This window comes from Armatimonas rosea, from assembly GCF_014202505.1.
Lineage (GTDB): Bacteria > Armatimonadota > Armatimonadia > Armatimonadales > Armatimonadaceae > Armatimonas > Armatimonas rosea.
In genome coordinates this window covers 1-49,435 of record NZ_JACHGW010000011.1, presented here as the reverse complement: position 1 = coordinate 49,435, position 49,435 = coordinate 1, and the positions used below count along the sequence as shown (strand labels likewise).

The following is a 49,435-nucleotide window of genomic DNA, read 5'->3' as shown; positions in this document are numbered from 1 at the left end:
GGTATCTGTCCAGCCATCCGTCCCAAGGGACTCCTGGCATCACGTTTCCTCACCCGGCCTGAAGGCCGGGGTTTCCACGCGCCTTTTCGATGAATTACCCGTCTTGCCGAAAGGAGCGTCCCGAGGACGCAATGAGGCCCTTGGTTTATCACGTCCTCGGGACGCTCTCAAGCCTCTGCCGGGTAATTCATTGCCCGCAGACTACGCCAAAATATCTTTCACCACGCGGGCGGGTTCGACGCCACTTAGTTTAGCATCCAGACCCTGGAACTTGATAGAGAAGCGCTCGTGGTCGATGCCGAAGAGGTGGAGCATGGTGGCGTGGAGGTCATGGACCGTGACAACATTCTCCACAGACTTGTAGCCTAGCTCATCGGTGTTGCCATAGGTTGTCCCGCCCTTGATCCCGCCGCCGGCGAGGAAGATCGAGAAGGCGTTGATGTGGTGATCGCGCCCATCCCCCTGGCCCATCGGGGTGCGACCAAACTCCCCGCCCCAGATAATCAGCGTATCGTCGAGCATTCCGCGTTGTTTTAGATCCGTGATCAGCGCCCAGGTCGCGCGGTCGCACTCGGCGGCGGCCTGCGTGATCCCGTTTTTGACGCCCCCATGGTGGTCCCAGCCGCGGTGGTAGAGCTGGATAAAGCGCACGCCGCGCTCCGCCAAGCGCCGGGCGAGCAGGCAGTTGCTGGCAAATGTCCCATCGCCGGGCTTCTTGACCCCGTAGAGCTCGAGGGTAGCCTGGGTCTCCTTGGTCATGTCGGTCAGCTCTGGCACCGATGCCTGCATCTGAAACGCCAGCTCGTACTGCGCGATCCGCGTGGCGATCTCCGGGTCGGTCTTCTCGGCGGCGAGCATCCCATTGAGCCGCGCGATCTCCTCGACCACGAGGCGCTGCGTGCTCTGGCAGACCCCCTCCGGGCTCCCGACATAGTGCACGGCATCGCCGCGGGTCTGGAGCTGGACTCCCTGGAACTTGCTGGGCAGAAAACCCGACGACCACTGGCGCGCGGAGACCGGCTGCGCCCCGCCGCGTCCTTGCGATGTCAGCACGATAAATCCTGGTAGGTTCTTTGTACTCGCTCCCAGCCCATAGAGCACCCAGCTCCCCATGCTGGGGCGACTCTTGAGGATCGAGCCCGAGTTCATAAACGCATGTGCCGTGTCGTGGTTGATCTGCTCGGTCACCATCGACTTCACCACGCAGAGCTCATCGGCGAGGCTCCCGATCATCGGAAGCGCCGTGCTGAGCTCCAGGCCGCTCTTGCCGTAGCGCGTGAACTCGTGCTGCGGTCCAAAGGCCTTGAGCACCGCGTTCTGGAGCTGGGCAAGCTGCTGGCCCTTGGTAAACGACTCAGGGAAGGGCTGGCCGTGTAGCTCGCGGAGCTTGGGCTTCCAGTCTAGAGTTTCGAGGTGGCTCGGCCCACCCGCCATGCAGAGATGGATGACGCGCTTGATGCGCGGCGCAAAGTGCGGCAGCGTCCCCTTGCCCTCCGCAGCGCTCGCCTCGCGCCCCAGCAGCGCGCCGAGCGCAAGCCCACCTACTCCATAAGCCGACTGCTTCAAAAACGTGCGCCGGTTGACGCTTTGGACAAACTCTTCTTGATCGAACATAGCTTAGTACCTTGTGATGGTCTCGTGGAGATTTAAGACGACGCGGCAGACCGTGGCCCAGCTGGCAAGCTCGATGGCGTCCCCTGCGGGTGCGGGTGCATTACCAATGGTGAGCAGCTTCTTGGCATCGTCGGGGCGGGCGGCGTACTCCGCGCGGACCTTTGTCAAGAACGCTAGCAGGGATTTCTGCTCCTGGGGCTTGGGGGCGCGCGCCAGTGCCCGCTGGTAGATCTCCGCGAGCTTGCCGTCGTCGGTCTTGGCCTTCAGGCTTGCGGCAAAGACCCGCGCCGCCTCGACAAACTCTGGGTCGTTGAGGAGTGTCAAAGCCTGCTGGGGCGTGTTGGCATTGGTGCGGGTGCAGCCCGGCTCATCGCGGTTGGGCGCGTCGAAGCTGGCGAGCATCGGGTGTAAAAACGTCCGCTGCCAGTGCATATAGACCCCGCGCCGCCACTGCGAGCTGTTGGTATCGGCGATATAGTCCCGGTCGGGGAACTGCAGGGGCGCGTAGTACCCGGCGGGCTGGTAGGGCTTGGCGGGTGGTCCACCGAGGTCGGGGTTGAGCAGGCCCGCAATTGCCAGAGCGTTGTCGCGCACAAACTCCGCCTCTAGGCGCCGTGGGTTCTGCGACGCCCAGAGCTTGTTCTGCGGGTCCTTTGCCCGCTGTGCGGGGCTCATCACCGACGAGCGCCGGTAGGCCTCGCTCAGGACGAGCTGCTTGACGGCGCGCTTGATGTTCCAGTCGCGCTGGAAGTCCGCGGCGAGCCAGTCGAGGAGCTCGGGGTAGGTGGGGGCCTCGCCCTGTGCGCCTAGGTCCTCGATACTCGGGGAGAGCCCCACCCCAAAGAGCTGCTTCCAGAGCCGGTTGACAAAGACGCGGGCGGTCAGCGGGTTCTCCTTGGCCACCAGCCAGGCTGCCAGATCAAGCCGTGTCTGTGGTCCACCAGGCCCCGCCCCACGGGGGAGGAATTGGGGTGTTGCGGGGGGCGCAACAGGCGCGGTCTCGTCCTGCCAGTTCCCCCGCGGCACGACCCGCATCGTGAGCGGTGTCTTGGCGCGCTCGGTGACCATCACAGGGGTGCGGCCACTGCGCAGGCCCGTGAGCTCCAGCTCGATTGCCTTCGCCCGGGTAAAGGCCTCGGGGTCGGCTGCCGTGGCGAGTAGGTAGTCCTGGGGAGCGAGTGCCTTGTCCGGGAGGGTCAGGCTGTCGGGGTCGCGCGGCACCAGCGGCGATGTGCTCAGGCGCAGGCTCGCCAGATCGCACGCGGGCAGGGTCACCCGCAGGCTCTCTCCGTCGGCAAGCGTCAGCGGCTTGTCGAGGCGGTAGACCGCGGTCTGGGGCACGGTGGCCTGGGTATCGGAGAGCTTCCAGCCGCGCTGTACCCCGATCAGCGCGAAGGAGTTGCGGTAGATCGGAGCGAACGCACTCGCCGCGGCATGGCGCACGGCAACCAGCCGGGCCTTACCGTCCTTTCCCACCACCGCCAGGCTCAGGTTCACGGTCTCCGAGCGCACTCCCTTGCGGAACACGCTCCCCGCGACCGGGAAGAGCTCCAGCCGCACGCTCGCCACCGACCGCTGGCTCGGGCTAAGGGTCCGCACCACGTCTACGGGCTTTGCGCCGTTGGGGGAGAATGTCTCCGCACTCTCCCAGCCATCGGGGTTGGCCTGCACAAAGGCATTGAGCTGGGTTCTCCAGCTCTGGCTCACTAAAATGGGGGCTGCGAGCGCCTCTAGCTCCCGCTGCTTTCGGGCACGCTGGGTCATTAAGTACTTGCTCTCCACCGTAAGCTCGGGGAAGAACGGATAGTCGTTGTTGACCCCACGCAGGTCGGGGTTGGGCGTGTAGCCGTAGTCGGCGTAGACCCCCCACTGTTTGACGTCAGCGAAGTAGGCCGCCAGCGAGTAGAAGTCGCGCTGGGTAAAGGGGTCGTACTTGTGGTCGTGGCACTCCGCGCAGCCCGTGGTCAGCCCCATCCAGGCCATCCCGACCGTCCGCACCCGGTCCGTTGCGTACTTATGGAGGTACTCCTTGGGCTGGGCACCGCCCTCGCGGGTGACCATGTTCAGTCGGTTGAAGCAAGTCGCCGTGAGCTGGCTCGGTGTGGGGCTGGGCAACAAGTCCCCGGCGAGCTGCTCGCGTGTGAAGCGATCAAAGGGCATGTTGGCATTGAAGGCATCGATCACCCAGTCCCGGTAGGCCCAGGCGTTCATGTTCTGGTCGCCGTGGTAGCCCACCGTGTCGGCGTAGCGCACGGCGTCCAGCCAAGGAACCGCCATCCGCTCCCCGTAGTGCGGCGAGGCGAGCAGCTCCTCGACCAGCCGCGCGTAGGCATCGGGGCGGGTGTCTCGCACAAACGCCGCGACCCGCTCCGCCGTGGGAGGTAGCCCCGTGAGATCGAGCGAGACGCGCCGGATCAGAGTCGCACGGTCCGCAAGCGGCGCGGGGGTGAGCTGGGCCTTGGCGAGGCGTGCGCGGATAAGCCCATCGACACTCCCGCCTGCCGGAGCCGCGATGGGCTGGAACGACCAGTGGCCTTCGTAGACCGCCCCCTCCCCGATCCAGCGCATCAGGAGCTGCTTCTGGGCCGCGGTCAGGGTCTTGTGAAAGCTAGCTGGGGGCATCTGCAGATCGTCGCCGACGGGCTTTTGGATGCGCTGTACCAGCGCGCTGGCGAGGATATCCCCGGGAACCACCGCGCGGTTGGGCTGGTCGAGGCGCAGGCCGGCCTGGCGCTTGTTCTTATCCGGGCCATGACACGCAAAGCAGTTGTCCGAGAGAAGCGGGCGAATATCCCGGTTGAAGCGAACGGGCTCGGGCTTTGGCGGGACAGCGAGAGCGGCGAAACTCAGCAGGCTGACAAGGGCGATCGCTGCCAGCTTGCCGTGCAAGGGTGAGGTCATAGGGGTATTGTAGACGGCTCGCTCGGATGCGTCAATGCACTGGGCAATAAAAGCCTTGTCCGATCTGTGCACTTACGCTAGGATATGCCCATGCGCTCTTTGGCTCTACTCGCTCTCGCGGCGGCGGCGGGTTGCTCCCGCCCGGCGACGCGGCAAAACCTGCGGGTCTGGAGCATGTGGGGCGGCGACGAAGAAGAGGTCTTTCGCAAGACTCTCAATGCCTACGATCCTCAGCTGGAGAACCTGCCGTCGGTGAGCGACGATAAGACGATCCGGGCGCTGGTAGCCGGCGCTCCCCCCGATGTCTTCACGCTCAAGGACCCATCGGCGCTGGGCGCGCTGGCGGCCAACAACGCCCTGCTCCCCCTCGATAGCCTGTTCGCTGCCGCTGGTCTCAAGGACGACGACTTTACGCCCGGGTCGCTCTCCCAGTGCCGCTTTCGGGGCAAGCTCTACGCCATGCCGTACTTGCTCGACTGCATGGTACTGCTCTACAACAAGCGCCTCGTCCAGACCCCGCCCCGCACCCTGGAGGAGCTAGAGGAGCTCTGCAAGCGCCTCACCCAGCGCGATAGCACGGGCCGCCTGACCCGCATCGGGCTACGTCCCCCTGAGGCCCTGCACCTGCTCGGCGCGGCGGGCGGGCAGTTCTGGGACGAGCGCACAGAACGAGTCACCGCCGACCATCCCCGGAACGCGGCGGGGCTAGCGTGGTACAAGCGCCTGATGGATGCCCAGGGCGGCAACGAGGCGGTCGAGGCGTTCTCGGCAGGCTTTGCTGACGATATGGGCTCGAACAACCCGTTCTTCAAGGGCCTTGCCGCGATGGAGTTCTCCGGGCAGTGGAACGCCAACTGGGTCTATAGGTACACGCCCGGCGAGGAGATCGGGGTCGCGCCGCTACCGTTTCCCGCCAGCGCTCCCGAGCTGGAGGGGACTGCCTGGCTCGGGGGGAACCTCTTCTGTCTGCCGCGTGAGGGAAAGAAAACCGCGCAGGTCTGGGAGTTTCTCAAGTGGACCCAGACTCGCACCGGTCAGCTCCAGTTCGCCAGCACGATGCACGGTGTCCCCAACCAGCGCGCTATTTTGAAAGAGCCCCAGCTTCGCACCGGCGCTCCGTGGCGGCCACTCTTTGCCCGCTTCCTCGACCTCGCCGACAGCCCGCGGGCGTCGCACTTTCCCGTCTTGCCGGTCGCGGCCCTCTACCAGAGCGAGCTCACTGCCGCCTGCGATGCTGTCCGATACGGGAGAAAGTCCCCCCAAGACGCGCTCAAGACCGTGCAGGCCAAGGTCGCACGGGACCTGGAGAAGTACCGATGAGGACAACCTCTCCCCCCCAACCCCCTCCCCCGGACAGTCGTTCCTCCTTGGGGAAGGGGGAGTCCGAGGTGGCCGGGGATATAGCCCCTTTCCCACGCCCAGAGGGCACCCGGAACGAGCGCCCGGGAGAGGGGTTGGGGAGAGGTAAATCGGTGGGCGAGTCCCGCACGGCGCTCCTCTTTCTCGCCCCCTGGCTCCTCGGGCTGGTGCTCTTTACGGTCGGGCCGATCTTGGTGACCCTCTTTCTGAGCTTCACCGACTACCGAGTCCTCTCCCCACCACGCTGGGTGGGCCTCGACAACTACAAAGAGCTCTTCACCGACACCGAGACCTTCTGGCCATCGCTGGGCAACACGGCCTTTCTCTTTCTGGAGCTGCCGCTCTCGCTGGTGGTCGGGTTGGCGCTGGCGCTCCTGCTCAACCAGAAGCTCAAGGGCATGGCGCTCTTTCGGACAATTTTCTACCTGCCATCGCTCGTGCCGACTGTCGCCAGTGCGCTCCTCTGGCTCTGGCTCCTCAACCCCGAGCACGGCCTGATCAACGAGGCGCTCCGTGCACTCCACCTGCCTGCTCCAACCTGGCTGGCATCGCCGCTCTGGTCCAAGCCCGCGATCATCCTCATGGACCTCTGGGGGGTCGGGGGAAGCATGGTGATCTACCTGGCTGCGCTCCAAGGGGTGCCCCAAGACTACTACGAGGCAGCGGAGCTCGACGGGGCCAATGGCTGGCAGCGCCTCCGCCACATCACCCTGCCCTCGCTCTCGCCAGTGATCTTCTTCAACCTGATTCTAGGGGTGATCGGGACGTTTCAGTACTTCACCCAGACCTTCCTGATGACCAAGGGCGGGCCGGACAAATCGACCCTGTTCTATGCGCTCTCCCTCTACCAGAATGCCTTCGAGTTCTTCCGCATGGGCCTTGCCTGCGCGATGGCCTGGGTGCTCTTCGTCCTGACCATCGGGGCGACCTGGCTGGTCTTTAAGAGCTCCGCCCGCTGGGTCTACTACGAAGGAGAGAAAGGATGAGAGGTATTCGCTACGCGGTACTGGTCGCGCTCAGCCTGCTCTTTCTCGCGCCGTTCTTGTTTATGCTGAGCACCTCGCTCAAGACCCCCGAGAAGATCTTCACCGCGACCATGGAGTGGATCCCCAGCCCCGTGGTCTGGAAGAACTACCCCGATGCCATCGCGCGCTTCCCGTTCTGGCGCTATGTCGGCAACACACTGTTTATCTGTGCCCTGACCGTCCTCGGAACCGTGCTGTCGTCGTCGCTGGCCGCCTATGCCTTTGCGCGCCTGCGCTTCAAGGCCCGCGAGCCGCTGTTTTTCCTGATGCTGGCCACCATCATGCTCCCCGCTCAGGTGACTCTCCTCCCCACCTTCCTGCTCTTCCGTGCCCTCGGCTGGTCGGGCTCCTGGCTCCCGCTGATCGTCCCCGCGTTCTTTGGCAACCCGTTCTCGATCTTTCTGCTGCGCCAGTTCTTCCTCACGATCCCCCAGGAGCTCTCCGATGCCGCGCGCCTCGATGGTTGCACCGACTTTGGCATCTTCTGGCGCGTCCTGATCCCACTCGCACGGCCCGCACTGGCAACAGTCGCTCTCTTCGCCTTCCTCGGTGCCTGGACCGACTTCCAAGGCCCGCTGATCTACCTCCACGACGAGAGCCAGTACACGCTGGCACTCGGCTTGCAGTCGTTTCTCGGTCGCCACGAGAGCCAATGGAACCTGCTCATGGCCACCTCAACCGTCATCACCGTCCCCTTAATCATCGTCTTCCTGCTTGTCCAGAAGACCTTTGTCAAGGGAATTGTTCTCAGTGGATTGAAAGGATAGTCTTCGCAATGCTGTTTCCCCCGCCCGCCGCCATTGTCGCGCCCGCTGCTACCTACGGCCAGCTTCTCTCTCGCCAGTTCGACACGCTCCCCGCCGATGCTCCCAAAGCTCCCCCGCTGGACGGGGGCCGGGGGGCAGTCCAGATCGAGCTTCCCACGCAGTTCAAGCCGCACCAGCCGCAGATCGACGAAGACACGGAGGTGGTACAGACGATCTCCGATGGCAAGGGGCACTGGTACTTGGCGACCACGTTTGGGGTGATCGTGACCAACGGCAAAGACTGGTGGCAGCCGATCGACCACAAAGATGGCATGCCACAGATTCGCATGACCAGTATCGCGCTTGCCCCCAACGGCGATCTCTGGGGCGGGACGGGACGGGGTGCCTGGCGGCTCCGGGCGGGCAAGTTCCGCTACTTTGCCAGCCGCCGTTGGCTACCGAGCGACTCGGTCAAGCGGGTCTGGTGCGACACGAAGAGTCGCTGCTGGGTGGAGACCGACAAGGGGTTTGCCTGTCTGGAAGAGAAGCCGATGACACTCACGGAGAAGGCGGCGCACTTTGAGGACATCACGGCCAAGTACCACAACCGGCGCGGCTATATCTCCAACTGCAGCTACAAGGTAGCGGGAAAGCCGGAGCTGGGTACGTTTCATGAGGCGAGCGACAACGATGGCCTCTGGACTGCGGTCTATCTGGGGGCGGAGTGCCTGCGCTACGGCGCGACCAAGGACCCCGCGGCCAAGGCTCTGGCGCAGAAGTCGCTCCACGCCCTGCTGGAGCTGGAGCGCCTGACCGGGATCAAGGGCTTCCCCGCCCGCGCGACCGTCACCGACGACGAGCTCAAAGCGGGGGTCACGGGGCTCGATCCCAATGGCCGCGTGAATGCGCCGGGCGAGACGGCGCTGATCTGGTTCCGCTCGCCTGTCGATAAGAATGTCTGGGTGAAGGGGGATACGTCCAGCGACGAGATCGACGGGCACTATTTTGCCTGGTACCTCTACTCCGAGCACGTCGCGGATGCGGCAGAGAAGAAGCGGATCGCGGCGACCTGTAAGCGGGTCACCGACCACATCCTGGACCATGGCTACACCCTCTGTGACCACACGACCCGGCCGACCCGCTGGGGCCACTGGGAGCCCGCCCTCATGAACGATAGCCCCCGCTGGAAAGAGGAGCGCGGCCTCAACTCGCTGGAGATCCTCTCGCACCTGAAGGTGGCCTACCACCTGACCGGCGAGAAGCGCTACAACGATGCCTACGAGGACCTGATCAACAACCACCACTACTTGCTCAATGTCCTCAACTACCGCCGCAACAATCCCTGGTGGAAGCTCAACCACAGCGACGACGAGCTCGCGTACCTGGCGTACTACCCCCTGATGCTCCTGGAACGAGACCCCGCGCGTCGCCAGATCCTCGCCCAGAGCCTCGCCAAGACCTGGGAGCCGTCGCTGACCGAGCAGACCATCAAGGCCGAGGCGAGCCCCTTCTACAACTTCAGTTACGGCGCCCTCACCGGCAATCCCTGCGATGTGGAGAGCGCCCTGCTCACCCTCCAGGACTGGCCTCTGGAGCAGACCGAGTGGGCGATGGTCAATAGCACCCGCATGGATGTCACCCTGCGGATCGCGCCCGGCGGTGGCCGAAACCGGATGGAGACCGACCGGGTGCTCTCCCCCGCCGAGCGGCGCGTCTCCCGGTGGAACGCCTGCTACTGGGAGGCAGATAGCGGTGGCAATGGCACGGGCGCCGACGATCCCGGGGCGTGGCTCCTGGGCTACTGGCTCGGGGTCTACCACGGCTACCTGAAATAGCCTTCGCGGAATCCTTGCTACCTATCGTCTTATGGGGTAATGTCACAACCCTTTTGGAGAACTCAATCGATGAAAACACTTCTTCTCGCCAGTGCCCTCTTGCTGGCCCCCACCCTCGCCCACGCCCAGCAGGCCACCGAGGGAACCCGCGCCAAGGCCGAGCGTGAGGTCGCGGTTGCCGTGATCGTGCGCCAGCTCGCCCAGGACAGCGGCCAGAATGTCTTGGTGGACTCTAGCCTCGCGACGGTCAAGGCACCGGCGCTTGCCAAGCCTACCACTGCGGCGAACCTGGAGGAGCAGCTCGATGCCCTGCTCCGAAAGCTCCCCGAGGGTGCCGCGTGGGCCAAGCTCTACCTGCCCAAGCCGCAGGAAGGCAAGCGCTACGCCGCAGACAACCTCTCCCGCTATGCGCTGGCTCAAGCGAGCCTCTTTGGCGGAAAAGTGGGGACCTCGAAGCCGGGCATGGTCGAGGTGATGGGCCGTCTCATGACCCAGGCGGAGGCCAACCCTCTGATCCAGAAGCTCGACCTCCAGGCCTACTACATCCTCAGCAACCCGCAAAAGCCCATGATGGCCTTCGGCGCACCGGGAGCCGCGGGCGGGGCACCCTTTGGCGGTGCCAATATTACCGATCTCCTGATGAAGCAACTAGGGGTCACCGACCTGAAGAACATTCCCAGCGGTAACTACAAGGTCCAGCTCCCCGGCCCTGATGGCGTCCCGATGAACGCGGATGTCATGGTCAACAACGACGGCGGCAATACCAGTATCGCGGTCCGCATGAGCAAGTCCACGACGATCCCTCCGCAGTAGCTCCGTGGGCTAGAGCCGAAGTGTGACGCCCACGCTCAGTCCTCGATCCTGACGGCCCAGGCTTGTTGGGATCGGGGACACGCGGAACGCCAAGCGCTTTTCCGTCTGCCTACCCATGTAGTAACTCAGCCCCCCCACCGCAAGGTTGAGTGCCCCATTTGCATTCTCTTTTCCGAGAAGCATCAAGCCCCCGATCAGTATCTGAACACCCCCCGCTCCTTTTCCCAGCTCACTGCGCCACCGCCGGCTCGTGTTGGCGTGTCCAAACCAGCCATCGGGAGCCGCATTCAGCCCACTGGCAAGGACGCTAGGAATCGAGAACAACCCTGTGACGAGGGTTGCAGCCTCGCCGCTCCCCTCCTTTGGTAGCCGTGCCTGGGCTCCGAGACTACTAATCAGCAACAAAAACAGAACGAAGATGGGACGCATACACTTTCCTCTGGTGGAGTTGGACTCCTCTATACCCCACCAGACTTCAAAAGCAGGACACGTCCCCAGTAGAGCCAACATCAAACCTAGCGGGGGTGGTCCAACGCTTCCAGCTGCCGGGTCGCCTCCGCGACATCCACGCCGTATTTCGTCCAAGCGGCGGGCACGCGCTCCGTACTCCAGGAGTCTGGTGTCTCCTGGTACCAGACCATCGAGCTGGTATAGGCATGCGAGGCTTTATCATATCCCTGCTGTGCAGCCTTACGTAGCACCTCGCCATGAAGGTTTTCGTCGATGCAGCGGAACTCGACATCATAACGAAGCTGCGGGGGGCCATCAAGACGGAAGGCGATCGCCTCGTACTTCGTGCCATCAGGGGCGATGCGCTCGGGGACGATCTTGGTATCGACTCCCCAGTGCCCCCGAAACGGGAGATGAACCGTTGTATTTGCCTCGCGCTTTTGGTTATCGTAGAAAACGAACTGCCAGTCTTGGGTACGTGTCGAGCTATCCATCACACGCAGGACACCGTTTGCATCCGGTACAAGGGCATCGTCGGGGGTCTTTCCCGCAGAGTAGATCACCAAGATCTCACCGTGAGCGTTTTGGTGCACCGTGTAGATGGTCACCTTGCGCTTCCCCATGGGCATGCCATAGACCTCGCGGTGCCGGTGGAGAAGCCCCGTTTCCTGGTGGTGCGTGCGGTTGATGATAACTCCGCCGAGGACCATGGCAAGAGCAATTCCGGTAAAGATGCGTAGCTGCATAGGAGGGGCTATCCCTTTCGGTTTTTGAGGCAGTGTGCGGACACGCCGCCGGAGGTCATCGGAGGGTTCGGGGCTCTCGAAGCAGGCTTTGAGGCGCTCGCTCATGACATTGTCTCCGTTTCATCGTCGAGAAAATAGGCTCCCCCACGGGCGAGTGCACTCTGGCGTGCTCGCTGGAGCAGGGAGTTGGTGGCGGCGTGGGTCTTTCCCAGCACCTGGGCGATCTGGGCGACGGAGAGATCGTCGAGGTGCTGGAGCAGGAGCGCCTCCCGCTGGTCGGCGGCGAGGCTGTCCAAGATCCGCCAGAGCTGCCGCTGCCGCTCCTGCCCCAGCGCCACCGACTCGGGCGAGTGGTCTATTGCCAGCGGCTCCGGAGCAGTGTCCAGCGGCTCTGTCTTGCGGTACTTTTGCCGGCGTGCGTGGTTGATCAGCTCCCGACGGGCGATCCCCAGGAGCCAGAGATAGGGATCGGTGTCTTTCTTGAGCCGGTGCAGGCCACGGAGCGCCGCTTGAAAGGTCTGCGCCGTGAGATCGTCGGCATCTGCCTTCTCAGCAGGGCCGAGCCGTCGGTAGAGGTAGCGATAGACGAGGGTAAGATAGCACTCCGAGAGCTGCTCCAGGGTAAGAGCAGGCTCGTGTGTGCGGCGAAGTTGTGGAAGCACCCTCATCATCTCTTGCGTTCTCTGGTTCCTATCACGCACGAGCGCCAAAAAACTATCGGAGCCACAAGAATTTATTTTCGGCGGGCCGTCAGCAGGGTGGCAGCCGATACCAGGCAAGTAATAATCCCCGCGACCCAGGACTGAAAGAGAAAGGGGCCGGGCTCAAGAGTCGCGACTCGCTTCCCTGGCTTGAAAGAGTACCCTAGAGCCTTACTTACTTTAGACGCATTGAGAGCGGCAATCAGCCGATCCAGCGTTGCGCCGCCCGAGGCGGGAGTCGGCGCATACGTTTCCAGAACCTCCTCTCCTTCTTTTTCGGTGCTCAGGGGAGACAGAGACACCGCAGGGAGGCCGGCTCGTGTGGCGGTTTCACTCACGTAACCCCGTAGGAAATGAGACTCGGTGGAGAGGTAAGACTCGGTGGCGGGGTCATCGTGGAACAGGCCGGGCTTGGCTTGGAAGGCAACCGATTGGGTCACCAGATACTGCGGTTGCCAGGTTCCCCCTTGCCATTTCCCCGCTTGTACGCCAAGGACTAAGGCGACAATGGTACAGCCGATAACTCCTCCGGGTATCCATGGGGCAACAATGCGCAGGAGTGACAACAAGCCTCCCAGGAAAAAGCCCATGACGACGAAGGCAAGGAGGCGATTCCCCTTCACACTCCGCTCAACAACGGTCACCTTGGCAACGCTCTGTTTCCAGCGTCCTAGAATCGGCGTCGGGTTTTCGATGCACTCTAACCAGCTCGCCAGCGCTTCCTGAGCATACTCTTTATCGCTGGCATGGATACCAAAGGTCACCTGCCAGTGGGATGGCGCTGTCTCTCTATGAAGCTGAATATCTCCATCTGTGTCATCCTCAATGCGGCGTGCCTTCAGGAGTGGCTCCGCAAGCTCAGGAAAGATCTCGGGTGCCTGGGTGAAGGTCACGGAGGTCTCGGCATAGTACTCCTTGCTGGGCACCCCTTGGAGACAGACCAGCCCCACAACCAGTCCGAGCAGCGTTCCGACGATTGGTGCGGGAAGACGTACGAGTGATATCGTCGGCCGGATCATCGGTCGGCTTGGTCGGCTTGCCTGCATCCGCTGGTCCAAAGCGAGGCTGGGAGCCACTGCGTAGGTATCTCGGACGAGCCCAGCAAGCTGTGTCAGCGATTCCAGCCGCTCTTGGCACGCCGCGCAGTGTTCCACATGGCGCTGACAGCGCCAGGCGGACAGGCGTGGAAGGCGCGCCGTGGCAAGGCCAACAAGCTGCTCGTCGCGGAGGTGGTGTTTCATTGACTCTCTCCTTCGTCTGTGAGTAACGGGCGGAGCCGCCGGAGGGCCTCGGTGACGCGCCACTTGAGGGTCCCGCTGGGAACACCGAGCGCCTCCGCCGCCTCGCGGTAGGTTAGCCCCTGCCCCAGCACCAGTAAGACCGCGGTCTGTTGGTCGTCGGGAAGCTGCCCCAGCGCGGAGACAAGAGCGACTCGATCGGTAATGGCACGGTCCATGAGCACGACACTTGGGGGGTCCTCGGTGAGGGGTGTCGTTGCGGGCTTGGGCCGGCGGCGGCTGTCGCGCCACCGCCGCGCCGCGATTCCCACGAGCCAAGCACGGAACGGGACACGGCCGGAGAAGTTTTTTTGCCCCTTGAACGCGGCAAGAAATGTCTCCTGCGTAAGGTCTTCCGCCTCCGCGCGGTCGCCGTTCGTGAGGCGCAGAAGCACCCCGAGGACATCGCGCCCGTACCGCTCATACAGGCACGAAAAGGAAGGAACATCCTCGGGCGAGTGCTTCATGCTAGCAATAGAGTAGCAGTCCCTTGATTTTTGGTTGGGCCGAGCCCGATAAATTATCTGACCAGGCCCAAAGACGGCGCTACAGGCGCGCGGCGGCCCAGAGAGCGGCCCCGACAATGCCGGCCTCGTTCTGGAGCGCGGCGGGAACCACGGGGGTTCTCAGGGAGAGAAGCGGGAAGAACTTCTCGGCCTTCTTGCTGACGCCGCCCCCGACAATGATCAGATCGGGCCAGAACAGATTCTCGATGGCAGTCAGGTAGCGGTTGACGCGCTTGGCCCACTTCTCCCAGGAGAGGTCCTCTTTTTCCCGGATCGACTCGGCGGCGTAGGTCTCGGCGTCCATTCCCTTGAGCTCGATATGTCCCAGCTCCGTATTGGGGATGAGCTTCCCATCAAGGATCAGCGCGGTGCCGATTCCGGTGCCGAGCGTACAGAGGAAGATCAGGCCGCCCTTGCCTTTTCCCTCGCCAAAGGTCGCCTCGGCCAGGCCCGCGACATCGGCATCGTTCCCGATGGCAACCGGGGAGCAGCCCGTCGCCTCCGCGATCATCCCAGCGGCATCTTTTCCGATCCAGCTCTTGTCGATATTGGCTGCGGTGGAGACCGTCCCGTACTTCACGACCGCAGGGAAGCCCACCCCAATCGGCCCGTGCCAGTCGAAGTGCTTGACCACCTCCGCAACTGTCGCGACCACCGCCTCGGGGGTTGCGGGTTGCGGGGTCTCCAGGCGGAAGCGCTCCCCGATCAGCTCGCCCGTCGTGATGTCCACCGGGGCGCCTTTAATCCCCGTTCCCCCAATGTCAATGCCCAAGATAACCGTCGGTTTTGCCGGTGCCGTTGTTGCTGCTGCGCGTCGCGCCATAGTGTCCTCCAAAACGATATCTTCGGCACGAGCGGATTTAAATCCTCCTTAATCGAGCGGAAGCCCAACCGCCTTCCAGAGGTCACTGGTCGCAGCCCGCCAGCGTGGCGAGCGCTTCACCGTGCCGTAGTGATACTGGAGCGCCTCACCGCCACGAAAGGCTTCGCGATGTGCCACCTTTGCCAGAGTGGCATAAGAGGCTTTAGCATCGCCGGTCTCGGCTTGGAGGCGGGAGAGCCAGATCTGCGCCATTAGCGGAATCATAGGCTCCCCCGCCTTGGCGTGTGGCACGAGCCGCTCGTACCAGCGCTGGAGGGTCTCAGGGGTGCTGTGGTTGTCCCAGAATGCCTCATTGCCACGGGCCAGCAGTCGGGCCGTCTCCAGCTGTCGTGGGCTCTGGGGGACAGAGTCCAGTGCGACAGTCCACTCGGGCAGAGCCGGACATTTTGCGGTGGGAAACGGAATGGTCACGGCGCGGGTGCGTGCTGTCCAGAAGTCCGCCTCCTGGCGATTGTTGCTCAGCAGAGTCAGCGACTTCGGCGCGGTGCGAGGGGCGGACTCATCGAGAGGGATCAGCCAGTAAACACTCGCATCGCGTGACTCGCCGTCGAACCAGCCACGGCTAATCGGATAGGTTGGGCAGAAAACATAGCGCCTGCCGGTATCGTCCACCGCACCGGTGATCTGAAAATAGTAGTTGCGAACCAGGAGAAAGACCTCCCCTTTGTCATTGAGACTGGCTTGCAACAGATTGAACTGCCCTGCCTTGTCTCCCATCACAGGAAAGGTCTCCCCCGCGAGCTGCAGAAGCCCCTTTCGGTACGTGGCACGGTCCAGCACCTTGGGCGCCGGCTTGGGTAGAAACGCACTCAGCTGCTTCTGGGTAGCCGCAACCGAGATCTTCTCCGAGGTCGCACGGTGAATGAGCCAACGATTCGCCATGTCGTAGGTCTCGTCCCGGACAATAAAGTGGTCGCGGGTGTCGTACCAGAAAACGTGGCGCTGGTGGTTGATGCCTTCCGTGAACTCCATGCTCAGCTCGTCGACCTGCGCCGTGATCTTGCGTGTCTTCAGCACCACAGTGGGACGGAGCCAGAAGCCGGGCGGATAGATGCCTCCCAGCTTTCGGGAGCGCGATTTTATTTCCTTGGTCCGCACCAGCCAGTTCCAGGGCTTGTAGTAGGTTAGGGTCGTCTCTCCCTTTGTCTCGGAGACCGCGTTGTCTCCCAGCGCGAGGCTCCAGCCGTCTTTGGGACGCAGGTAGACAAGCTGCTGCTCGCCCGTGGGCAGGGTCTCCTGCGCCAGCACCGCCTCGGCTCGTGGAGTCGCACTCTCTAGTTCTAGGTAGAGCTGTGACAGACGAACACGGTTCACCAGCGCCACCCCGCCCCAGACCGTGAGCGCAAGCCCAGCCACCGCGAGCCGCCCCGGCCAGACACGGGGTTTGTGGCGGCGTGTCGCTGCCTGGAACGCACGAGCGGCGAGGTCGGGCGAGATCGGCGGGGTTGGGTAGAGCCCCGTGAGGGCATCGTGTAGGTTATCGTCGGTCATCAAAATAATCTCCTACCTCTTTTCGTAGGGCCTCTCGGGCACGGTGGAGGAGCTGCCCCACTGCGTTGGGCTTCTTTCCCAGCACCTGCCCAATCTCGATCAGGCTAAGCTCCTCCCGGTACTTGAGCAGGAGCACCTCACGCTGGAGCTCGGGCAGGCGGGCGAGGGCGGCACGGAGCTGCTCCTGAGACTCCCCCCCTAGCGCGGCGCTCTCGGGAGTTGCCACCGAGACAGAGACAACCGGCTCCTCAAGGGGCTGCTCCCGCCGGCGCCCCCGCAGCCGCAGCACCAGCGCGACCTTGCGGCGGGCCATTCCCACCAAGTAGGCACGCGCCGGGTCGTCGGCCTCGGTCGGGGTAGAGTTTGGCAAGCGCTTAGGATGAAGACAGAGCTCCCCGAAAACGGCAATAGCAGTATCCTCTGCCTCCGGCCCCGGCCCCAGCCGCGCAGAGACATAGCCCAAAACCAAAGGAAAATAGCGATCCAGAAGCTCTGTCGGGGTCGTTGCCTGTACGACGGGTGCTGTCCAGAGTGCCTTTCTCACCATTCCAGTCTATCCTTTGCCACGAGTGCCCAGATTTTACGCGGGTTTTAAAATATAGTCACCTGGTTATTTTACGGAGCGAAAAAACCTTGATATATTGCCTACCGACGCTTGTTTGGGACGACCCAAGCGGGCACTTTTGGGAGACTTTAATTATGCGACTTTCCTCTATTGTCTTTTTCATGGCACTCACACTCTCCGCCAACGCGAGCTTCGCTGCAGATGTGCCGCCTAGCTGGCACGGCAATATCGCGCTGAACTTTGCCCAGATCAACACGGCAGCCAACACGCGCAGCCTGACGGTCTTCGGAACGGCCAAGCGCGAGACCAAGACCGCCACCACTACCATCGACCAGACCTATGTCAATGCCCGCCAGAAGCCAGGCACTGCCGGGGCGGTCTTTACCACCACCGACGACTCCTGGATCGCCAATGCCAACCATAGCTTCAAGACCGGCGAGCGCACCAATGGTTTTGTCAATGCCCGCCTCCAGACCGATAAGATCCAGCAGCTCAACCTGCGCTCCATTGTCGGTGCGGGCCTAGGAGTTCTCGTGCGCAAGACCGATGCCATGAGCTTCAAGACCAGTGTCGGTGTGGCGGGGATTCGGGAGGACTTTAAGGGCCGCGCCGTGAGCAATAAGTTCTCGGGCCAGTTTGGCTACAACTACACCCGTAAGCTACGGGAGGGAACCAACTTCACCAACGATTTTACGATCTACCCGAACCTCTCCAAGACCAGCGACAACTACTATGTGGCGCAGTTTAGCCTGGATCAGGCACTGGCGGGGAACTTCTACGCCAATATCCGCTACATCACGGACCATACCAGCATCCCTGCGGCGGGGACACCCAAGAGCACCAGCCGCTTGATCTTTGGAATCGGCACCAAGTTCTAGGGCGCCGACTTGAAGAAAGCCCCTGTGTCGGGTACAACGCAGGGGCCGCTTTATGCAATCAATCTCTACTTTCCTTGACTCTGGCTGGGAGCTCGCCGAGCGCCGTGCCGCTGAAGACCTGCTCCCCCCCTACAACGAGCCCGAGAAGCTCTGGCTTCCGGCAACAGTCCCTGGTCATGTCCATACCGATCTCGTGCGGGCCGGGGTGATCAGCGATCCGTTTGGCCGCCTGGCGGAGTGGGGTGCGCGCTGGGTCGATGAGTCCAACTGGACCTACCGCACGAGCTTCTTTGTCGATGCCGAGCGCCTCGCAGCACGCGGCACCGACGGCAAGCACTTCCTGCACTTCCACGGCCTCGATACGCTGGCGCGTGTCTTTCTCAATGGTAGGTACCTCGGGCAGGCCGACAACTACCACCGCGCCTGGCGCTTCGATGTCTCCGAGCAGCTCCGTGAGGGTGAGAACGAGCTCCGAGTCGAGTTCGACTCCGCGCTCCGGGCCGGACAGGAGCGGGCCAAGGCCTATATCGGTGAGGGCAAGTCCGACCGCGGGACCACGACCTACTTTAACTTCCCCCCCCGCGCCTTCGTGCGCAAGCCTCAGTACATGTTCGGCTGGGACTGGGGCCCCGAGCTGGTCTCCTGCGGCATCCACGGGCCGGTCGAGCTCCTGACGGTCGCAGTCGCCGAGATCCTCCACTGGAAGCTGGACTATAAGTTCATCAGCAACAGCGTAGTCGATATCGACTTCGCCATCACCCTCCGCAAGTACGATAGCCAGCCGCTCACGGTCAAGGCCGTGATCTTTGCATCGGGGGACACGACCCCCTCAACCGTACTCGAAGGCCCCGCGGGCGAGTACACGGTCCCGCTACACATCCGTAGCTTTGTCACGGAGCGCTGGAACCCCCATGGAGTCGAGGGGCCGCGCAAGCGCCACCTACTCAACCTCCGCCTGCTCTCGATCAGCGACGATCCCCATGAGGAGCCTGAGCCGATCCACCGGATCGCGGCCTCGATTGGCTTCCGTGAGCTGGAGCTGGTGCGCGAGAAAGACGCCGCCGGGGAGAGCTTTCTCTTCAAGGTCAATGGCCAGCCGCTCTTTATCAAGGGCGCGAACTGGATCCCCGACCATAGCCTCCCCACGACCATCACCAAGTCTCGGCTTCGTCAGCGCCTGACCGCCGCGCGCGATGCGGGCTTCAACATGCTCCGGGTCTGGGGCGGTGGGCTCTACGAGTCGCAGGACTTCTACAGCCTCTGCGACGAGCTCGGCATCCTGGTTTGGCAGGACTTTGCCTTTGCCTGCGCCACCTACCCCGACGACGACCCGCTGTTTGTGGAGAGTGTTCGCGCCGAGGCAATCGCCAATATCCGCCGCCTCCGGCACCACCCCAGCCTGGCGCTCTGGTGCGGGGGCAACGAGAATGTCGAGCTGCACCAAGGACGCTGGTCCGGCGCGGCACAGGCCACCAAGTTCTACGGGGAGAGGCTGATTCTGGAGACCCTGCCGGGTGTCCTGGAGCACGAAAATCCCCAGGTTCCCTACTGGCCCAACTCGCCCTACGGCGGCACCGACTGCCGCGATGAGACGATGGGCGATAGTCACTACTGGAATGTCTGGCACTCCAAAGAGCCCGGCTCCAACGGCGACTGGACCAACTACGAGAAGTGCGATACCCGCTTCTCCAGTGAGTTTGGCTTCGCCGCTCCCGCCGGCCTCACGACCTGGCAGCGCTCCCTCGCTCCCGACGAGCTCTCGGTGCGCTCGCTGGCCTCACGCTGGCACGACAAGACCCGCAAGGGCTACGAGACCTACCTGGGATTTATCCAGATGCACTTCCCCGAGCCGCAGTGCTTCTCCGATCTGGTCTACTACGGGCAGTGTAATCAGGCGCTGGCCTTCTCCTTTGGAATCGAGCACTGGCGACGGCGTAAGGGGCACTGCTGGGGGACTCTCTTCTGGCAGCTCAACGACTGCTGGCCGACCCACTCCTGGTCGGTGATCGATAGCGGCGGCGAGCCCAAGCTGGCCTACTACGCCATCAAGCGCGCCTACGCCCCCATACTGCTCTCCCTACGCCGTGTCGGCCGCGTGATCGAGTCGCACCTGGTCAATGATACGCTCGTCCCCCTGACCGGACAGCTCCGCCTGGACCTACTCACCTTTGAGGGCGAGGCGGTCTCCATGGCCGAGCAGCGGGTGACGGTCTCGGCCAACGCCGCGTCCGGGGCGCTCCTGACCCTGCCCATCCCCAGCTTTATCGCCGATGCGGGCAGCGATGTCTTTGTCCACGCGACCTTTACGCCCGAGAGCGGTCTCGCGGCGGAGAGCTTCTTGCTTCTCGCTGAGCCCAAGGACCTGCGCCTCGCCGACCCCGGGCTCCAGACACATGTCGCCGCGCACGCGATCACGGTGCAGGCCAAGCGCTTTGCCGCCTTTGTGACCCTCCACTTCGAGGGGGTCTCGGTACAACCGAAGCTCTCAGACAATGGGTTCTTCCTCGCCCCTGGTCAGGCGCGCACCATTGCGGTCAGCGAGCTCCCCGATCGCCTGAGCCTCGCCCAGCTCGCGCCCCGCCTGCGCCTCCGCTCTCTCTAGAATATCTCGATAGGTGCCGACAATCCTGACGGCACCTGTATGAGTACTCTCCCTGCACTTGACTCCTCGACCGCTCTGCCGCGTGTTCTCGCGCGCGCCCGTTGCTTGGTCTGGGAGGCAGTCGTGCGTGCCCTCCCTAGGAAAAATACCAATGCGCCGCTCTACGACGCCGACCAGGGGCTCTACCTTCACTGGGATATCCGTCTCCTCTCCGACGAGGCGACCCAGCAGTGGCTCCCGCTAGAGCGCCCGGAGGGGGCAAGCTTCCTTGACGTGCTCAACGCCGCCCGCTTTCCAGAGGAGCAAGCGGCGCTAGACCGCCGCGCCCACGAGGCACTCAGCCAAGGACTCCCCCACTACAACCAAGCGTTCCGTATTCGGCTTGCCGATGGTAGGGTGCGCTGGTTACTGGAGACAGTCGAGGTCCACCGAGTCCACGACCACGAGTGGAGCCTGGTCGGGGTCTGTGTCGATATCACGGAGCAGAAGCAGGCCCAGGAGCGCCTCAGCCTTCTGATGAAGAGCGCCCACTGCCTGATCTGGCAAGCACGCGCCGAGCTTCGGCCGGTCACCGACGAGCACACGGCAGCTCTTGCGAAGAGCCAGGGGACGCTGGAGCGGGGGCACTTTCTGGTCTGGCACACCGGTGGGGTTGTCGATGAGGAGGCGGCCCAGCGCTGGCTCCCCATCCCACGCCATGGGAACAACCCCTACGGTGTCGATCTCCACCTTGCACGTCCCCTGGAGAGCCGCGAGGAGGGACAACGGGACCTTATCGCCGCCCTCGAGCAGGGCCAACCGCACCACTCCCACGAGTTTCCTATCCTGCTCAACGATGGGACCATGCGCTGGCTCCATGAGAGTGTGCAGCTGATCCCGCAACACGAGCACGAGTGGCTCCTGGTGGGGGTCTGCCTGGATCGGACCGAGGCACACCGCGCCGAGCAGCGCCAGCGCCAGATGATGACCAGCGCCTGTGCCCTCTTCTGGCAGGCCCATGTCACCCTCCGCGACGGGCTCTTCCTCTGGGAGGTTGGCGTCCTGGACGAAGACGCCGCCCAGCGCTGGCTTCCGATCGCACGCTCCCACCCCAACTTCTTCGACGACTTCTACTCGGCTCGTACCCCGGAGACCCGCGCCCTCACCGACCAGCTCGCCGTCCAGGCACTCCTGGGAGGACACCCGTCCTACCATCAAGAGTACGCCATTACCCTCGCAGACGGGAAGATCTGCTGGCTCCGCGAAGATGTGCGCATCGAGAGCACGGGACCAGGTGCCTGGGAGCTGGTCGGGGTCTGTGTCGATATCACCGAGCGCCATGTCGCCGATCAGGTCCTCCACTACCAAGCCCACCACGATCCCCTGACAGGGCTGGCAAACCGCCTGACCCTGCTCCAGCGCCTGGAGACGCTCCTGGGGTCTCCTGACGCAAGCCCGACTCTGCTCTTTCTCGATCTCGACAACTTCAAGGTAATCAACGATAGCCTGGGCCACTTGGTGGGTGACAAGGTACTCCAAGAGGTCGCCCAGCGGCTCCGGGCCGCGGCCCCTCCGCAGGCCGAGCTCATGCGCCTAGGGGGCGATGAGTTCACGGTCCTGCTCCCCGAGCCCCTCGACGAGAGTGTGGTTCAGGTGCTCAGCGAGCACCTTCTGGAGCAGCTCAGTGCCCCGCTGGAGATAGACGGTCGCACCTTTATTCTCTCGGCTAGTGTTGGGGTCGCCTGCGCGCCCGTGGGCAACCCCACCGAGCTTCTCCGCCGCGCCGATATGGCGATGTACCATGCCAAGCGCAGTGGCAAGGGGAAGATCGCCCCGTTTGTGGACAGCCTCGAGGTCACCGCACACTCGCGGCTTGAGCTGGAGATCGAGCTGCGACGCGCCCTACAGCATGAGGAGATCGAGCCGCACTTCCAGCCGATCTTCTTGCTCCATGCCCACGATCTCCTCGCCTTTGAAGTGCTCGCCCGCTGGAAACACCCCGAGCGCGGCTTCATCTCTCCCGCGCAGTTCATCCCGGTCGCGGAGGAGACGGGGCTCATCCTACCGCTTGGAATGGCGCTGCTGCGCCGCTCCTGTGCCACCGCGAGCACCTGGCACCGTCAGGGATTTCCGGTCGGGGTGAGTGTCAACCTCTCCGCCCTCCAGCTCCGCGACTCCAAGCTCGCCCAGCAGGTGGAGCAGATCCTAAAAGAGAGTGGGCTTCCCGCTTCCGCACTCACCCTGGAGATCACCGAGAGCGTGCTCATGACCGACTCCGCCCAAAATCTTGCGATGCTCGATACCCTCTCCGCTCTGGGAATCCAGCTCGCCATCGATGACTTCGGCACCGGGTACTCGTCGATGGCCTATCTCTCCCGCCTCCCCATCCAGATTCTCAAGATCGACCGTATGTTCGTGGACCGCCTCACCGACCACACCAAGACCCACAGCCGCTCGGCCCGTGGGGACAAGGCCATCATCAAGGCCGTGGTCGCCCTCGCCCGCTCCCAGCAGATGAAGGTCACGGCAGAGGGCATTGAGAATGAGCAACAAGCCACCCTGCTCCGGCAGCTGGGCTGTGACAATGGGCAAGGGTACCACCTCGGGCGTCCTATGGGGCTAGCACAAGCCGATGCATTTCTCAAGAGCTATCCGACACTAGCGAATCAGGGGGAGCTTCTCCAACGCAGAGCCGCCTGAGAGGTTTTTGCGTAACACTTGGCGAACTGAGCGCCATGAACCCCATTACCTGGCCCGAGTGGCCGATCTTTGGTGCGCCCGAAGAAGAGGCCGTGCTCCGTGTGCTCCGCAGTGGCAACTGGGGCCGGCTAACCGGCACCGAGGCGGAGCAGTTCGAGACGGAGTTTGCCGCCTACCAAGAGTGCCGCTACGGCGTCGCGACCCCCTGTGGGACGACCGCGCTCAAGCTCGCTCTCCTCGCGCTGGGGATCGCTGCGGGCGACGAAGTGATCGTCCCCCCCTATACGTTTGTGGCAACCGTCGGCGCGGTGGTGCAGTGCAACGCGGTTCCGGTCTTTGTCGATATCCACCCCGACTCGTTCTGCCTCGACCCGGCGCGCGTGGTGGAGGCGATCACACCGCGAACAAAGGCCATAATCGCCGTGCACCTAGGGGGGATGCCCGCCGAAATGAATGCTCTCTCGGAGATCGCCAAGCAGCACGGCTTCGCGCTCGTCGAAGACGCGTCCCATGCCCATGGCAGTGTCTACCGTGGCCGTAAAGTCGGGGGGCTCGGGGACGTCGGGTGCTTCTCGTTCCAGGCGAGCAAGAACCTCAACTGCGGCGAGGGGGGGATCGTGGTGACCAACGACGAGCCCCTCTACCGGCGGGTTCGGTCCCAGTCGGACTGGGGACGGGGCTCGGAGGGTCAGATCCTGGGCAGCAACTACCGCATGACCGAGCTCCAGGCCGCTCTCCTGCGCGCACAGCTCACCCGCCTCCCGGAGCAGGCCGCCCAACGGGACTCCAACGGAAAGCTCCTCGACTCTCTCTTGGCAGAGATCCCAGGTATTCGTCCCCTCCCTCGTACGGAGCTTGGCTGCGATACCAATGGCTACCATCTCTACTGCTTCCGCTACGACGAATCCGCCTGGGGCGTGCCACGCGCAAACTTCGTGGCGGCGATGAACGCAGCCGGTGTCCCCGTGCAGCCTGGCTACACCGCCCCGCTCTACGACTGGCCGGTCTTTGCCGAAAGACGCTTTGGCCCCTGGAGCGCGAGTGCCGCCGGCTATGCCTCCCCCGAGACCCACCGCGAGCGCTGCCCCGTGATGGAGCGAGTCAGTAGGAAAGAGGGGTGCTGGATCAAACAAAGTGTCTTGCTCGCCGCTCCCGAGCAGATAGCCCAGATCGCGACAATTGCCCAAGACCTCTGGGAGGGCCGTGCCAGCCTTTAGGAATGCACCTATCTAGGTCTAGGAAAACGGGGCAAAAGCGGCATAATACAATTACGAGAGGCCTGAACCTGTCAATTCCATGGAGAACCCTATGCGTCCCTATCTACCCTTACTTGTTGTTTTTTCTGCGCTCACTGTCGCTCTCGTGGGCTGTGGAGGCGGGAGCGCGGGCAGCTCCGCAACCCCGACACCCGCCCCGACGGCGACCCCGACACCTGCTCCTGTCGCCTCGCCCACGCCCTCTCCGGTCCCGACCCGTAGCTTCCAGCTCACGGTGACCGGCTCCCGTGGGAGTGTGGCCCTGGGAGTCAATGGGACCAGCAGTAGTTTCGTGCCAGGAACCCCACGGACCGTTACCACAGCGCTCGTCGGGTCAAACCTCCTCAGTGCTCCCGCGAGCTACGGCGACAAGGCCTTTGTTGCCTGGCAGCGCAATGGGACAAACTTCAGCACGAATGCGACAATCAGCACGCTGCCCAGTGAGCTCGCCAACGGCGACACCGTGACCGCGCTCTACGGGCCGGCAGGAGTGCGCACTGGGCAGCTCACCCCCAACTACAACCAGATCGACGCTTTCTTCTGGCCCGCCGACAAGCTCCCGCTGAAGGTTTTCTTCGCCGCCAGTGTCGCCAGCGACTACAAAGCGGCGATGCTTGACGGAATCGACCGCTGGATGAACGCCTTGGGCAGTGGGATCACCTACACCGTGGTTACCCAGGAAGCGGATGCGACCATCGTCCTACAGATGGGCGATGCCAGTGGCTTTCTCGCCCAGACCACCACGACCGCATCGGCGCTGAGTCTGCCAAAGCCCCTCCTGAAGGCCGTCATTACCTTCGACCCCACCAAGGTTCCCGTGCTGAACTCGAATACCAACCGGCTCGGGTTCACGGCGCTTGCGGCCCATGAGTTCGGACACGCCCTCGGCATCAACGGCGGCGGCGTCCAGGGCCACAGCGACGATCCTGCGGACATCATGCACGCCATTGTTGGGGAGGACTCGCTGACCATCACGGTGCGGGACATCAACACCATGATGAACCTCTACTCCAGCATCTACGACGGGCGCAAGGTGCCGGTCAGCCGCGCGATGAGTAGCGGCAAGACCACCGTGCAGACCCTCTCGTGCGGGGTTCGGCTGAGATAGAAAAACGGCCCCAGGAGCGGTGCTCCTGGGGCCGTTTTCTTTTGTCCTAGTCGAGCGACACACCGAGCTTCTTCAGCGCGGGCTCGACACCCTCAGGGATGTCCTTGGAGCCCACAAAGCTCGCGGCGATCTTGCCGTCTTTGTCGATGATGTAGGTGGTTGGGATGCCACTGACATTGTAGAGCTTGCTCGCAATCGAGCTCGCGTTGTCCTTGGCGGCGGGATCAAAGACCAGCGGGAAGCTAAACTTTGCCTTGTTCTCCGGCACCCACTTGTCATAGGCAGCTTTATCGTCCCAGACACAGACCCCAAGAACCGTGATATCGTTGCGGCCCTTAACTTTCTGCCAGGTCTTCTCGATATGGGGCATGGTCTGCATGCACGGGCCACACCAGGTCGCCCAGAAGTCCATCACGACCGTCTTGCCACGCAGATCGGAGAGCTTGATGGGCTTCCCTTCCAGGGTCATGACCGTGAAGTCGGGGGCGGGCGTTCCGACTGCCAGCAGCGGCTTGCGCTCCGCGGCAACGGGAAGTTTTTTGGGCTTTCGCTCGGAGGCGACCAGCGAGAGACGCTCCCCATTGGCCCCGAGGCGCGCCTCGTAGACCTTGCCATCCAGCAAAAACGGGGCACGTGCATCGACGCGCTGTTTTTTCTTATCCTCGCCCTCAAGCACGAGCCAGACATCGTTTTGCTTCGTGGTATCTGGTAGGAGCTCCCCGCGGTTGTTCACCGGCTTGCCGTCGTCGTTGATGCGCTTGTTGTAGAGCGCGTCGGCATCGTTCTCTGCTAGGGTCACTTTGTAGGTCTTGTCCCCCACCTTGAGCTCCCCAACCCGAGCGGTCTCGCGGTAGTAGAGAAGATAGTTCTGAGGGGTAGCCGAGACAATCCGGTAGAGTCCCAGCCCATAGTCTGCGGTAGTTTCTTGATTGTTTCGCCCCGCGTAGGAGACCTTGGCGACAAAGCTATTGACCCCATAGACCGTCCGGCCCTGTGCCTCGTTTTTCTTCACCCACTTGCCATCGCCATCGTCGGTGAGGTCGCCGTTGCCATTGGCATCGAAGTAGATCTTAAACTCCCCGCCTGCAGGCTCATCGACAACCGCCACATGGTCTGCCTTGGGGCCGCTGCCCAGCTTGATCACGGTGTAGCGTGGCTTCCCGGCGTAGGTCGGCTCCTTGGTGACGCCAGCAGACTTGGTCTCCGTGAGCTCGGCGCGGATCGGGTAGTAGCCGAGTGCCCTTGCGCCATCGAGCTGCTGGGTGAGCTGTGCCTGTGCCACGGGGGGAACCCGCTGGCCTTGTTGTTGTGCCATCAGTGCGATGGGCAGCAAGAGTGCTTGAAGTAGTGCCATATTGCTATTTTCCTCTCAGGGCCGGGTCGTCTCACCCTCACGGGCATCGACCCAAGCCATCAGTAAAATCACCGGGAGCTGCTCTTCCGTGGCGTCCTCCGCAGGGCCGTAGGAGTGCCGCTCCGCGCTCCAGAACGTCGCGGCATCGCCCTCACCGAGCTCGTACGTGCGCCCCGCGACTGTCACCCGCGCCGAGCCACGCAGGCAGAAGACCAGCTCCTCACCTGGGTGTGTGATCGACTCGCTCTCTCCGTAGAGCTCCATGATCGCCGCGTTGATCCGGCCACCGGGGAGGCGGCACTTCAGCGCGGAGAGGAGTACCGACTCATCGGCGGCCAGCGGCTCCCGTCCCTCCTCGGCCCGTGCATGGAGCGCGATTGTCTGCTCCTCTTCCGGCTCCGGCTGGGTCAGCTGGGCGACATGCACCCCCAGCGCCTCACACACCCGGTTGAGCGTCGCGTAGGAGGGGGTCAGGCCTTTCTCCAGACGAAGGATCGTGTTCTTATTAACTCCGGCTTTCTCCGCGAGATCACGAACGGAGAAGTTTTGGCGCTGTCGAATGCGCTGGATTCGAGCACCGAGCGTCTGTGGGTCCATATACCCGGCCAGTGTAGCCGATCACTCTCTCGGTGTCAATCAAGTCAGACAGTCTGAGCGATCCGAACCCGCCGCCCTTCGAGGCGTACGCGATCGGTTGCGATTAGCTGGAGTGCCTCGACATAGGCCGCGTGCTCCTCCGGGAGAATCCGTGCCGCCAGCGACTCCGGCGTGTCGTCGTCGAGCACCGCGACCGTGCGCTGGAGCAGAATCGGCCCGGTATCGTACTCGGCATCCACAAAGTGCACCGTGCAGCCGCTGACCTTGCAGCCGTAGGCGACCACCGCCTCGTGGACATGGTGGCCGTACATGCCCTTTCCCCCAAAAGACGGCAGGAGAGCGGGGTGGACATTGACAATCCGTGCCCGAAACCGCTCGACCACGGCCTCGGGGAGCTTACGCAAGTAGCCCGCCAGCGCGATCGTGTCGATCTCAGCCGCCTCCAAGGCCGCCAGCAAGCGGCTCTCGTAGGCGTCCCCCGTGGGCACCACCGCGACAGGAATCCCGGCTTCCTGGGCGCGAACCAGTGCTGGTGCATCGTCTTTCGTCCCGACAACCAAGCGGATTGTCGCCGCGAGCCGCCCGTCTTGGGTGGCGGCGTGGACCGCCATCAGGTTCGAGCCCCGCCCTTTTGTCCCCACAAACACCGCCAGCTTCACGCGCCCTCTTTCCCTGCCGTCTCCGGGTCGGTGGTGATCACCTTGCGGATATCGCTCTCAAATGTCTTCATAAACTCTTGCTGTGCCGCCAGCGCATCGTCGTCGGTGGTCACCCGTGGGCTCACGAGGCGGACAAAGGTCCAGCCGTTCTTATTGGGGAAGAGCCGCTCGGTCGCCATGATGAGCTGCTGGCGCATAAAGTCCGACTCGCTACGGTTCCCCGAGACAAAGAAGTAGCTCACGGTTGTCGTCGGCAGGCCCTTCTGTCCGGTGCTCAGCTCCACCTTGCTCCCGTCAAAGAGCATGTGCACCGCCTTGTCGTCGCGGCCGGCCCACGCGAGAGTGGTGTTGTCTTTCTTCAGCTCGACATAGCCGCCCGCGGGGAAGCACTGGTCGGGGCGGTGAGCAAACTCGCGGCGACCGTAGCGGCGGTAGACCACCAGGAGCTGCACGTGCTGGCCGTCGTCGCGCAGGTAGTCCCGGATCAGGTACGAGTCCGCTTCGGCCAGCGCGGGGTCGGACATATCGCCACCGGGGCTTGTCCAGCGCCCCTTCTCGGGAGCGATCTGGCGGACATCGGCGACAGGGGCTTTAAACTGCGCCCGCACCGAGGCAAAGAGCGAGACGACCAGAACACCGGCCATCATCCCCCCAAGGAGGGCCAGTTTGGGTGTTGGCCCCTCACGTCGCCAGGGCGTCTCGATGGGGTTTGCAGCCCACTCCGCCTGCTCTTTTTCGTGGCGCGCCTTCCACCACTTCTCGCCGCCAGAGACGCGCTCTAGGAAGCGGCCGATCGAGACCAGCAGGAGCAGCACGATGATAAAGAGCGGGTAGGGCGATGCATCGTGGAAGGTCCCCAGGCCGAACTTGGGGTCGTAGTAGGAGCAGACCAGCAAGAGAAGCGTGATACGGATGACATTGGCCGCCAGCGTGATGGGCAGCGCCAGCCAGAACAGCACCCACTTCCAGGAGAGCTTCAGGCGGGAGATGTAGGCCGTGATCGCGTGCAGCGCCTTGATGGCCATGAGCGAGTGAATCCCCGAGCACGGGTCGGCGATCTTGATGCGCACGGTCTCGCCGGTCTTGAGGAAGGGAAACTCCATGTCCATCCCAGAGCCCGCGATACTCAGGTGGAAGAAGTGCTCCACAATCCACTTGCTCCCTCCCGTGGCGATCAGGCGCAGCGGAAAGGAGATCGGCTGGGTCAGGCCGCCGGGGATGGGGAGGAAGAAGGTCAGGTAGGCGATGGGAAAGGCGAGCTCGCGGAGCCACGCCGTGCCACAGAGGTACCAGACCGCCCCCGCGAGGAAGATCGGAATCGAGAGCGGCGAGGGGCCATTGATATCGAGGGTCTTCTCCACGAGGTGCATCAGCAGCGCCACCGCCACCACCCCGAGCCCGCGCTTATCGGAGGTCAGCGGGATGCGGCGCAGCTTCTCACGCTTGTACCAGACAACCGCCGACGCAATCGGGATGATCAGCCAGCCATGGGTCGCACTGGGATCGGTCGCCCAGCGAAAGCCGAGGAAGCCCAGGGTAGACTGGTTCCCCTCCGCAAATCCCGGCATTCCCGGCCAGTTTCCCAGGCCATACAGCAGGAGAAAGAGGATCCCCAAGATGGCGGGTGCAAGGTAAGGGAAGGCCGGTTTTTGGTACTTTTTCGCGAGAGCGGAGTTTTCCAAAGACGCAGGCGTGGTAGACATGGTCTTATTATACGCCGCACGCCACCAATTCGTTACTGCCCTCGCAAGACTACGGGTCTTTTGGCGAGCCCTGAGCCCGATAGGTGTGTCTGCCGATACTGGGAACATGATCAGTATCTTCCCGACTCGCTCTACCACAAACTGTGTCCTTGTCTCCAGCGACCAGCGCAATCGCACCGAAGCGCGCCGTGAGATCGAGCAGTGGGCGGCCGAGCGCGCGCTCGAGCTACCGCGTCGTCCGCGGCGTCTTGCCCTGGTGGAGGACGATGCCGTGGTGGCGGAGTGGGTGGTGATCGAGCATCCCGAGCACCCGGAGCCGCCGCCGGTACAGTCGCAGCGCTTCCACACGCCTTTGACCCTCGTTTCGGGTGGGCGTGCTGCATAGAAATGACCTCGGGAGCGGTACAATGAGCTGTGCCGCCCCGCCCAACCACCGCGCCGCTTCCTGACCGAGAGGCCGCGCTCCGTACCCTTCTCAAGCGCCAGCTTCGCGCCGTGACCCTGCTTCTGGTCCGCCTGGTTGCCTGCGGCATTCTCCTCACGCTCCTCAAGCCACTCTGGTTCGCACGCCCGTGGCTGGGCAACCTCTTCTTTACCCTGGGAGCACTCCTGTGCGGGGTTCCTCTACTTCGGGATGCGGGACGCAACTGGAGCTGGAGGATCGCCTTGGGCGAGGCCTATGTCAATGCGCAGCGCTTCGACGACGCCCTAGCCGTCTTGGAGCCTCTTCGCAGTATTCAAGGGCAGCTCTTTGATCCCGGGGGGCACGGTGCTCGGCTCCTGAACCAGGCGAGGGCGAGCCAGCCCAGCACCCACGCGCCGTCGAAAGCGACAAAACAATGAAATCTCAGCGACCGTACTGGTGGAAGACATTTATGGGTGGCATCTTGCTCGCCGTTGTCATGGGGGCGCTAGGAGCCGCAATCTCACGCTACCTGGGTGCTCCGGAGTACTTCGGAGGGGCGATCGGTTTTTGCCTCGCAGGGCTAGCGGGGCTCTTTGCGCTCGCCGCCCGAATTGCCAACAAGCACTAAGCTTAGTGGGGAGCGAACCCGGTGCGCTATGGTAACATATCTACTATTGTGACTAAAAACGGGATTGCAACACCAGGGAAGGTCCAACCGTTCCCTCTCACCTGGCTCTGGGTGTTACTACCAGGAATCGTCTTGCTCTGGGCTCCCTTTCGACTTACGGTTCCCGTCTGGCTAGCCCCAAACTCCCAGGTCATTTTCCAGGCATGGATTCCCCTCGTGGTTGCGTTCCTCTGCTGGTCCCGACGCTCCGAGTGGCGGGAGACCGCTGCCGAGCTCGTCGAGCTCTTCCCCGACCCGAGAGATCCCCGGCGCAGTGGCAACTTAGTCTTGGTGCTCCTTGGGGGGCTCGGGCTCCTCTTTGGCCTGGTTGCAAGCATCCCGGCGGTCAGCATGTTCTGCCTCTGCTTGATGGTCTGCGGTGGGTGCTACGCACTCGCCGGTCCCTTTCTATTGCGCGTCGTTCTCTCTCCGCTGCTCTTTCTCTTCTTGATGGTGCCCTTCCCGTCGGGGCTCCTACAAAACCTGACCCTCCGTTTCCAGATGACCGGGGCCGCGATGCTCGGGGGAGCGCTAGAGCTCCTGGCGACCAAGAACCGCGTCCTCTTCACCGACGTGACCATGCAGGGGTCGGGCTATACGCTGCAAGTGACCCCCTCGCTCAGTGGCTTGGGAACGTTTTTCTTTGCGGTCGTGGGCACACTCGCCTATGTCATCTGGCGTCGAAGCTCCTTTGGGCGCGGGCTGGTTGCTCTGATTATTGCCGGATTTGTCTCCTGTGTCGTGAGCCTCCTGCGCCTCTTGACCCTAGGACTAATCGCAAATGGCAATCGCTCTGTCGCCGAGATCTGTGTTAAGATTCCCGCGCTCCCTGCCATTCTCCTGATCTGGGGGCTAACCTGGTTCTTTACACGGCGACTTCTCTCGCCACGCAACAAGGTTCAGCCTGAGGTAGACGCATGACCATCGATCCGCAACGCATCAAGCAGCTTGGGGTCTGCCTTGCTGTCTTTGCCGCAGCCGCTGTGTTTCTCGTGATCCGCCAGGGACGAAACGCGGACTGGCTCCTCACACCGCCCCTGACCGCGGGGAATTGGGAGGCGATAGACACGCCCCTGCCTCAAGAGTTCTTACTCAGCCTCGCCCTACCCAAGGCCCATGGTGTCGATTACCAGAGCCCCTTGGACGAGCATGTCACCTGCCAGCTGATCGCCCCACGCTCCTTTGAGGCCTACCGTGAGCCGGACATGTTCTCCCTGCTCCAGATCTCCGCACAGCGGAGCATCCCTCTGTTCGGCCCCGATAAGCCTATCCGGGCCTGGGTGCTAAAAGTCCCCAATCAAAAGTTTTGGGTCCTCTGCTACGCCTGGCTCCAGACCCCGAGCGGACAGACCAGCCTCTTTGGCGAGCGTGGCCTTCGCCAAGGAGTCCTCGACCGGCTCAACCTGGGGTGGTCCAGTGTGGTGCGGACGGAGCCCGTGTGCCTGGTCCGCCTCTACTGCAGAATCGCAGCAAACGACAAGAACGGGGTACAGGCGCGACGAAACCTTGACCTGATCGCCCGTAGCCTCTACGAGCAAAACACAAAGGGGGGCAAGTGAGACTCCTTTCTCGGTGCCTAGCAGCCCTCTGTATCGCTCCCTTACTCGGGTGTGCTCCCAAGATCTCGACCGGCGGTGAGGACAGCGACTTCTTGAAGGACTACACCCCTCCGACATCTACCGTGACCAGCACGCAGGTCTTCCCCTTGGCCCCTGGTAACTACTGGGAGATGGATGCGGTGAGCGATGGGAACCACCACCGACACAAGATCCTTGTCGCGGGTGCCAAGCAGGTGGGAGCAGCGACAGGCATGTATGTCCAGTACCTACGGGACGGCGCTCTCTGGCGGCAGGAGGTCTACCGCAACGACGAAAAGGGGCTCTACTTGCTCGCCTATGGGGAGAAAAAGCCCGAGCTTCTTGTCTTGGATCCCCCCCTGCCTATTCTTAAGCCGCGTCTGGATGAGGGCTCGGAGCTGACCTGGCGGGGCAATGTGGTCTTCCAAAACAAGAGATATCCGGCGACCGGGTTTAGTCGAATCTCCTCGCCTGAGACCCTGACGACACGCAAGGGGCGCTTCCAGGCCTACCGCCTCGACTCCGTGATTACCCTAGAGCGACCCGGAGAGAAAGCCCTGCATTTCCCTAGTGTTCGGTGGCTCTCCAAAGATATTGGCCTGGTCAGCCGCCAGTATGCCGACGGTGGGAAGCCCGCTGCGGAGGTGCTGGAGCAGTACATGGTGCAGGGAAAGTAGATGCAGCGTCTCACAAGGCTTGGTCCCTTTCTTCTGCAAGAGCGCCACTGGGTAATCCTTCTGCTGGTCTATGCCACGGCCTGGATCATCCCGTTCCAGTGGATGAAGGACTACTGGTTCCTGGAGTACCAGGTCACCGCGCCACAGCCCCTCGTGCTGCTTGGCTTTCCCTTCGCCCTCTGGGGAAGCCGTGCGCGGCTGGCCACACTCTGGGCGAACCTGAAGCGCAACGAGCGCTACTCGCACAAACGGACATCGGAGGGCAATGTCGGCCTTCTTGTCGTGGGCTGCCTCCTGTACTTTTTCGCGCACTTCTCTCGGCTCGCACTGGTCGGGATCTTGGGGCTTGTCCTCATGCTCCTGGGCGTGTTTGTCCGAACCTACGGACGCCGGATGCTCAAGGCGATCCCTGGCCCGATCGCCTACCTGCTCCTGGTGGTTCCCTGGCTCCCCGAGACCGCAGTCGGGGTGGTCAACCAGCAGTCCCTCAAGATCTACCTGAGCCTCATCACGTCGGTGCTCAACCGGATTGGCTTCTCTCCCCTCCTCGCGGGCGACCGGCTCCTTGTCAAGGGAGTCAGCGTTCCCATGAGCTTTGAGCTCTTTGGTGCCCAGGGGGTGTTTGCCGCTCTGCTCTTTTTCTGGGCCTACGGGCTCGCACGCACCCTTCCCGCCCGCCGCATCTTCCTCCAGGTGACCGTGGGGATGGCAGTGGCGTTCCTGGTGCACTTTCTACGGATGCTCCTCCTGTGCCTGCTGGCCCCCTCCAATCTCGCGGTGGCAACCCGGATTGCCGAGACCACTCCGTGGGTCTTTAGCGCCCTCTCGATCGCACTCACCTTTGTGATCCTTAAGATCGCCACAAAGATTCGGCGCCCCGCATGGCTGAGCCAGTTCTTCACGCTCCTGGAGCGCCTGAGCAGTGCGATACAGCGCCCCATGGACCGTGCCCTTGGGAGTGCTGCCCGGACCGGCCAAGGCGTTGGTAAGGGAGTCACGGTACTCTTTAGCCCTCTCACGTGGCTCTTGGACAAGGGGCTTGTGGGTATTGGGCGGCTCTTTAAAGTCCTAGGAAGCACGAATAAAGCCCTGGACAAAGCCCTTAAAAATAGCGACCGTAAGCGACAGCAGAGGAAAAAGTAGAGATGGTACCACGCTCTTTTGCAAAGATGACGGCGATTATCGCGGTAGCATCGGCCCTGAGTCTCTTCTCTCAGAAACGCCTGGAGTGGGCAGGAGGCTGGTTCCCTCCCGTGCCAGACAATGTGGGAACGTGGGAAGGGACGCAGCAGCCGGTCGCCCGCGACACGCTGGCCCTCCTGGGTTTTCCCCGTGCCCTACAGCGGGTCTATAGCAACGGCACCGGCGACAGCGTCCTTGCTACTCTGGTGACAGCCGGCCCCTTTGAGAACTTCCACGACCCGACTGTCTGTGTGGGAGGCAGTGGCTCCTGGGAGTTTACAGCACTCAAAGAGTTTCTTATCGATGGACTAGGAACCGCGCCGGTCCGCGCGATGATCTTCCGACGGCGCGATAACCCGAAGCTACGAATTATCATGTACTACTGGCAACAGAGCCGCGACGGTGCCACGACCTGCGAGCCGATGATGGGTAACTACCGCGACTTCCCCGCACGCCTCCGAACCGGCTTTGGCGCGGTCGTGCTGGGGCGGCAGTCGGTGCTCTTGCGTATCTACACGGCCTACTCCGAGGACGAAGACCCGGACGGTCTCAATGCTCAGCGTGGTGTGCATACCATCTCCAAGGCCTACTACCATGCCCTCCTCAAAGAAGGAAAGGAGGGCGCATGAGAGCTCTCACTGCCCTCACTCTGGGCTTACTCCTTCTCCCCGTAGGCTGTAAGAATGTCCGCGTTGCTAGTGGCAGCGACGATAAGTTCATCCACACGCCTCGGGAGCTCAATGCGCCTCCACCTCCCCTAGAGAAGACCCTCTTTCCCACCACGATTGGCAGCAAGTGGGTCTATCGCTTGGCAGAGGGCGAGACGGGACAAGAGACGATCATGGTCACAGGGACACGTCAGATCGACGGAACCAAGGCGATCGTCCTCTCGAGCAAGCGGGTCGGGCAGCCGGACCGCGAGGAGCTCTACGAGATCACCGAGGAGCAGATCAAGCAGCTCTCCGCGGGGGGACAGGACAAGGTAACTCTCAAGCCGCCGATGCCCCTGATCCAAGCCCCGCTCGCCTTCGATGCCGTCGTCTCCTGGCAAGGCGGTGTCGCGATGCGCGGGAGCCTCGTGCCAAGCACCTCGAAGTCGCGTCTCCGCTCGGTTGAGCAGGTCGTGGTTCCTGCAGGCACCTATACCACCTATCGGGTCGATACCAACCTCGAGGCACAGCTCAAGGAAGGGCCGGCCCGCTTCTGGACAACCCGCTGGTTTGCCCCCGGTATCGGTCCGGTGAAGATTCGCTATATCGTCAGTGCCCCGGGACAGCCCGACCATGCCTTTATGAAAGAGCTGGTGAGCTGTGATATCAAGCCCCTGCCCGTCTTGCCCGCACGGGGTCTGTACGAGCTGCGCTAGGCTTTAGCACTTTCGGCATACAACTTGCACAATGCCGAAGACATGAACACAGATCCCTTGGTCTCGGTTGTGGTGATCTTCTACAATCCGGGGCGCTTCTTCTCCATGGCGCTGGACTCCGTGCTGAGCCAGACCTACACGCACTGGGAGCTCCTGCTTGTCGACGATGGCTCGCAGGATGGCTCGTCGGAGCTGGCGCAGGTCTATGCCGCACGTCACCCTGAGAAGATTCGCTACTGTCAGCATCCGGGTGGGGTCAACCGTGGCATGAGCGCCACGCGTAACCTCGGGCTGGCGCAGGCCCAGGGCGAGCTGGTGGCACTCCTCGATGCCGACGATCTCTGGCTTCCCAACAAGCTCGCGGAGCAGGTGGGAATCCTCCGGGCCAACCCCGAGTCGGTCGCGTTGTTTGGCCGGAGCAAGATCTGGCACTCCTGGGACAGCACCAGCCCCCAAGCCGACTGGCTTAACCTGGGCAACCTAAGAGCCGATCGCCAGCTCTCCCCGCCCGAGATGCTGCTCCACTGGCTCCGCGACGAGAGCTTTCAGCCGTGTACGTCGGAGTTTATCGCCCGGACCGACATCCTCCGCGCGGTCGGGGGCTGGGACGAGAGCTTTAAGGGCCTCTACGAGGACAATGTCCTCTACACGCGCCTCTTTACGCAGTTCCCCGTCTACGCCGCCAGCAACACCTGGAGCCTCTACCGCCAGCACCCGGATAACTGCTGCCACCAGGCAATGGCATCGGGGGAGTGGGCGCTTGGTAAGCCCAGCCCGGCCAAGGAGAGAATTCTCCTCTGGATTCAGCGCTATCTCGACGATAATTCCCTCAACGACCCGGCGGTCACGCGCGCCCTCCGCGCGGCCCTCCTGCCGTTTCGCAACCCGGCGCTCTACCAGGCACGCCAGCTCCCGCGCCGGGTGGCTAATAAGCTCCGCTACTCCTTGGTGAAATAGATGCACACAACCCTCCACGACCGCTTCGCCGCCCAAGCCGCCCGCACGCCCGATGCCACGGCCCTCACCTTTGAAGGGCGCTCCCTCACCTACGCCGGGCTCAATGCCCGCGCCAACGCCCTCGCGCACCGGCTGATCGCCGAGGGAGTCGGCCCCGAGACCCTGGTCGCGCTCCTGGTCAACCGTGGCTTTGAGATGGTTATCGGGATCCTGGGCATCCTCAAGGCGGGAGGGGCCTATGTCCCACTCGATCCCGCCTACCCTACCGAGCGCCTCGCCTTCCAGCTCGCGGACTGTGAAGCGCCGGTCTTGGTGACCCAGCCCGGCATCGCTCTCCCCGAGACCACGGCGACCGTTATCGCAATTACCGATGAGCAGGCGGAGAACCCCGAGCCGCGTGCCCAAGCGGAGAACCTTGCCTACGTAATCTATACGTCGGGCTCCACGGGTCAGCCTAAGGGTTGCTTGGTCGAGCACCGCAATGTCCTGCCGCTCTTCGACAATCCCCACTTTGCCGCCACGGAGCGCGATGTCTGGACACTCTTTCACTCCTACGCCTTCGACTTCTCGGTCTGGGAGATCTGGGGAGCACTGCTGCACGGCGGCCGGCTGGTGATCCCGACGGATGCCGAGCGCAGGGCTGCCGATGCCTTTCACGCCCTGCTCCGCCGCGAGGGGGTGACGGTGCTCAACCAGTCGCCCACGGCGTTCTCCCAGCTCCTGGTGGCAGATGAGCGTGCCCCGAAGCTCGAATCCCTGCGCACGATTATTCTCGCGGCGGAGAAGCTAGAAGTCGCCAGCCTCAAGCCCTGGTTCGCCCGCTACGGCGACCAGTCCCCAGCGCTCTGGAACCTCTACGGCATCACCGAGACCACGGTCTTCGTGAGCTACCGGCGTATCCGCGCCGCCGACACAAGCTCCACCGCCAGCCCGATTGGAGGTGCCTTCCCCGGCTGGAGCATGCACGTGGTCGAGGGGGAGCTCTGGGTGGGCGGCGTGGGAGTGACCCGCGGCTATCTCAAGCGCCCCGAGCTCACGGCAGAGCGCTTTGTCACCCACCACGGCGAGCGGGTCTACAAGTCCGGCGACCTCGTCACTGTCCTCCCCGACGGTGAGCTGGATTATATAGGGCGGGCCGATCTCCAGGTCAAGCTCCGGGGGCACCGGATCGAGCTGGGGGAGATCGAGGCCGCCTTGGTGCAGTTCCCCGGCGTGCGGGGGAGCGCGGTCGCCCTGCACGACGAGCGGCTGGTGGGCTACACCCTCGGCCACGCCCCCGAGCCCAGCGCCCTCGCCAGCTTCCTGCGCGAGCGGCTCCCGGTCTACATGGTTCCAACGGTCTTTGTGCACTTGGAGAGCTTCCCCATGACGGTCAATGGCAAGCTGGACCGCCGTGCCCTGCCCGCGCCCCAGACAAGCCTGCCCCCCGCTTCTCGTCCGGCTGGGGAGACTCCCTTGGAGAAGATTCTCGCGCTCTGGCAGCGGGTCATCGGGACATCGGAGACGCTCACCGGCGACGATGTCTTCTTTGATATCGGCGGACACTCGCTGCTCTTGCCGATGGTGCGCGATGGGATCAAAGAGCTTTTCCAGGTTGAGCTGAGCCTCGTCGAGCTCTTTGAGTACCCCAGCGCCAAGGCACTCGCCCAGCGCATCCAAAACAGCTCCCCCATCCATGGGGGCGGGGGGGGCACCTCGCAAAACAGCCAGATTCGTGACCGAGCGGCACGCCAACGTGAAGCAATCGCTCGACTTCGCCGACACTAAAGGCGGAGAACTATGGACGACACACAGGGCATTGCCGTTGTGGGGCTCACGGGGCGCTTCCCCGGTGCCCCCGATCTGGAGACCTTCTGGCAGAATGTTAGCCAGGGGGTCTGCTCGCTTGAGCGCTTCCCAAAGACTGGCTCCCCCAATCTTGCGGGCGGGGGGGGCGACTATGTCCCCGTGCGTGGGACACTCGCCGGCGCGGAGGAGTTCGATGCGGGCTTCTTTGGCTTCCCGCCCCGTGAGGCCGAGGCGACCGATCCCCAGCAGCGGGTCTTCCTAGAGGCGTGCTGGAGCGCCCTCGAAGACGCCGGCTACGTCCCCGAGAGCTTTCCCGGCAGCATCGGGGTCTGGGCGGGGATGAGCAACAACACCTACTGGCACCTCGTCCGCCAGAACCCCGAGCTGGAGCGCACAGCGGGGGCGATCACCGTGATGCTGGGCAATGAGAAGGACTATGTCGCCCTGCGCACCGCCTACAAGCTCAACCTCCGTGGCCCCGCGGTCGCCCAAAACACCGCCTGCTCGACATCGCTGGTCGCCGTGGTCAACGCGGTCAATGCCCTCCAGTCGTTCCAGTGCGATATGGCGCTCGCCGGGGGGGTGGCGATCTACTCCCCCCAGGAGACCGGCTACACCTATGTCCCCGGGAGCATCCTCTCCCCCGACGGCACGGTCCACGCCTTCGATGAGAGCGCCAACGGCACGGTCTTTGGCTCCGGCGTGGGCGTGGTTGTCCTCAAGCGCCTGGAAGATGCCCTCAAAGACAACGACACGATCCACGCCGTGATCCGTGGTGCCGCGATCAACAACGACGGCTCGGATAAAGCGGGCTTCACTGCCCCCAGTATCTCCGGTCAGGCCGAGGTGATCGCGATGGCGCAAGCGCTCGCGGGGGTCAGCGCCGATGAGATTAGCTATATCGAGACCCATGGAACCGGCACGCAGCTCGGCGACCCTATCGAGATCGCCGGTCTCACCCGCGCCTTCCGCGAGACCACCGACGCCACCCAGTTCTGCGCACTGGGCACGCTCAAGCCCAATATCGGGCACCTCGATGTGGCATCGGGGGTGGCCGGCCTGATCAAGACCATCCTCGCCCTCAAGCACCAGCAGCTCCCGCCCGCGATCAACTTCCATAAACCCAACCCCAAGATCGAGTGGGCCGGCAGCCCGTTTTTTGTCAATACAAAGCTGCGCCCCTGGCAAGCCGAGACGAGAATCGCCGGAGTCAGCTCGTTTGGCTTTGGCGGGACGAATGCACACGTGGTGGTGAGCGAAGCACCGAAATTCAGCTCTCCGGAGCCATCTCCCCGCGCCTTAGAGCGCCTCCCCTCTTCCCCTAGTGCTCCTTCGTCGCGGGAAGAGGGGCAAGCGAAGCGGGAGGATGCAGCCTCTCTTCCCGGCGAGGCACGAGCCATGAGGGGAAGAGAGGTGGCGAGCCCTAGCGAGTCGGAGAGATGGCTCCTCCCTCTCTCCGCACGCTCCGAAGCTGCCGTTGAGAACGCGGCGGCGAACTTGGCACGGCACTTGGAGAAGCACCCTGAGCTCTCGCTCGCCGACGTGGCCTACACGCTCCGGGTCGGGCGGCGGGAGTTTGCCCACCGCCGCGCGGTGAGTGTCACCGACCACGCCGAGGCGATCGCCGCCCTCACCGACAAGAAGCGCGGCGCATGGGGAAAGGCCCTCGAAACTCCGTCCGTGGTCTTTCTCTTCCCTGGCCAGGGCTCGCAGAGCTGCGGGATGGGTAAGGGGCTCTATGAGACGAGTGCTGTCTATCGGGCTGCCGTAGACGATTGCGCGGCGCTTCTGAAAGCACCTCTGGGCCTCGATATCCGCGACATTATCTTCGGCGACGACGAAGCCGCGCTGAGCCAGACCGCGATCACGCAGCCCGCGCTCTTTGTGATCGCCTATGCTGCGGCGAAGTACTACGAAGCGCACGGCATCACCCCCAGCGCGATGCTGGGCCACAGCCTTGGGGAGTATGTCGCGGCGCACCTAGCGGGGGTTTTCTCGCTCCCAGATGCCCTTGCCGTTCTCGCCGAGCGGGCACGGCTGATGCAGAGCCTTCCCGGTGGAGCCATGCTGGCCGTGCGCCTGCCCGAGGCGGAGGCTGCCCCACTCTTCGCCAAGTTCGGGCTCTCACTCGCGGCGGTCAATGGCCCCCAGCTCTGTGTGGCCTCGGGGACATTCGAGCAGGTCGCGGCCCTGGAAGCGACCGGGATCGCGGGCAAGCGCCTCAAGACATCGCACGCCTTCCACTCCGCCATGACCGAGCCGATCTTAGCCGAGTTCGAGCGTTTTGTGGAGTCGGTGCCGCGCCATGCGCCGACGCAGCCGATTGTCTCGACCCGCACCGGCACCTGGCTCACCGCCGACGATGCCCTGTCGCCGCGCTACTGGGCTGAGCAGCTACGCCACGCCGTGCGCTTCGACGATGCCCTCTCGGTCTTGCTGGCAAACCCAAGCTCGGTCTTAGTGGAGTGCGGCCCCGGGCGCATCCTCACGACCCTGGCCAAGCAACGCCCCGAGAAACCACGCACCCTCACCACCGACGACGACCCGCTGGCCCAGCTCTGGGCGGCCGGTGTCCCCCTGCCCGAGCCCACCGCCGCTCGCCGCGTCTCCCTACCGACCTATCCCTTTGAGCGCCAGCGCTACTTCGCGCAGCCCAAAATCGAACCGACCTCTGAGATCACCACGCCTATGTCCACACAAACCGTCACCGACCGAAAACCCCGCCTGCTCGCCGAGATTCAGGAGACCCTCTCCGATCTCTCGGGCATGAACGCCAGCGACCTCACCGCCGATGCCAGCTTCTCCGAGCTGGGCTTTGACTCGCTGTTCTTGACCCAAGCGGCGCAGGCACTCTCCAAACAGTTCGGGGTCAGCCTTGCCTTCCGCCAGCTCATGGAGGAGCTCTCGACCCCCGCCGCTCTCGCCGGCTACGTGGATGGCTTGCTGGCACCGGAGCCGGAGCTCACCTCTCCCCCAGTCCCTCACCTAAAGGCAAGGGGAGTAGAAACCCCGCCTCTTACTCCCCCCTTGCCTTTAGGTGAGGGGGGCTGGGGGGGAGAGGTTGGCTCCGTTCAGTCCCTCGTCGCCCAGCAACTCGCGATCATGCAGCAGCAGCTCGCCTTGCTCGCAGGTGGCGTGATGACGGCCCAAACCGTCCCTGTCGTAGCCCCGGAGCCTGTCAAGCCAACGCTAAATATTGCATCTGCGCCCAACGTCCCCCAGAATCCAACCGCAGAGCCCCCCCGCCGGGCGGGGGATGGGGGGGAGGCCCCCAGTGGCGGCAACCATGGACCGTTCCGACCAATCCAGAAGACCACGACCGATGAGTTCACGCCCCAGCAGAAGGCGCACCTAGCGGAGCTGACGGCGCAGTATCTGGCCAAGACCCGAAAGTCCCGCGAGTACACGATCCAGCACCGCCAAAAGCTCTCCGACCCACGTGCCGTGGCGGGGTTCAAGCCGTTCTGGAAAGACCTGGTCTACCCGATCGTCGCCGAGAGCTCCAAGGGAAGCCAGATTGTCGATGTCGACGGCAATAAGTATGTCGACATGACCATGGGCTTTGGGCTGAACTTCTTTGGACACGGCCCCGACTTTCTGATCGAGGCGGTCAAGAAGCAGCTGGACCTGGGGATCGAGGTAGGGCCGCAGTCGCCGCTGGCGGGGCCAGTCGCCGAGAAGCTCTGCGCCTATGTCGGGGCCGAGCGGGCGATCTTCTGCAACACCGGCTCCGAGGCCGTGATGGCCGCGGTCCGTGCCGCTCGGACGGTCACCGGCCGGGATAAAGTGGTGATGTTCTCGGGAGCCTACCACGGAGTCCACGATGAGGTCCTGGTGCGCGGCAACGGGCGTGGCAAGTCGTTTCCGATCGCCCCGGGGATTCCCAATCGCGCGGTCTCGGAGACCATTATTCTTGAGTACGGCTCCGACGAAGCCCTCCAGACCATTCGCCAGCGCGCCGGTGAGATCGCGGCGATCCTGGTCGAGCCGGTGCAGAGCCGCCACCCCGACCTGCGGCCCTATGAGTTCGTGAAGACCCTCCGAGCGCTGGCCAGTGAGCATGAGATCGCCTTTGTCTTCGATGAGATCGTCAATGGCTTCCGCCTGGGCCGACGCGGCGCGGCGGGGGTCTACGAGATCGAGCCGGACATGCAGACCTTTGGTAAGATCCTCGGGGCGGGTATCCCGATTGGGGCACTCACGGGCAAGGCCAAGTTCCTCGATGCCTTCGATGGCGGGCAGTGGGAGTACGGCGACGACTCGTTCCCCTCGGTGGGGATGACGTTCTTTGCGGGAACCTTTGTCCGCAATCCTATCGCCATGGCCGCCGCCAACGCCGTGCTGGATCGCCTCAACGCCGACCCGAATATCGCCGAGCGTATCTCCGCGCGGGGCGAGCAGTTCGGGGCAAAGCTGGACGCGATCCTCAAGAAGTGGGGGGTCCCCTTCCCGCTGGAGCGCTTCCGCTCGATGTTCTACCTCAATACCCACGGCGCGACTGTCGGCGGGCTACTCCACTTCCACCTGCGGCTCCGCAATGTGCACATCTGGGAGAACCGACCATCGTTCCTCTCGACCGAGCACACCGATGCCGACCTGGACTTCATTCTGGATGCCTTCGAGCAGTCCTGCGCGGCGATGGCGGAGGGAGGCTTCCTGACGCCTCCCGCTCCCGTGACGCTTCCCACGACACCGCAGCAGCGTGAGGTCTGGCTGGCGGCGCACGAAAGCGAGACCGCCTCGCTCTCCTACAACGAGTCTATCGGGGTGCACCTCGACGGCGACCTCGACACCGACAAGCTCGCCAGCAGCCTCCAGCGCATTGTCGAGCGCCACGGTGCCCTGCGCGCCACCTTCAGCGACGATGGCACGACCCAGACCATCGCGCCCTCTCTGACGCTGGAGATACCGATCACCGAGACCAACGAGACAGGGCTAGAACAGCTCCAGAAAGACGAGGCCTCCCGCCCTTTTGACCTGGCGCACGGGCCGCTTCTGCGCGCCCGGCTCGTGCGCATAACGTCCCCCCTAACCCCCGCCGGGCAGGGGGACAATGAGGAACTACCTTGTATCCCCCCCGTTGGACGGGGGTTGGGGGGGAATCGCCATGTTCTGCTTCTGACGGCGCACCACATTGTCTGCGACGGCTGGTCGTGGGCGGTGGTGCTGGATGAGCTCGCCAAGGGCGTGGCGGGTAAGCCCCTGCCTGCCCCCTACAGCTTCGTGGAGTTCGCTCAGAAGCCCAGCAGCGACTCCGATCTCGCGTGGTGGAAGGCGCAGCTTGCGACGGTAGAGCTCGCGCCCCTCGCCCTGCCGACCGACCATGCCCGCCCAGCTGTCTTTACCTACCGCGGCGACCGCATCCACCGTACCCTCCCCGAGAGCCTAACCGCCCCGCTCCGCAAGCTCTCGGGCAAGCAAGGGGCAACCCTCTTTGCGACCCTCTTCACCGCCTACGAGACCCTCCTGCGCCGCCTCACGGGCCAGAGCGAGCTTGTGATCGGCGTGCCGTCGGCGGGCCAAACAACCGTAGAGACCGACGCGCCCCTCGTCGGTCATGCTGTCAACTTACTCCCCATCCCCCTGGCTCCCCCAATCCTGGGGGCGGGCGGGGCTACATTCACCCAGCTCCTCGCGCAACGCAAGCGGCAGATTCTCGATGCCTTCGACCACCGCGACTGCACCTTTGGGACCCTGGTCAGTGCCCTGAGCCTGCCCCGCGACCCGAGCCGCAACCCGCTGGTCTCGACCACTTTCAACTTGGAGCGCACCGGCGGCGGCGACCTGGGCTTCGTCGGTCTTAGCAGCCACATGAGTAAGGCCCCACGGGTCGCCTACCAGTTTGAGCTGGGCTTTAACCTCGTGGACGATGGCAAGACAATCGAGGTGGAGGCGAGCTACAACACCGATCTCTTCTCCGCGGAGACCATCACCCGCTGGCTGGCACACTTTGAGACGCTCCTTGAAGGCATCGTCGCGCAGCCGGAGCGCGAGCTCACGACACTTCCCCTGCTCACGCCAGAAGACGCGGCACAGCTTGCGGCCTGGGGCGATGGCGGAAAGCGAGAGCGGAGCTTCGCGCCGCTCGCAACACTCTTTGCCGAGCAAGCCGACGCCACACCGGATGCGCTCGCAGTGACCGATGGCACGCAGTCCCTCACCTATTCCGAGCTAAAAGCCAGCGCCGACACCCTCGCCGCCCAGCTTCGCGAGCTTGGTGTCCAGCCGGGGCACGGGATCGCGATCGAGCTTCCTCGCTCGCTCCAGACCATCACCAGTGTCCTTGGGGTTCTCACGGCAGGCGCGTACTATGTCCCCATCGACCCCGCCTACCCGGAAGAGCGCCGGGAGTGGCTACGAAAGGACAGCGGCGCAGTCGCGGTGATTAGCCATCTCCCCGGCTCGTCCCTCGCCACCCCTCTTCCCTTGTTCGCTCCTTCGTCGCAGGAAGAGGGGCAAAAAATGGGGAAGGTGTCAGTCCCTCTTCCCAACGAGGAACGAGTGATAGGGGACGAGGGAGGCCGTCTCAGCGGCAGGGAGATGGCCCAAGCCACCCTCCTCTACACCTCTGGCTCCACGGGAACCCCCAAGGGCGTGCAGATTACCCAGACAGCCATTGCACGCCTCGTCAAAGACGCCGACTGGCTAGAGTTTGAGAACCAGACCTTTCTGTTCCACTCCGCCTTCGCCTTCGACGCCACGCTACTGGAGATCTTCGGGCCGCTCCTCAACGGCGGCAGGCTTGTTGTCGCTCCCGAGGGGCCGCGGACGCTCTCGGAGCTCGGGGAGACGGTGCGTCAAAACGGCGTGACCACGCTCTGGTTGACGGCAGGCCTGTTCCATGCCCTCGTGGACTCGGGGCTCTCAGACTTTGCCGGGGTACAGCAGCTCCTCGCAGGCGGCGATGTGCTCTCCACGCCCCATGTGGCAAAGGCACTGGCCGAACTCCCCAACACACGCTTCTTCGATGGCTACGGCCCGACAGAGAACACGACGTTCACCTGTGTCCACGCCATCACGGAGGCCGATACGCAGGGCGTGAGCATCCCCATCGGCAAGCCCGTCACCGGGACGACCGTTCGGATTCTCGACTCCCACAACCAGCCCTGTCCGCTCGGCGTTGTCGGAGAGCTCTGCACCGGCGGCGCTGGTCTGGCACTCGGCTACCACAACGCCCCCGAGCGTACAGCAGAGAGGTTTATTACGGTCGGTGGGGAGCGCCTCTACCGCACGGGTGATCTCGCCCGCTGGCAAGCCGACGGCACCATCGCGTTTCTCGGTCGTGCCGACGCACAGGTCAAGATTCGAGGAAATCGTGTCGAGCTCGGCGAGCTGGAAGCAGCCCTCTGCCGCCTTCCCGGAGTCCGAGAGGCCGCCGCCCTCGCCCCGACAGACACCCACGGGAGCCGCACCCTGGTCGCCTACGTGGTCGCCGAGACAGACCCCGCGGCGCTCAAGCAAGCCCTCCAGCTCACCCTCCCGCCCTACTTGGTGCCCTCGACGATCGTCGCGATCGACGCACTTCCCCTCACCGCAAACGGCAAGGTAGATAAGGCCAAGCTCGCCTCCCTACCCACCTTCGGAGAGGGAGGGTCGCCGAAGCGAGGAACGAGCGCAGGCGGGGTGGGTTCTGGTGGGGTGGGTTCTGGCGGGGAGAGGCTAGGCGGCAAACTAGAAGCACTCTTCGCCGAGGCACTCGGCTTGGAGTCCGTCTCCCCCGACGACGACTTCTTCGCCCTAGGCGGCGACTCCCTCAAAGCCATCCGGCTCTTCGCACGGGTCGAGGCCGAGTTTGGCAAGCGCCTCCCCCTCTCCGCCCTCTTCGCCACACCAACCCCCACGGGAATCGCCACCCGCCTCGCCCCCCATCCTGACCCTCTTCCCAACCACCCAGAGGGTACCCGACGAGTGGCAGGGGAAGAGGGTCGCCGTCTCAGCGGCGGGGAGATGGCAAGCCGGGAGCTGCCGCGCGGCACCCTTGTCCCGATCAATCCCCATGGCAAGCGCACGCCGCTCTTCCTGATCCACCACGTCCAGGGAATTGTCGTCCTCTACCACGACCTCGCCAAGCACCTTGGCGTGGACCAGCCGGTCTTTGCGATCGAGGCGGCGGGCATGGACGGCGAGACAGAGCCGCACCAGTCCCTCCCCGAGATGGCCCGCGACTACGCCGCCCTCATCCGTGCCCATTTCCCCGCGGGGCCGTACCGTGTGGCGGGGTTCTCGTCGGGGGGGATTGTCGCGCTGGAGGTGGCTCGTGCACTCCGAAGCGACGGCCATGTGGTAGAGTTTGTCGGGATGTTCGATAGCTACGCCCCCGAGTACCACCGCCAGAACCCGGAGTTTACCAACCCGGAGACAACCGGCCAGCGGCTCGCGGCGCACTTCAACATGTTCCGCAAGCTGGACACCAAGAGCCAAGGCGAGTACCTGAAGCGCCGGCTCCAAAAAGTCCAGGACCGTCTCAAGCCCACAGCAACCACCGAAGAGCCCGACCAGGCGTTCTGGGAGGCGCTCGGGCGGGTGCGGCAGGCGCAGGAGGCCGCGATCCACGCGCACTACCCGGAGCCCTACGACGCTCCCGTGACCCTCTTCCGAGCCACGGAGCACAGCGCCCCCTGGGACGAGCTTCTCTTCTGGGGCGAGGCGCTCCCCCAAGTGGAGCTCTGTGATATCCCCGGCGACCACCACCTGCTGATCCAGGAGCCGTTTGTGCGCACCCTCGCCGACGAGCTTACCCAGCGCCTCGCGCCGCCCGAGCTCCGGCTCATTAAGGCGGCATGACACAAGTAAGCGCCCCCGAGGGGGTCGTGGTCTGGCTCCTGGAGCTCGATACCACGGCCCCTCTTGGCTACCTCTCCCCCGATGAGCAGGCGCGTGCCGCCCGCTTCCGGTTCGAGCGGGACAGGCGGCGATACCACGTCTGCCGGAGTGCGCTCCGCGTGGTGCTGGGCGAGAGGCTTCAGGTCCCGCCCGAGGCGCTGGAGTTTACCTACGGCCCACAAGGAAAGCCTGAGTGCACAGGAGCGACATTCAATGTCTCGCATAGCAATGGCCTGGCCCTGATCGCACTGGGCGCAGACGGAGTCGATATTGAGGAGATCCGCCACGATATCGAGCCACAGAGCCTTGGGCGGAGTGTCTTCACCCCCGCGGAGCTCTCCCATATTCACTCTGTCGAGGACTTCTTTCTCGCCTGGACCGCCAAGGAGGCGCTCATCAAGGCCGAGGGCAGCGGGTTTTCATCGCCCTTGCTCAAGCGCACGGTCTGGCCTGCGCTGGAGCCCGCGCTCGCAGAGCGCTTCACCCTAGTGCGCCTCGACGTGCCCCCCGGCTTTGCCGCGGCGCTCGCCCTTCAAAAGACAAAAAAAGCCGCCAGACAGCTGTCTGGCGGGTCTTAGTCTCGTCTCGCTCTCAGCTCTAAGGGGACTTAGAGCGTCGCACTATATTTATTGGTAATTGTACGAGCCTTCTTCAGTATTTTTTTCAGGGCCGCCAGACTCGCCCCAGCGCCAGCATCTGAACCTCACTCGCCCCGTGCTCCAGCAGGAGCTGCCGACAGGCACGCAAAGTCGCCCCGGAGCGCGCGATATCATCCAGAAGCAGCACCGCCCTCCCGGAAAAGAGCTCCGCGCTCACGACCTCAATCGTCTCCCGGTGAAGATGGACGTAGCTCGGGCCGCCGTAGCCGATCCGCCGAATCTTAGTGTGCCGTCGCAGGCAGCTCGTGGCGTCCACGCGCTCCCCCAGCGCCGCAAGTTTTTGGGCGAGCGCACGGATCGGGGTCTCGGTGACAAACGGGTCGTGCGACGGTGCCACGGCAACGGCGATCCCGTCGGCCAGCATCGGGCTAAGCTGCTCGGCAAAGCGTTTGAGCGGCCACTTGCGCTCGTTGTTGAGTGCATCCACCCAGCGCGTGAGCTGCGCCGCGGCCTTGGCATCCTTGAGCTCCCGCGCACTGTAGCCGCTCTCGCCGCCCTCTTTGACAAAGCGCAGCATCCCTCGGGTCTCCAGGTTCTGCTTAATCGCCAGATAGTCGCCCAGAGTGACAATTTTCTCCAGGTTCTCACGCTCGGAAAACGCATCGGCAAAGACAGCCATACCGCTCTATTTTACTCTATCGAGAAGGCGGTCTCCAATGCTCCAAAAGCCAGAGACAGCCTCACAAAGGGTCGGTGTTTCCGAGACGGCATCTGTCTCAAAAGCCTAAGTTCAGAATCACCATGAACAGGTTACATACAGACAGTACCTAGGTAGTTCAAACTTTTTTTGCGATTAACCTAAAGCCCTAAGTACAGGACAAAAATTGTAGGGCTAACATTCCCTGATTTTCGTTGATAGTTCTACATAATTTAAGAGCCAACGGCTGTAGCCAATCAAGCCCCAGACGAAAGCGAGAGATGGGCAGACGACCATGCTTCTTCAACTTCAATTGGATCGGAGAAAATAGCCATATACCAGATACTGCAGCCCATGTATAGGCTAGGGCCACAAGAGCAACCAAGCGGGCAAGACGGTCGGGAGCACTCACATGGGTGGCCTCAAGATCAAAACCACGACTCTTCAGGCTGCCGAACAGGGTCTCGATTCCCCAGCGTTTGGCATAGATTTCAAGACCTGAATCAAAGTTACTTACCACGATTAAGTAATCCCCGTCTGGTAGGCGCGTTCCACAGACAAACCGAGGCGTGCCAAGAACAAGCCGTTTACCCAACTTCCGAGGGCGTTGAAGAGCAGCGTTTCGGAACAGCCAACTGGAACAACAGAGTTCGCCACGTCCATTGGCAACCAAGAGGTTGGACTTGGCGCGAAAACAGTAGTTAATCTTTTGGCTCTCCAAGTACGTCAGAAACCCACGGCTGAGAAACTCGCGATCCGCCAAAAGACAGGAGATATTCTGTGCTCCAAAAAGGCGGATGAAACGCTGAATCAGCTCGATACGTTCCGCGGTGTTGCTACTACCCGTTTTACCCAACTGTACGGACGATTTCATAAAGCTGGTATCCTTGCCGGGAGTGTAGTTGGATGACAAGTGGGATCTAGTAGAGCCAGAGCAGCCTCGAAATC

At 63.3% G+C, this 49,435-nt stretch carries 39 protein-coding genes; 23 read left to right on the top strand and 16 right to left on the bottom strand.

The genetic code is table 11. The features are described from left to right. Positions 1-201: 201 nt before the first annotated feature. On the bottom strand, positions 202-1,614 hold the full coding sequence (locus tag HNQ39_RS28945; protein ID WP_184204096.1) for a DUF1501 domain-containing protein: 1,413 nt from the start codon (positions 1,612-1,614) through the stop codon (positions 202-204). Between the two features lie 3 nt (positions 1,615-1,617). Then, complete coding sequence (locus HNQ39_RS28940) at positions 1,618-4,515, bottom strand: PSD1 and planctomycete cytochrome C domain-containing protein (protein WP_184204095.1); 2,898 nt, start codon at positions 4,513-4,515, stop codon at positions 1,618-1,620. A gap of 90 nt (positions 4,516-4,605) precedes the next feature. Between HNQ39_RS28940 and HNQ39_RS28935 the strand changes: the two genes are divergently transcribed. The 5 genes from HNQ39_RS28935 (at position 4,606) to HNQ39_RS28915 (ending at position 10,293) form a co-directional block, all read left to right on the top strand. After that, a complete protein-coding gene (locus HNQ39_RS28935) occupies positions 4,606-5,835 on the top strand; it encodes an extracellular solute-binding protein (protein WP_184204094.1) in 1,230 nt (409 codons plus the stop codon). 152 nt (positions 5,836-5,987) lie between these two features. Further along, a complete protein-coding gene (locus tag HNQ39_RS30435; RefSeq protein WP_221290452.1) occupies positions 5,988-6,860 on the top strand; it encodes an ABC transporter permease subunit in 873 nt (290 codons plus the stop codon). Continuing rightward, positions 6,857-7,666 (top strand): carbohydrate ABC transporter permease, encoded by an 810-nt coding sequence (locus HNQ39_RS28925; protein ID WP_184204092.1) that lies wholly within the window; start codon positions 6,857-6,859, stop codon positions 7,664-7,666. Before HNQ39_RS30435 ends, HNQ39_RS28925 begins: the two co-directional genes overlap by 4 nt. A gap of 8 nt (positions 7,667-7,674) precedes the next feature. Continuing rightward, positions 7,675-9,480 carry a hypothetical protein gene (locus tag HNQ39_RS28920; RefSeq protein WP_184204091.1) on the top strand — a complete coding sequence of 602 codons (1,806 nt, stop codon included), beginning with the start codon at positions 7,675-7,677 and terminating at the stop codon, positions 9,478-9,480. Between the two features lie 69 nt (positions 9,481-9,549). Further along, entirely contained in the window at positions 9,550-10,293 is a 744-nt protein-coding gene (locus tag HNQ39_RS28915) for a hypothetical protein (RefSeq protein ID WP_184204090.1), read from the top strand. A gap of 9 nt (positions 10,294-10,302) precedes the next feature. Here HNQ39_RS28915 and HNQ39_RS28910 read toward each other — a convergent pair whose 3' ends face one another. From HNQ39_RS28910 to HNQ39_RS28875, 8 genes are all read right to left on the bottom strand, one after another. Continuing rightward, positions 10,303-10,722 (bottom strand): hypothetical protein, encoded by a 420-nt coding sequence (locus HNQ39_RS28910; protein WP_184204089.1) that lies wholly within the window; start codon positions 10,720-10,722, stop codon positions 10,303-10,305. 86 nt (positions 10,723-10,808) lie between these two features. Beyond that, positions 10,809-11,489 (bottom strand): hypothetical protein, encoded by a 681-nt coding sequence (locus HNQ39_RS28905; protein WP_184204088.1) that lies wholly within the window; start codon positions 11,487-11,489, stop codon positions 10,809-10,811. Between the two features lie 101 nt (positions 11,490-11,590). Beyond that, positions 11,591-12,151, bottom strand: a complete 561-nt coding sequence (locus HNQ39_RS28900) for a sigma-70 family RNA polymerase sigma factor (RefSeq protein ID WP_184204087.1) — start codon at positions 12,149-12,151, stop codon at positions 11,591-11,593. A gap of 71 nt (positions 12,152-12,222) precedes the next feature. Next, positions 12,223-13,431 carry an anti-sigma factor family protein gene (locus HNQ39_RS28895; protein ID WP_184204086.1) on the bottom strand — a complete coding sequence of 403 codons (1,209 nt, stop codon included), beginning with the start codon at positions 13,429-13,431 and terminating at the stop codon, positions 12,223-12,225. After that, a complete protein-coding gene (locus HNQ39_RS28890) occupies positions 13,428-13,934 on the bottom strand; it encodes an RNA polymerase sigma factor (protein ID WP_184204085.1) in 507 nt (168 codons plus the stop codon). Before HNQ39_RS28890 ends, HNQ39_RS28895 begins: the two co-directional genes overlap by 4 nt. Positions 13,935-14,013: 79 nt before the next feature. Beyond that, complete coding sequence (ppgK, locus tag HNQ39_RS28885; RefSeq protein WP_184204084.1) at positions 14,014-14,796, bottom strand: polyphosphate--glucose phosphotransferase; 783 nt, start codon at positions 14,794-14,796, stop codon at positions 14,014-14,016. Between the two features lie 48 nt (positions 14,797-14,844). After that, the gene (locus tag HNQ39_RS28880; protein WP_184204083.1) at positions 14,845-16,347 is read right to left on the bottom strand and encodes a hypothetical protein; all 1,503 of its coding nucleotides are present in this window, start codon (positions 16,345-16,347) and stop codon (positions 14,845-14,847) included. Then, positions 16,334-16,891, bottom strand: coding sequence for a sigma-70 family RNA polymerase sigma factor (locus tag HNQ39_RS28875; protein ID WP_184204082.1), 558 nt, complete (start codon positions 16,889-16,891; stop codon positions 16,334-16,336). The genes HNQ39_RS28880 and HNQ39_RS28875 overlap by 14 nt, the downstream gene beginning before the upstream one ends. A 155-nt stretch (positions 16,892-17,046) precedes the next feature. On the opposite strand from HNQ39_RS28875, the gene HNQ39_RS28870 reads away from it, so the two are divergent. From HNQ39_RS28870 to HNQ39_RS28850, 5 genes are all read left to right on the top strand, one after another. After that, the gene (locus HNQ39_RS28870; protein WP_184204081.1) at positions 17,047-17,790 is read left to right on the top strand and encodes a DUF481 domain-containing protein; all 744 of its coding nucleotides are present in this window, start codon (positions 17,047-17,049) and stop codon (positions 17,788-17,790) included. A gap of 52 nt (positions 17,791-17,842) precedes the next feature. After that, entirely contained in the window at positions 17,843-20,392 is a 2,550-nt protein-coding gene (locus HNQ39_RS28865) for a glycoside hydrolase family 2 protein (protein ID WP_184204080.1), read from the top strand. Between the two features lie 39 nt (positions 20,393-20,431). Next, positions 20,432-23,071: a sensor domain-containing protein gene (locus HNQ39_RS28860; protein WP_184204079.1), complete on the top strand. Its 2,640-nt coding sequence runs from the start codon at positions 20,432-20,434 to the stop codon at positions 23,069-23,071. 35 nt (positions 23,072-23,106) lie between these two features. Then, complete coding sequence (locus HNQ39_RS28855; RefSeq protein WP_184204078.1) at positions 23,107-24,288, top strand: DegT/DnrJ/EryC1/StrS family aminotransferase; 1,182 nt, start codon at positions 23,107-23,109, stop codon at positions 24,286-24,288. A gap of 91 nt (positions 24,289-24,379) precedes the next feature. Beyond that, positions 24,380-25,435 (top strand): matrixin family metalloprotease, encoded by a 1,056-nt coding sequence (locus HNQ39_RS28850; protein ID WP_184204077.1) that lies wholly within the window; start codon positions 24,380-24,382, stop codon positions 25,433-25,435. A gap of 46 nt (positions 25,436-25,481) precedes the next feature. On the opposite strand, the gene HNQ39_RS28845 is transcribed toward HNQ39_RS28850, so the two are convergent. From HNQ39_RS28845 to HNQ39_RS28830, 4 genes are read right to left on the bottom strand one after another with little or no spacing between them, the layout of a single operon-like run. Continuing rightward, the gene (locus HNQ39_RS28845) at positions 25,482-26,789 is read right to left on the bottom strand and encodes a TlpA family protein disulfide reductase (RefSeq protein WP_184204076.1); all 1,308 of its coding nucleotides are present in this window, start codon (positions 26,787-26,789) and stop codon (positions 25,482-25,484) included. A 15-nt stretch (positions 26,790-26,804) separates the two neighbouring features. Next, positions 26,805-27,386 (bottom strand): helix-turn-helix domain-containing protein, encoded by a 582-nt coding sequence (locus HNQ39_RS28840; protein ID WP_184204075.1) that lies wholly within the window; start codon positions 27,384-27,386, stop codon positions 26,805-26,807. A 44-nt stretch (positions 27,387-27,430) separates the two neighbouring features. After that, complete coding sequence (gene purN / locus HNQ39_RS28835) at positions 27,431-28,045, bottom strand: phosphoribosylglycinamide formyltransferase (protein ID WP_184204074.1); 615 nt, start codon at positions 28,043-28,045, stop codon at positions 27,431-27,433. After that, positions 28,042-29,748, bottom strand: coding sequence for an exosortase C-terminal domain/associated protein EpsI (locus tag HNQ39_RS28830; RefSeq protein WP_184204073.1), 1,707 nt, complete (start codon positions 29,746-29,748; stop codon positions 28,042-28,044). Before HNQ39_RS28830 ends, purN begins: the two co-directional genes overlap by 4 nt. A gap of 106 nt (positions 29,749-29,854) precedes the next feature. Here HNQ39_RS28830 and HNQ39_RS28825 point away from each other — a divergent pair, with 106 nt between their 5' ends. From HNQ39_RS28825 to HNQ39_RS28765, 13 genes are read left to right on the top strand one after another with little or no spacing between them, the layout of a single operon-like run. Then, the gene (locus HNQ39_RS28825; RefSeq protein ID WP_184204072.1) at positions 29,855-30,133 is read left to right on the top strand and encodes a hypothetical protein; all 279 of its coding nucleotides are present in this window, start codon (positions 29,855-29,857) and stop codon (positions 30,131-30,133) included. A gap of 29 nt (positions 30,134-30,162) precedes the next feature. After that, a complete protein-coding gene (locus HNQ39_RS28820) occupies positions 30,163-30,591 on the top strand; it encodes a hypothetical protein (protein WP_184204071.1) in 429 nt (142 codons plus the stop codon). Continuing rightward, on the top strand, positions 30,588-30,782 hold the full coding sequence (locus HNQ39_RS28815) for a hypothetical protein (RefSeq protein WP_184204070.1): 195 nt from the start codon (positions 30,588-30,590) through the stop codon (positions 30,780-30,782). The genes HNQ39_RS28820 and HNQ39_RS28815 overlap by 4 nt, the downstream gene beginning before the upstream one ends. 48 nt (positions 30,783-30,830) lie before the next feature. After that, positions 30,831-31,742, top strand: a complete 912-nt coding sequence (locus HNQ39_RS28810) for an archaeosortase/exosortase family protein (RefSeq protein ID WP_184204069.1) — start codon at positions 30,831-30,833, stop codon at positions 31,740-31,742. Beyond that, a complete protein-coding gene (locus HNQ39_RS28805; RefSeq protein WP_184204068.1) occupies positions 31,739-32,380 on the top strand; it encodes a hypothetical protein in 642 nt (213 codons plus the stop codon). The genes HNQ39_RS28810 and HNQ39_RS28805 overlap by 4 nt, the downstream gene beginning before the upstream one ends. Then, positions 32,377-33,075 carry a hypothetical protein gene (locus tag HNQ39_RS28800; RefSeq protein ID WP_184204067.1) on the top strand — a complete coding sequence of 233 codons (699 nt, stop codon included), beginning with the start codon at positions 32,377-32,379 and terminating at the stop codon, positions 33,073-33,075. The genes HNQ39_RS28805 and HNQ39_RS28800 overlap by 4 nt, the downstream gene beginning before the upstream one ends. After that, positions 33,076-34,218 carry an archaeosortase/exosortase family protein gene (locus HNQ39_RS28795; RefSeq protein ID WP_184204066.1) on the top strand — a complete coding sequence of 381 codons (1,143 nt, stop codon included), beginning with the start codon at positions 33,076-33,078 and terminating at the stop codon, positions 34,216-34,218. It begins immediately after the preceding gene. Between the two features lie 2 nt (positions 34,219-34,220). Continuing rightward, positions 34,221-34,886 carry an exosortase-associated EpsI family protein gene (locus HNQ39_RS28790; protein WP_184204065.1) on the top strand — a complete coding sequence of 222 codons (666 nt, stop codon included), beginning with the start codon at positions 34,221-34,223 and terminating at the stop codon, positions 34,884-34,886. Then, positions 34,883-35,623 carry a hypothetical protein gene (locus HNQ39_RS28785; protein ID WP_184204064.1) on the top strand — a complete coding sequence of 247 codons (741 nt, stop codon included), beginning with the start codon at positions 34,883-34,885 and terminating at the stop codon, positions 35,621-35,623. Before HNQ39_RS28790 ends, HNQ39_RS28785 begins: the two co-directional genes overlap by 4 nt. Before the next feature lie 42 nt (positions 35,624-35,665). After that, a complete protein-coding gene (locus tag HNQ39_RS28780; protein ID WP_184204063.1) occupies positions 35,666-36,580 on the top strand; it encodes a glycosyltransferase family 2 protein in 915 nt (304 codons plus the stop codon). Then, a complete protein-coding gene (locus HNQ39_RS28775) occupies positions 36,581-38,347 on the top strand; it encodes an amino acid adenylation domain-containing protein (RefSeq protein WP_184204062.1) in 1,767 nt (588 codons plus the stop codon). 12 nt (positions 38,348-38,359) lie between these two features. Next, complete coding sequence (locus tag HNQ39_RS28770) at positions 38,360-47,152, top strand: non-ribosomal peptide synthetase/type I polyketide synthase (RefSeq protein WP_184204061.1); 8,793 nt, start codon at positions 38,360-38,362, stop codon at positions 47,150-47,152. Beyond that, positions 47,149-47,769 carry a 4'-phosphopantetheinyl transferase family protein gene (locus HNQ39_RS28765; protein WP_184204060.1) on the top strand — a complete coding sequence of 207 codons (621 nt, stop codon included), beginning with the start codon at positions 47,149-47,151 and terminating at the stop codon, positions 47,767-47,769. Before HNQ39_RS28770 ends, HNQ39_RS28765 begins: the two co-directional genes overlap by 4 nt. A gap of 85 nt (positions 47,770-47,854) precedes the next feature. Here the strand turns inward: HNQ39_RS28765 and HNQ39_RS28760 are convergent, their stop codons facing one another. Next, a complete protein-coding gene (locus HNQ39_RS28760; RefSeq protein WP_184204059.1) occupies positions 47,855-48,469 on the bottom strand; it encodes a ComF family protein in 615 nt (204 codons plus the stop codon). Between the two features lie 187 nt (positions 48,470-48,656). Beyond that, on the bottom strand, positions 48,657-49,435 hold a 779-nt coding region (locus HNQ39_RS28755; RefSeq protein WP_221290450.1), incomplete at its 5' end, for a transposase.

What these genes read in the sequence shown, in the direction of transcription:
- HNQ39_RS28945 (WP_184204096.1), bottom strand. Translation starts at nt 1,614, where the DNA reads ATGTTCGATCAAGAAGAGTTTGTCCAAAGCGTCAACCGGCGCACGTTT.
- HNQ39_RS28940 (WP_184204095.1), bottom strand. Translation starts at nt 4,515, where the DNA reads ATGACCTCACCCTTGCACGGCAAGCTGGCAGCGATCGCCCTTGTCAGC.
- HNQ39_RS28935 (WP_184204094.1), top strand. Translation starts at nt 4,606, where the DNA reads ATGCGCTCTTTGGCTCTACTCGCTCTCGCGGCGGCGGCGGGTTGCTCC.
- HNQ39_RS28925 (WP_184204092.1), top strand. Translation starts at nt 6,857, where the DNA reads ATGAGAGGTATTCGCTACGCGGTACTGGTCGCGCTCAGCCTGCTCTTT.
- HNQ39_RS28920 (WP_184204091.1), top strand. Translation starts at nt 7,675, where the DNA reads ATGCTGTTTCCCCCGCCCGCCGCCATTGTCGCGCCCGCTGCTACCTAC.
- HNQ39_RS28915 (WP_184204090.1), top strand. Translation starts at nt 9,550, where the DNA reads ATGAAAACACTTCTTCTCGCCAGTGCCCTCTTGCTGGCCCCCACCCTC.
- HNQ39_RS28910 (WP_184204089.1), bottom strand. Translation starts at nt 10,722, where the DNA reads ATGCGTCCCATCTTCGTTCTGTTTTTGTTGCTGATTAGTAGTCTCGGA.
- HNQ39_RS28905 (WP_184204088.1), bottom strand. Translation starts at nt 11,489, where the DNA reads ATGCAGCTACGCATCTTTACCGGAATTGCTCTTGCCATGGTCCTCGGC.
- HNQ39_RS28895 (WP_184204086.1), bottom strand. Translation starts at nt 13,431, where the DNA reads ATGAAACACCACCTCCGCGACGAGCAGCTTGTTGGCCTTGCCACGGCG.
- HNQ39_RS28890 (WP_184204085.1), bottom strand. Translation starts at nt 13,934, where the DNA reads ATGAAGCACTCGCCCGAGGATGTTCCTTCCTTTTCGTGCCTGTATGAG.
- ppgK (WP_184204084.1), bottom strand. Translation starts at nt 14,796, where the DNA reads ATGGCGCGACGCGCAGCAGCAACAACGGCACCGGCAAAACCGACGGTT.
- HNQ39_RS28880 (WP_184204083.1), bottom strand. Translation starts at nt 16,347, where the DNA reads ATGACCGACGATAACCTACACGATGCCCTCACGGGGCTCTACCCAACC.
- HNQ39_RS28870 (WP_184204081.1), top strand. Translation starts at nt 17,047, where the DNA reads ATGCGACTTTCCTCTATTGTCTTTTTCATGGCACTCACACTCTCCGCC.
- HNQ39_RS28865 (WP_184204080.1), top strand. Translation starts at nt 17,843, where the DNA reads ATGCAATCAATCTCTACTTTCCTTGACTCTGGCTGGGAGCTCGCCGAG.
- HNQ39_RS28860 (WP_184204079.1), top strand. Translation starts at nt 20,432, where the DNA reads ATGAGTACTCTCCCTGCACTTGACTCCTCGACCGCTCTGCCGCGTGTT.
- HNQ39_RS28855 (WP_184204078.1), top strand. Translation starts at nt 23,107, where the DNA reads ATGAACCCCATTACCTGGCCCGAGTGGCCGATCTTTGGTGCGCCCGAA.
- HNQ39_RS28850 (WP_184204077.1), top strand. Translation starts at nt 24,380, where the DNA reads ATGCGTCCCTATCTACCCTTACTTGTTGTTTTTTCTGCGCTCACTGTC.
- HNQ39_RS28845 (WP_184204076.1), bottom strand. Translation starts at nt 26,789, where the DNA reads ATGGCACTACTTCAAGCACTCTTGCTGCCCATCGCACTGATGGCACAA.
- HNQ39_RS28840 (WP_184204075.1), bottom strand. Translation starts at nt 27,386, where the DNA reads ATGGACCCACAGACGCTCGGTGCTCGAATCCAGCGCATTCGACAGCGC.
- HNQ39_RS28830 (WP_184204073.1), bottom strand. Translation starts at nt 29,748, where the DNA reads ATGTCTACCACGCCTGCGTCTTTGGAAAACTCCGCTCTCGCGAAAAAG.
- HNQ39_RS28825 (WP_184204072.1), top strand. Translation starts at nt 29,855, where the DNA reads ATGATCAGTATCTTCCCGACTCGCTCTACCACAAACTGTGTCCTTGTC.
- HNQ39_RS28815 (WP_184204070.1), top strand. Translation starts at nt 30,588, where the DNA reads ATGAAATCTCAGCGACCGTACTGGTGGAAGACATTTATGGGTGGCATC.
- HNQ39_RS28805 (WP_184204068.1), top strand. Translation starts at nt 31,739, where the DNA reads ATGACCATCGATCCGCAACGCATCAAGCAGCTTGGGGTCTGCCTTGCT.
- HNQ39_RS28795 (WP_184204066.1), top strand. Translation starts at nt 33,076, where the DNA reads ATGCAGCGTCTCACAAGGCTTGGTCCCTTTCTTCTGCAAGAGCGCCAC.
- HNQ39_RS28790 (WP_184204065.1), top strand. Translation starts at nt 34,221, where the DNA reads ATGGTACCACGCTCTTTTGCAAAGATGACGGCGATTATCGCGGTAGCA.
- HNQ39_RS28785 (WP_184204064.1), top strand. Translation starts at nt 34,883, where the DNA reads ATGAGAGCTCTCACTGCCCTCACTCTGGGCTTACTCCTTCTCCCCGTA.
- HNQ39_RS28780 (WP_184204063.1), top strand. Translation starts at nt 35,666, where the DNA reads ATGAACACAGATCCCTTGGTCTCGGTTGTGGTGATCTTCTACAATCCG.
- HNQ39_RS28775 (WP_184204062.1), top strand. Translation starts at nt 36,581, where the DNA reads ATGCACACAACCCTCCACGACCGCTTCGCCGCCCAAGCCGCCCGCACG.
- HNQ39_RS28770 (WP_184204061.1), top strand. Translation starts at nt 38,360, where the DNA reads ATGGACGACACACAGGGCATTGCCGTTGTGGGGCTCACGGGGCGCTTC.
- HNQ39_RS28765 (WP_184204060.1), top strand. Translation starts at nt 47,149, where the DNA reads ATGACACAAGTAAGCGCCCCCGAGGGGGTCGTGGTCTGGCTCCTGGAG.
- HNQ39_RS28760 (WP_184204059.1), bottom strand. Translation starts at nt 48,469, where the DNA reads ATGGCTGTCTTTGCCGATGCGTTTTCCGAGCGTGAGAACCTGGAGAAA.